37 protein-coding genes, 1 tRNA gene and 5 pseudogenes are annotated in these 41,648 nt (G+C 65.9%); 15 read left to right on the top strand and 28 right to left on the bottom strand.

All coding sequences use genetic code 11. The features are described from left to right. The 16 genes and pseudogenes from G205_RS14265 to G205_RS14190 form a co-directional block, all read right to left on the bottom strand. Window positions 1-923, bottom strand: a 923-nt coding sequence (locus G205_RS14265; RefSeq protein ID WP_009358594.1) for a DEAD/DEAH box helicase, incomplete at its 3' end; no start/stop codon positions are given. Between the two features lie 20 nt (window positions 924-943). After that, window positions 944-1,738, bottom strand: coding sequence for a twin-arginine translocase subunit TatC (gene tatC, locus G205_RS14260; RefSeq protein WP_009358593.1), 795 nt, complete (start codon window positions 1,736-1,738; stop codon window positions 944-946). A gap of 48 nt (window positions 1,739-1,786) precedes the next feature. Next, entirely contained in the window at window positions 1,787-2,059 is a 273-nt protein-coding gene (gene tatA / locus G205_RS14255; protein WP_009358592.1) for a Sec-independent protein translocase subunit TatA, read from the bottom strand. A 32-nt stretch (window positions 2,060-2,091) separates the two neighbouring features. Further along, window positions 2,092-2,439, bottom strand: coding sequence for a hypothetical protein (locus tag G205_RS14250; RefSeq protein ID WP_009358591.1), 348 nt, complete (start codon window positions 2,437-2,439; stop codon window positions 2,092-2,094). A 10-nt stretch (window positions 2,440-2,449) separates the two neighbouring features. Next, a pseudogene (locus tag G205_RS14245) lies at window positions 2,450-4,437 on the bottom strand (helix-turn-helix transcriptional regulator). A gap of 115 nt (window positions 4,438-4,552) precedes the next feature. Beyond that, complete coding sequence (locus G205_RS14240; protein WP_009358590.1) at window positions 4,553-4,948, bottom strand: FKBP-type peptidyl-prolyl cis-trans isomerase; 396 nt, start codon at window positions 4,946-4,948, stop codon at window positions 4,553-4,555. A 70-nt stretch (window positions 4,949-5,018) separates the two neighbouring features. Continuing rightward, window positions 5,019-5,948 carry an FKBP-type peptidyl-prolyl cis-trans isomerase gene (locus G205_RS14235; RefSeq protein ID WP_009358589.1) on the bottom strand — a complete coding sequence of 310 codons (930 nt, stop codon included), beginning with the start codon at window positions 5,946-5,948 and terminating at the stop codon, window positions 5,019-5,021. Window positions 5,949-6,061: 113 nt separating this feature from the next. After that, window positions 6,062-7,426, bottom strand: a complete 1,365-nt coding sequence (gene pafA, locus G205_RS14230; RefSeq protein ID WP_009358588.1) for a Pup--protein ligase — start codon at window positions 7,424-7,426, stop codon at window positions 6,062-6,064. A gap of 8 nt (window positions 7,427-7,434) precedes the next feature. After that, window positions 7,435-8,145 (bottom strand): proteasome subunit alpha, encoded by a 711-nt coding sequence (gene prcA / locus G205_RS14225; RefSeq protein ID WP_009358587.1) that lies wholly within the window; start codon window positions 8,143-8,145, stop codon window positions 7,435-7,437. A 1-nt stretch (window position 8,146) separates the two neighbouring features. After that, complete coding sequence (gene prcB, locus G205_RS14220) at window positions 8,147-8,968, bottom strand: proteasome subunit beta (RefSeq protein WP_009358586.1); 822 nt, start codon at window positions 8,966-8,968, stop codon at window positions 8,147-8,149. Between the two features lie 80 nt (window positions 8,969-9,048). Beyond that, on the bottom strand, window positions 9,049-9,252 hold the full coding sequence (locus G205_RS14215; protein ID WP_009358585.1) for a ubiquitin-like protein Pup: 204 nt from the start codon (window positions 9,250-9,252) through the stop codon (window positions 9,049-9,051). An 85-nt stretch (window positions 9,253-9,337) separates the two neighbouring features. After that, the gene (gene dop / locus G205_RS14210) at window positions 9,338-11,011 is read right to left on the bottom strand and encodes a depupylase/deamidase Dop (protein ID WP_009358584.1); all 1,674 of its coding nucleotides are present in this window, start codon (window positions 11,009-11,011) and stop codon (window positions 9,338-9,340) included. Next, on the bottom strand, window positions 11,008-12,759 hold the full coding sequence (arc, locus tag G205_RS14205) for a proteasome ATPase (protein ID WP_009358583.1): 1,752 nt from the start codon (window positions 12,757-12,759) through the stop codon (window positions 11,008-11,010). The genes dop and arc overlap by 4 nt, the downstream gene beginning before the upstream one ends. An 81-nt stretch (window positions 12,760-12,840) precedes the next feature. Then, window positions 12,841-13,905 (bottom strand): tRNA (adenine-N1)-methyltransferase, encoded by a 1,065-nt coding sequence (locus G205_RS14200; RefSeq protein WP_009358582.1) that lies wholly within the window; start codon window positions 13,903-13,905, stop codon window positions 12,841-12,843. Window positions 13,906-14,001: 96 nt separating this feature from the next. Beyond that, window positions 14,002-15,174, bottom strand: a complete 1,173-nt coding sequence (locus G205_RS14195; RefSeq protein ID WP_009358581.1) for a site-2 protease family protein — start codon at window positions 15,172-15,174, stop codon at window positions 14,002-14,004. After that, complete coding sequence (locus tag G205_RS14190; protein WP_052014132.1) at window positions 15,161-15,907, bottom strand: HAD family hydrolase; 747 nt, start codon at window positions 15,905-15,907, stop codon at window positions 15,161-15,163. Before G205_RS14190 ends, G205_RS14195 begins: the two co-directional genes overlap by 14 nt. 150 nt (window positions 15,908-16,057) lie before the next feature. Between G205_RS14190 and G205_RS14185 the strand changes: the two genes are divergently transcribed. Beyond that, a complete protein-coding gene (locus tag G205_RS14185) occupies window positions 16,058-16,963 on the top strand; it encodes a PAC2 family protein (protein WP_009358579.1) in 906 nt (301 codons plus the stop codon). Window positions 16,964-16,967: 4 nt separating this feature from the next. On the opposite strand, the pseudogene mshC reads toward G205_RS14185, so the two are convergent. After that, window positions 16,968-18,244 (bottom strand): annotated as a pseudogene (gene mshC, locus G205_RS14180) (cysteine--1-D-myo-inosityl 2-amino-2-deoxy-alpha-D-glucopyranoside ligase). 15 nt (window positions 18,245-18,259) lie between these two features. Then, window positions 18,260-19,093 carry an undecaprenyl-diphosphate phosphatase gene (locus G205_RS14175; RefSeq protein WP_035753162.1) on the bottom strand — a complete coding sequence of 278 codons (834 nt, stop codon included), beginning with the start codon at window positions 19,091-19,093 and terminating at the stop codon, window positions 18,260-18,262. A 52-nt stretch (window positions 19,094-19,145) separates the two neighbouring features. Between G205_RS14175 and G205_RS14170 the strand changes: the two genes are divergently transcribed. Then, window positions 19,146-20,081, top strand: coding sequence for an aldo/keto reductase (locus G205_RS14170; RefSeq protein ID WP_009358577.1), 936 nt, complete (start codon window positions 19,146-19,148; stop codon window positions 20,079-20,081). Window positions 20,082-20,108: 27 nt separating this feature from the next. Here G205_RS14170 and G205_RS14165 read toward each other — a convergent pair whose 3' ends face one another. Next, a complete protein-coding gene (locus G205_RS14165; protein ID WP_009358576.1) occupies window positions 20,109-20,372 on the bottom strand; it encodes a hypothetical protein in 264 nt (87 codons plus the stop codon). 39 nt (window positions 20,373-20,411) lie between these two features. Here G205_RS14165 and G205_RS14160 point away from each other — a divergent pair, with 39 nt between their 5' ends. After that, window positions 20,412-20,645 (top strand): DUF5703 family protein, encoded by a 234-nt coding sequence (locus G205_RS14160; RefSeq protein WP_009358575.1) that lies wholly within the window; start codon window positions 20,412-20,414, stop codon window positions 20,643-20,645. Here the strand turns inward: G205_RS14160 and G205_RS14155 are convergent. Both G205_RS14155 and G205_RS14150 read right to left on the bottom strand, forming a co-directional pair. Then, complete coding sequence (locus tag G205_RS14155; protein ID WP_009358574.1) at window positions 20,642-21,802, bottom strand: acyl-CoA dehydrogenase family protein; 1,161 nt, start codon at window positions 21,800-21,802, stop codon at window positions 20,642-20,644. The genes G205_RS14160 and G205_RS14155 overlap by 4 nt on opposite strands. Window positions 21,803-21,814: 12 nt before the next feature. Next, a pseudogene (locus G205_RS14150) lies at window positions 21,815-23,118 on the bottom strand (M20/M25/M40 family metallo-hydrolase). A gap of 170 nt (window positions 23,119-23,288) precedes the next feature. Between G205_RS14150 and G205_RS14145 the strand changes: the two are divergent. The 3 genes from G205_RS14145 to G205_RS14135 all read left to right on the top strand — a co-directional run bounded on the left by G205_RS14145 (window position 23,289) and on the right by G205_RS14135 (window position 24,303). Beyond that, window positions 23,289-23,371: transfer RNA gene (locus G205_RS14145), tRNA-Leu, on the top strand. Window positions 23,372-23,588: 217 nt separating this feature from the next. After that, entirely contained in the window at window positions 23,589-24,062 is a 474-nt protein-coding gene (locus tag G205_RS14140) for a hypothetical protein (protein WP_009358573.1), read from the top strand. A gap of 7 nt (window positions 24,063-24,069) precedes the next feature. Continuing rightward, entirely contained in the window at window positions 24,070-24,303 is a 234-nt protein-coding gene (locus tag G205_RS14135; RefSeq protein ID WP_009358572.1) for a hypothetical protein, read from the top strand. A 10-nt stretch (window positions 24,304-24,313) separates the two neighbouring features. On the opposite strand, the gene G205_RS14130 is transcribed toward G205_RS14135, so the two are convergent. Then, window positions 24,314-25,201, bottom strand: coding sequence for a phosphotransferase family protein (locus tag G205_RS14130; RefSeq protein ID WP_009358571.1), 888 nt, complete (start codon window positions 25,199-25,201; stop codon window positions 24,314-24,316). Window positions 25,202-25,347: 146 nt separating this feature from the next. Between G205_RS14130 and G205_RS22965 the strand changes: the two genes are divergently transcribed. Beyond that, window positions 25,348-25,731: a hypothetical protein gene (locus G205_RS22965; protein WP_235046926.1), complete on the top strand. Its 384-nt coding sequence runs from the start codon at window positions 25,348-25,350 to the stop codon at window positions 25,729-25,731. Window positions 25,732-27,132: 1,401 nt separating this feature from the next. Here G205_RS22965 and G205_RS14115 read toward each other — a convergent pair. Further along, complete coding sequence (locus G205_RS14115) at window positions 27,133-27,630, bottom strand: DUF805 domain-containing protein (RefSeq protein WP_009358568.1); 498 nt, start codon at window positions 27,628-27,630, stop codon at window positions 27,133-27,135. 95 nt (window positions 27,631-27,725) lie between these two features. On the opposite strand from G205_RS14115, the gene G205_RS23515 reads away from it, so the two are divergent. Beyond that, window positions 27,726-27,857 (top strand): hypothetical protein, encoded by a 132-nt coding sequence (locus G205_RS23515; protein WP_268743678.1) that lies wholly within the window; start codon window positions 27,726-27,728, stop codon window positions 27,855-27,857. Between the two features lie 304 nt (window positions 27,858-28,161). Here the strand turns inward: G205_RS23515 and G205_RS14105 are convergent, their stop codons facing one another. Then, a complete protein-coding gene (locus G205_RS14105; RefSeq protein WP_009358566.1) occupies window positions 28,162-29,127 on the bottom strand; it encodes a glycosyltransferase family 9 protein in 966 nt (321 codons plus the stop codon). Next, window positions 29,124-30,269 carry a glycosyltransferase family 9 protein gene (locus tag G205_RS14100; protein WP_035753154.1) on the bottom strand — a complete coding sequence of 382 codons (1,146 nt, stop codon included), beginning with the start codon at window positions 30,267-30,269 and terminating at the stop codon, window positions 29,124-29,126. The genes G205_RS14105 and G205_RS14100 overlap by 4 nt, the downstream gene beginning before the upstream one ends. Before the next feature lie 210 nt (window positions 30,270-30,479). Between G205_RS14100 and G205_RS14095 the strand changes: the two genes are divergently transcribed. The 5 genes and pseudogenes from G205_RS14095 (at window position 30,480) to G205_RS14075 (ending at window position 35,097) form a co-directional block, all read left to right on the top strand. Continuing rightward, window positions 30,480-30,782: a DUF4193 domain-containing protein gene (locus G205_RS14095; RefSeq protein ID WP_009358564.1), complete on the top strand. Its 303-nt coding sequence runs from the start codon at window positions 30,480-30,482 to the stop codon at window positions 30,780-30,782. 138 nt (window positions 30,783-30,920) lie between these two features. Continuing rightward, window positions 30,921-31,649 (top strand): M50 family metallopeptidase, encoded by a 729-nt coding sequence (locus G205_RS14090; RefSeq protein WP_009358563.1) that lies wholly within the window; start codon window positions 30,921-30,923, stop codon window positions 31,647-31,649. Between the two features lie 9 nt (window positions 31,650-31,658). Continuing rightward, window positions 31,659-32,749 (top strand): annotated as a pseudogene (locus tag G205_RS14085) (glutathione S-transferase family protein). A gap of 31 nt (window positions 32,750-32,780) precedes the next feature. Beyond that, window positions 32,781-33,892 (top strand): annotated as a pseudogene (locus tag G205_RS24080) (serine hydrolase domain-containing protein). 86 nt (window positions 33,893-33,978) lie between these two features. Then, complete coding sequence (locus tag G205_RS14075; protein WP_200859165.1) at window positions 33,979-35,097, top strand: FUSC family protein; 1,119 nt, start codon at window positions 33,979-33,981, stop codon at window positions 35,095-35,097. Here the strand turns inward: G205_RS14075 and G205_RS14070 are convergent. From G205_RS14070 to G205_RS14060, 3 genes are read right to left on the bottom strand one after another with little or no spacing between them, the layout of a single operon-like run. Further along, a complete protein-coding gene (locus G205_RS14070) occupies window positions 35,094-36,005 on the bottom strand; it encodes a MaoC family dehydratase (RefSeq protein WP_009358561.1) in 912 nt (303 codons plus the stop codon). The two genes, G205_RS14075 and G205_RS14070, sit on opposite strands and share 4 nt — an antisense overlap. Beyond that, the gene (locus tag G205_RS14065) at window positions 36,002-37,342 is read right to left on the bottom strand and encodes a 3-oxoacyl-ACP reductase (protein ID WP_009358560.1); all 1,341 of its coding nucleotides are present in this window, start codon (window positions 37,340-37,342) and stop codon (window positions 36,002-36,004) included. Before G205_RS14065 ends, G205_RS14070 begins: the two co-directional genes overlap by 4 nt. A 9-nt stretch (window positions 37,343-37,351) precedes the next feature. After that, the gene (locus G205_RS14060; protein WP_009358559.1) at window positions 37,352-38,713 is read right to left on the bottom strand and encodes an acetyl-CoA C-acetyltransferase; all 1,362 of its coding nucleotides are present in this window, start codon (window positions 38,711-38,713) and stop codon (window positions 37,352-37,354) included. 61 nt (window positions 38,714-38,774) lie between these two features. Here G205_RS14060 and G205_RS14055 point away from each other — a divergent pair, with 61 nt between their 5' ends. Both G205_RS14055 and G205_RS14050 read left to right on the top strand, forming a co-directional pair. Continuing rightward, entirely contained in the window at window positions 38,775-39,497 is a 723-nt protein-coding gene (locus tag G205_RS14055; protein WP_035753153.1) for a TetR/AcrR family transcriptional regulator, read from the top strand. A gap of 1 nt (window position 39,498) precedes the next feature. Next, window positions 39,499-41,607, top strand: a complete 2,109-nt coding sequence (locus G205_RS14050) for an acyl-CoA dehydrogenase family protein (RefSeq protein WP_009358557.1) — start codon at window positions 39,499-39,501, stop codon at window positions 41,605-41,607. The last annotated feature ends 41 nt before the right edge of the window (window positions 41,608-41,648 follow it).

The following is a 41,648-nucleotide window of genomic DNA, read 5'->3' as shown; positions in this document are numbered from 1 at the left end:
CCGCCGGGGCCTGGCCGGCTCCGGAAGCCTTGCTGGCCCTCGCTGCGGGCCACTGCCAGGAGGTCCGGATTAACATCGAACCCCCGCCCTGTGCCGGTGTTGCTCTGCACCAGTGCCTGCCCGGGATCGTCAGCATCCACCGGTGGGGCGATCTCGTCGAAGGTGGTTTCGCCGGCGAACAGGTCCATGATCTGGCGGCCCACCATGACGTGCTGCCAGAGGGGAACGGGCCGGTGCTCGGACACAATGATGTCCGTATCGCCGCGGACGGTGTCCAGCCAGGCGCCGAACTCTTCCGCGTTGGAGACCGTTGCGCTGAGGGAAACCACCTGGACCTCGCTGGGAAGGTGGATGATCACTTCCTCCCACACGGCACCCCGGAAGCGGTCGGCAAGGTAATGCACCTCATCCATCACCACGTAGCCCAGGTCGTCCAGGGTGGCGGAATCCGCATAGAGCATGTTCCGCAGGACCTCTGTGGTCATCACCACCACCGGGGCGTCGCCGTTGATGCTGGTGTCTCCGGTGAGCAGGCCCACCTTGTCGGCACCGTATTTCCCGGCCAGTTCAGTGAACTTCTGGTTGCTCAGCGCCTTGATGGGGGTGGTGTAGAAAGCCTTGAGGCCCCGCTGCAGGGCCAGGTAGATGGCGAACTCGCCCACGATGGTCTTGCCTGCCCCCGTGGGTGCGGCCACCAGCACGCCCCTGCCGTCCTGGAGGGACCGGCAGGCCTGCTTCTGGAAGTCGTCCAGCTCAAAGTCCAGCGTGCGGATGAACGCCCCGAGGTCCGAGGCGGCCTCGGCCCTGCGCTCGGCGCTGGCCCGGTACCGTTCCGCCGGCGAGAGCTCGTCATCGCCGGGAGCCGTGGAGGATGGTCCGCTGGAAGATGGGCCGGAAGGAAACGGCCCGGTGTTGGTGGACATACACCAAGCCTAATGGGAGCTCAGAGGTTCTTGAGCTCACTGCTCGGGGTGGCGACGTCCGCTGTGGCCTCTGTCTCCGCGGCCCTCTTGGCCTCGCGGCGGGCCCGCCGCTTGTCGTTCATGAGGCAGATGCCGATGGCGGCAAAGAAAAGAACCAGCAGCGGGCCCGCCAGCATGAACATGGAGATGGCGTCAGCACCGGGCGCCGCTATTGCGGCCAGCACAAAGACCAGGAAGACGGTTATCCGCCACGCCTTCAGGATGGTGCGGCCGGTGATGACACCGGCCATGTTGATGCCAACCAGCACCACCGGAACGAGGAACGCGACCCCCAGAACCAGGACCATCCGCGTGACGAACTCGATGTACGTCCTGGCGTCGATGACGCTCGACGAACCGTCCGGGGTGAACTGGGTCAGTGCCCGGACCACCTGCGGCACCACCAGCCAGCCGGCCCAGATGCCGGCAAGGAACAGCGGAACCGCGGCCGCCATGTACCCCAGTGTGTACCGGCGTTCCTTGGAGGTAAGCCCCGGGGTGATGAAGGCCCACAGCTGGTAGATCCAGATGGGGCTGGAGATAACCGCCCCGATGAGGAGCGACATCTGCAGCTTGAAGTCGAACGGGGAGGCAATGGTTCCGAAGTTGATTGCCGAGAGTCCCCCGGTCTGCTGTGAGATGCGGTTGACCGGGTCAGCCAGCGCCTTCAGCAGCGGATCGTAAAGTATCCAGCCCCCAATGCCGCCAAGGACCACGCCGATGGCAGACTTGATCAGCCGGTTCTTGAGTTCCTTGAGGTGGTCCCAGAGGGACATGCGCCCCTCAGGGTTGGCTTTACGGGCCCGCGACAGTGCCACTGGGGGTCAGGCGCGGTTCGACGGCGGGACGTCCGTGCCGTCTGTCGGCTCACCGGGCTTCGCCTTGGGGTGGTTCACGATGGTGCCTTCCACCGGGCCTGAGGCGTCGGTGGTGTCGGTCTTGCCGTCGTTCTTCATTTCCTTGACCTCGGACTTGATGATCCGCATGGACTGGCCGAGGCTGCGTGCCATGGCCGGAAGCTTGGGCGCGGCAAAGAGAAGCAGCGCAACGACGATGATAATGACGATTGGCCAGGGGCCATCAAAGAGTCTTCCCATGGGAAATCCTTTCCTCTAAATACATCCTACTTCTATGTGAAGTCGAGATCCCCGAGTGCCTGCGGCTGGCCCCGGTCCGCTTTGCGCTGGACCCTCCGGCGGCGGCGTTCTTCCCGCCGCGCTGACGTGGATGCCTCGTAATCATGTCGCATGACGGCAGGCGAGGCAAAAACTGCGGAGCCGGGCATGGTGGCCGGCGCTGCCGCCGGCTCCTCCTGCTCCTGGAAGGGGCCCAGTTGCCCCAGCTTCTCCCCCGCTGCCCCCAGGTCCCTGACCGTCGCCATGAACTGGCGGAAGAGGCGGATGCCCAAAAGGACATAGAACAGCAGGGAGAGGGCGACCAGCGCCACCCACAAAAGGATCCAGGACCACCAAGGCATGCTGAGAAGTCTATCCGCCGTACCGGGCCAGCGACGCCGCCAGCCACTCCCGCGCCGCCGCTGCCAGGTCCTCAGGGGCCAGGATCCGCACCGTGCCCCCGTGCTGTGCCACGAACATGGGGAGCCACGCCGTGCTGCCGAACCTGATCTCGGCAACCAGGCCGCCGTCGGGAAGCTCTGCCGTCCGCTCGGCGTAATAGTCGTCTGCCAGCCCCCTCCCCTGCCGGGTGAGCTGGACGGTGACGGTGGTGTCGTCGTCGTTCGGCGTGAAGAGTTTGGCGGGGACTCCCGCTGCGGGCGTGATGCCGTCCGCCACGGGCCGTCCGTTGGGACGCACCTCCTGGACGCGGTCAAGCCGGAAGTTCCGCAAACCGTCCACCAGGTGGCAGTAGGCCTCGAAATACCACGTGTTATCGAGGGAGTAGAGCCTTAGCGGATCCACGTCCCGTTCGCTGACCTTGTCGCGCTGCGGGGAAAGGTATGTCAGGTGCAGCTGGGCTCCTGATTCGATGGCGTCCCGGACGGTGGCGTGGGTGGCAGCGTCGGCAGGCTCCATCTGCGGTCCGGCGAGGGACGCCGCCCGCAGGCCTTCCTCGCCCGCAGCAGCGAGCAGCTTGAGGGTCACGGATTCAAGTGCGCCGCCCTCGGCGATGCCCGGGAGTCCGTTGAGGGTTTCGAGACCGGTAAGGAGGGCACAGGCCTCTTCCACGGTGAACCGTACGGGCCGCTTCAGGTCCAGGTCCTGGGTGATGAAGACATGGTCGTTTTCCCACTGGATGTCAAGCAGGTCATCCGGATACCCTTCCGGAAGCCCGGAGCAGATGAGAATCCGCAGATCGTCCTCGAGCTCTTTCCGGCTCACGCCGAAATGGCGTGCCACGTCCTGGATGTGCAGGCCCTGGTTGTGCACCAGGAACGGGACCAGTTGGAGCATCCGCTTGAGCTGGTCCTCCGAGGTCCGGGGACGCGCCTGCCGTGCACGGGCAGGCGGGAAAGCGTACGCCGCGCCGGCGAGTCGCTGAAGGCGGCGGCAGCGCGCAGCCTCCTGCGGACCGCTTCCACCAGGTCTTCCGGCGCGGCGGCGACGGCGTCCGGGCCGTAGGAGGCGAGTTCCTCGGCGAGGGTTTCCGGGTCTCGGTAGTGCAGGCTGATCCGGTCATAGCCGGCGTCGGCCGGGTCAGCGCCGTCACTGGGAGGGGAAGCCGGCAGTGCGCGGCGCCGCAGGGCGAGCAGCCGGCCTTCCCGGACTTTAACGCCGGCGGTGCGGAGCGGCAGTTCGGGGAGGCGGTCCAGTTCTTTCCGGATATTGAAGTCCGCCGGGGGCGAGTACTGCTCGTTGTCCAGCGTGGCCACGGCACTGGTGAAGCGGGACAGGCGGAAGTGCCGGGTGGCCTGGCGTGCCCGGTCATGGCCCACCAGGTACCACTGCCCGAACCGGCTGCCGAGGCCCCACGGCTCCACGGTCCGCTCTTCCTCCTTACCGGTGCTGCCGGCGAGGTACCGGAAAGTGACCGGGTGCCGTGCATGCATGGCTGCCACGAGGTCGTCGAAGGCCTGGCCGGCGGGCTTGATACGCGGCTGCAGGCCGGCGGGAAGTTCGACGTCGGCCATCCGGCCGGACGCCTGCAGCTTGCGGAGGGCGCTTTGCGCGGCCGTGCCCAGTGCGGCGCGCTCCCACAGCTGTGAAGCCAGGAGGAGCACGGTCCATTCTTCCGGGTCCAGCTGGACGTCGGGCAGGCGGTTGGATTCCTTGCCAATGCGGTAGCGGGTAGTGGCAGGGTCGTCCCCACTCCAGCCGAGGTCCGTCAGTGTTTCCACTTCGAAGCCGAACTGGCGCAGGTCGTTCTTGTCCCGCTCGAACATCCTGCCGAAGGCAACATCATTGCCCGAGGTGTCGTGGTAGACCTTTTCCCGCAATTCACTGCGGCGCAGGCCGTACCGGGTATTCAGGAGCGCGATCAGCAGATTGAGGAGTCGTTCAGTGCGGGATGCGGACACTCTGGCTACGTTACTAAACTCCGGGCGGAACGCAGAAAGCGCGGCAACTGCCGGGACCTGAACGTCCCGGCAGTTGCCGCGCTCCCAAGGGCGGATCCGCCCGTCAGCTGAAGTGTCAGCGGACGCCGACGAGGTCCACAACGAAGATGAGAGCCTCGTTCGGCTTGATGGCCCCGCCCGCTCCACGGGAGCCGTAGGCCAGCTCGGAGGGGATCTCCAGACGGCGGCGGCCGCCCACCTTCATGCCCAGCAGGCCCTGGTCCCAGCCCTGGATGACCTGGCCAACGCCCACACGGAAGTCCAGCGGCGCGCCGCGGCCCCAGGAGGCGTCGAATTCTTCGCCGGTGGACCAGGCCACACCAACATAGTGGGTGGAGACGGTGTCCCCTGCCTTGGCTTCGCGGCCGTCACCTTCGATAAGGTCCTTGATGACGAGTTCGGTGGGAACGTCGCCTTCCGGAAAATCGATCTCGGGCTTCTGGCGGTCGAATTCCCGCTGTCCGAATGACATGGTTGCTCCTTCGTGGGTGCTGATGGTTGGTACCGCGAGCCAAACGGCCGCGGCCTCCTTGTAAGTCTTGCTACTTGGCGCCGAGGATGTCCACTACGAAGACAAGATCGCCCTTTGCTTCGCCCTGGCCGGCGTCGCCGTAGGCCAGGTCCTTCGGGATGACCAGCAGCACGCGGGAGCCGACGGTCTTGCCGGCCAGGCCCTGGGTCCAGCCCTTGATGACGCCGGTCAACGGGAAGCTTGCTGGTTCGCCGCGGTCAAAGCTGGAATCAAACTTGGTGCCGCCCGCCAGGGTCACGCCGACGTAGTTAACGGTCAGGGTGTCGGTTTCCTTGACCACAGCGCCGTTGCCCTTGATGAGGTCCTGCGATACCAGTGCGGTGGGCGCGGCTACGCCTTCGACGTTGATCTCAGGTACGCCGTCCTTCTCGGTCACGGTGGGCAGGCCCGCGGGAGGGGTGACGGTTTCGCCTTCGGGCTTCTCAAGCGCCGGCGTCACGTCGCTGGCCGAGAGGACCTTGATCACGAGCAGTTGGGTGGGCTGGGCCTCCGCACCGGCGGTGGCAGCCTGTCCCGGAACTGCCAGCGCGAGGCTTGAGCCGACCTTGGCGCCCACAAAGGCGTTGTAGATGACGGGGCTGCCGGTTTTCAGTTCCTCATTGAGTTCCAGGGGTTCCGGATCATTGGGGAACGTATCTTCGAGGGTGGCGCCGTCGGTGCCGTTGAGGGCAAGGATGGAGATGTTGGCGACCTGGTCTGCCTTCACCGTTTCCCCGCTGCCTTCGCTGACCACTTTGATGGTGGGTTCGGCTACCTCGAGCGGCTTGGTGAACTCCACGCCGGGGGCCTTCTTGTCACCGTTGTCGGTCAGTTTGAGGGTGTCGAACTTTGCAGTCTCGCCAGCGGACTGGCTGGTGGGTTCCGGCTCTGCGGGGGTTGAGCCGCCGCAGGCGGTGAGCAGCAGCAGGCCGGGAAGAAGGATTGCTAGTAGTCGGCGCACGTAAGAGAACTTTCGTCGGGGCAGGATGGATGCGATGCTCCGCGTTGCAGCGGCTGTGATCGCGGCAGGCCCTGATAAAGGGCCTTATCCAGAATAGACCCTGAAGCTGGGTGTCAGCCCATAGAGTCGAGAAGTGCATCCACGCGCTCGTCGACGCTCCTGAACGGGTCCTTGCAGAGGATGGTCTGGTGGGCGCGGTCGTTGAGTTTCAGGTGTACCCAGTCCACGGTGTAGTCTCGGCCCAGTTCCTGGGCGCGCCGGACGAAGTCGCCGCGCAGCTTGGCCCGGGTGGTCTGGGGTGGCGCATCGACGGCGCCCTTGATGACCGTATCGTCCACGATCCGCCGGACCGCGCCGCGGGACTGCAGCAGGTAGTACAGGCCGCGGCCACGGGAAATGTCGTGGTAGGTCAGGTCGAGCTGCGCAATCCTGGGCGCATCGAGGCCAAGCCCGTGGCGTTCGCGGTAGTTGTCCATCAACTTTTTCTTGATTGCCCAGTCGATTTCGGTCTCGATACCGCGGGAATCCCCGCTTTCGATGGCCTTGAGCGTGCGCTCCCAAAGATCAAGGATCAGGGGAACATGCGGGTTGTGAGCGCCGTTTTCCTTCACGAAGGCGGTGACCTTGGTCAGGTATTCCTGCTGGATTTCGAGGGCGGTGAGCTGGCGGCCGTTGGCCAGCCGGACCAGGGCCCTGCCGCTGAGGTCGTGCGAGATCTCGCGGATGCTGCGGATCGGGTTCTCCATCCGCATGTCCCGCATGATCACACCGGCTTCGATCATCCGCAGGACAAGGTCCACCGTGCCCACTTTCATGAGGGCCGTGGCCTCGGACATGTTCGAATCGCCGACAATGACGTGCAGCCGGCGGTAGAACTCGGCGTCGGCGTGCGGTTCATCGCGGGTGTTGATGATGGGCCGCGAACGGGTGGTGGCTGAGGATACACCTTCCCAGATGTGGTCCGCGCGCTGGGAAAACGCATACGTTGCACCGTGCGGCGTCTTCAGGATCTTGCCCGCGCCGGCGATGAGCTGGCGGGTGACCAGGAACGGAATCAGGATTTCCGCGAGCCGGGAAAATTCGCCGCGGCGCGGGATGAGGTAGTTTTCGTGGCTGCCGTACGAGTTGCCGGCTGAGTCCGTGTTGTTCTTGAACAGGTAGACGGTGCCGTTGAAACCCTCCGCGGCCAGCCGCGCCTGTGCCTCATCCACGAGGTCGTCCAGGATCAGCTCACCTGCCCGGTCGTGGGCGATCAGTTGGGCAAGGTCGTCGCATTCGGCGGTGGCATATTCGGGGTGCGAACCCACGTCCAGGTACAGCCGGGAACCGTTGGTGAGGAACACATTGGACGAGCGGCCCCAGCTGACCACCTTGCGGAAGAGGTACCGGGCCACCTCCTCCGGGGCAAGAGGCCTTGAATCGGGGCTCGAATAGGAGATCCCGAACTCGGTTTCAATACCGAAGATTCTCTTGTCCATGTTTCCTCCTAGGCCAGCAATGCAGTGATGTCCGCGTCGTTCAGCCGGCGGAAAGCGCGCCGTGAGCCGCGTGTGCTCTCGGACAGCCTGTCCAGGACTGCTACTTCCAGCGCCCTGGCCGGCATCGGCTTGGCTGATTCACCCGAATCGGCTGCCGGCGCCAGGCCGGACAGCGCCAGCCGGACGGCCTCGGAGAAGCTGAGCGTGCTCCGCCAGCCACCTTCAATGGCTGAGGAAACCTTCTCCGCCTGGCCACCCATGACCACGAAGCTGTGTTCGTCGGCGATGGAACCGTCGAAAGTCAGCCGGTAGAGATGGTCCTCCTCCTGGGTGGGGCCCACCTCGGCCACAGCGAGTTCCACTTCGAAAGGTTTCTGCTCCGCGGTGAAGACGGCGCCCAGGCTCTGTGCGTAGACGCTGGCCAGGCCGCGCGCCGTGACGTCCTCGCGGTCGTAGGAGTATCCGCGGACGTCGGCGTACCGGACACCGGCCTGGCGGAGGCTTTCAAATTCGTTGTATTTCCCGACGGCGGCGAATGCGATTTTGTCGTAGATCTCGCCGATTTTGTGCAGGGACGGCGACGGGTTTTCCGCTACGAGAGCTATCCCGTCAGCGCAACTGATCACCACCACAGACCTGCCGCGGGCGATGCCTTTCCGTGCGAAATCCGCACGGTCCTTCATCAGCTGTTCAGGCGATACATAAAACTGCTGCGTCATCTCAGGCCTCCCGTCCGGCGATGGTGCGGGCTTCGATGACGTTGCGCGCCGCGGCCGCAAGTTCGGCCTCCGGAATCCGGCGGGCGCCGGAACTGTCCACCGTGTAGACCACGGGCCACAACTGGCGCACCGTGTCGGGGCCGCCGGTGGCCGAATCGTCGTCGGCGGCGTCGTACAGGGACTCCACCGCGACGGCAAGCGCTTCCGCCGCCGTAAGGTTGGGCCGCCACAGTTTCTTCAGGGCTCCCCGTGCGAAGACCGAACCGGACCCCACGCTGTGGTGTTCGTGCTCCTCATACCGGCCGCCGGTCACGTCGTAGGAGAAGAGCCTTCCCACGCCGGCACTGGTGTCGAAGCCGGCGAACAGGGGAACGACGGCCAGGCCCTGCAGGGCGAGCGGCAGGTTGCCGCGGATCATGGCGCCGAGGCGGTTGGCCTTGCCCTCAAGGCTGAGGAGCGTGCCTTCGATTTTTTCGTAATGCTCAAGTTCAACCTGGAACAACCGCGTCAGGTCAATGGCAATGCCGGCAGTCCCCGCGATGCCCAGGACCGAGAACCGGTCCGCGGGGAACACCTTTTCGATGTGCCTGCTGGCGATGATATTGCCCATGGTGGCACGCCGGTCCCCCGCCATCAGCACGCCGCCGTCGTAGCTCATGGCGACGATCGTGGTGGCGTGCGGAACCTGCAGCGGGGCAGCTGCGGACGCAGCACCCTGGGGGGACCGGCTAAAGGGCAAAAGCTCCGGCCGGTCCCGCTGCAGATGTTCCGTAAAGGACGAGGTGGCGTTGGCGGCTACCTGGTTGGCGGTTGATTCCTGCACTCATGAACTCCTTGAACGTAGTACTAAAAGTCGGTACAGATTCCGTCCGTCCGGGGCTTCCGCCACCTTTCCGGTCCGGGTTACTGGCCGCCTTTTTGGACGAAGGCCCGGACGAATTCTTCGGCGTTGGATTCCAGAACGCCGTCAATCTCGTCCAGAAGGTCGTCCACGCCTTCCGTGGATGCCGAAGCCTGGGCTTCCGGCGGTGCGGGTGGCGCCTCAGGAATGTCCTCGTCGACCTGGCTGTCGCGTGATTGCGGCTGCGTTTGCTCCTGGCCTGCCATCGTTATCCCTCCCTTAGTCGGTCATTGGATCCGGCGGATCCTCCGATATGCCAATCCTGCCACGCTGGCGGCCGTCCGGCGCGGTTTACGCCGCAGGCGGAGCGGTATTGTGTCCCAACAACTCTGCGAGGAACGGACCCGCTTCCCGATAGCGTTCGAACAACGCTCCGGTGAGGGTTTTGGTTCCCCTCAGCGGCTCCCTGGTGGGCACCCGCTGCAGCCGGCCGTATCCGGGTACGTCAAAGATCACCGAGTCCCAGCTCGCGCCCACCACATCCTTGCCGAAGCTGCTGATGCACTTGCCCCGGAAGAACGCACGGGTGTCCGCCGGGGGCTCCCCGACGGCGGAAACGATAGCGGCGTCGTCGACGATCCTTTGCATCCGGTCCCTGGCAAGGAAGCGGTAGTACAGCCCCTTTTCGGGCCGGATATCGGACCATTGCAGGTCCACGAGTCCCAGCCGGGCGTCATCCCAGTCCAGGTTGTCCCGCTGGCGGTAACCGTCCAGGAGCGAAAGCTTCGCGAGCCATTCAACGGAACTGGCTGCCGCCGCCCGGTTGCTGTCCAGCTGGGTGAGCACTGTGGCCCACCGCTCCAGGACATCATGCGTGTGTCCATCCCCGTCCACGGCATCGCCGACGCCCGTATCCTGTGCCAGCTTGGCTGCGGCCTCGTGGTACATCCACTGAAGGTCCAGCGCGGTGACCCGCCGTCCGTCCAGCAGCCGCAAAGTGGCGGTCAGAGACGTGTCATGGCTGACCGTCTGCAAGGCCTGGACGGGTTCGTACACCTCGACCTTGGGCGCCAGGCCTGCCTCGATGAGGCTGAGGACCATGGCAGTCGTCCCGAACTTGAGGTAGTTGGATACCTGGCTGAGATTGGCATCGCCAATGATCACGTGCAGGCGCCGGTACTTGTCCGCGGTGGCGTGCGGCTCGTCCCGCGTGTTGATGATGGGCCGGCGGATGGTTGTTTCCAGGCCCACCTCGGCCTCGAAGAAATCAGCCCGCTGGCTGATCTGGTAGCCGGACGCTGACGCGTCCTGGCCGATTCCCAGCCGGCCCGCCCCGCAGAAGATCTGGCGGGTCACGAAAAACGGTGTCAGTCCGCGCACGATGTCGCCGAAAGGCACCGAACGCGGCATGAGGTAGTTTTCGTGGGAGCCGTAGGACACGGACTTGTTGTCCGTGTTGTTCTTGTAGAGGTTCACCGGCGGAAGGTCAGGGTCCGCGGCCAAACGGCGCACCGCTGCCAGCGCCACCAGGTCTCCTGCCGCGTCCCAGGTGACCGCATCGCGCGGGTTGGTGACCTCGGGGCTCGAATACTCGGGGTGGGCGTGGTCCACGTACAGGCGCGCACCGTTGCCCAGGACCATGTTCATGAGGAGCGTGCCCGACTCGTCCTGCCCGTCGAGTTCGAGTTCCTCACGGCCGTACGCCAGGGCCACCGCTTCGGCGTCCAGGACGGGCGGCTGGTCGGTCAGCTGGCTGGGATGCGCGGCGCCGCGGTCCACGGTCCAGCCGCGGGCGTCGTGCAGCGGCTCCTCGTCCGTGTAGTCCCAGCGGGTTTCGGCGCCGCCCGCGGCGCGCTGCCGGGTGACCTGCGCGTAGGCCTGGACCACCCGGGCACTCATCATAGTGGCATTGGCGGAGGGCGCGGACGGGGCATGGATGCCGTATTCGGTTTCCGCGCCCATCACCCGCATGACCCCGCCGGCCGGGAGTGCTCCCCCGGCGGCGGGCTCCGGTGCAGCCGTCATAGATACTGTCCCGTAGTGGGCATGGTTTCGATCGACTTACCAGGCTCCTGGCCGGCCTTGCCCTGGACAATGGTGCGGATGTAGGTGATCCGCTCGCCCTTCTTGCCGGAGATCCGGGCCCAGTCATCGGGATTGGTGGTGTTGGGCATGTCCTCGTGCTCACGGAACTCGTCCACCACCGCCCGCAGCAGGTGCTCGATCCGGAGCCCCTTCTGTTGGGTGGTCAGGAGGTCCTTGATGGCGTACTTCTTGGCGCGGTCCACGACGTTCTGGACCACAGCGCCGGAGTTAAAGTCCTTGAAGTACAGCATCTCGGTGTCACCGTTGGCGTAGGTGACCTCCAGGAACTCGTTCGACTTGTCCGTGGAGTACATGGCCTCCACCGTCCGCTGGACCATGGCGTCCACGGTTGCCTGGACATCGCCGTTGTGCTCGGCGAGGTCGGATTCGTGGAAGGGCAGGTCGGTGGTGATGTACTTGTTGAAGATGTCCGCCGCCGCCTCGGCGTCGGGTCGGTGGATCTTGACTTTGACGTCCAGCCGGCCGGGCCGGAGGATGGCCGGATCAATCATGTCCTCGCGGTTGGAGGCGCCGATGACGATGACATTGTCCAGCCGCTCCACGCCGTCGATCTCGCTGAGCAGCTGCGGCACTATGGTTGTTTCGACGTCGGAGGAAATGCCGGTGCCGCGCGTGCGGAACAGCGAATCCATTTCGTCGAAGAACACCACTACCGGGCTGCCGTCCGAAGCCTTTTCCCGCGCCCTGGAGAAGATGAGGCGGATGTGCCGTTCGGTTTCGCCGACATACTTGTCCAGGAGCTCCGGACCTTTGATGTTCAGGAAGTAGCTCTTGAGGTCCACATTGCCGGAGCGCTCAGCGGCGCGGGCAGCGAGGGAGTTGGCAACGGCCTTGGCGATGAGGGTCTTGCCGCAGCCCGGAGGGCCATAGAGCAGGATGCCCTTGGGAGCCTTCAGCCCGTGTTCCCGGTACAGGTCCGGGTGCAGGAACGGCAGTTCGACAGCGTCGCGGATCTGTTCGATCTGCGGGCCGAGGCCGCCGATGTCCTCGTAGGTGATGTCCGGGACTTCTTCCAGGACGAGGTTTTCCACTTCGGACCGGGGCACCTTTTCCAGCGCATACCCGGTGCGGGAATCTATGGAGAGCGCGTCGCCCACACGCAGTTTTTCCGAAAGAAGGGCGCCGGAGAGGCGGACCACGCGTTCCTCGTCGGCGCGGCCGACCACCAGGGCGCGGTCGGCGCCGAGCATTTCCTTGAGCGTGGCCAGTTCGCCGGCCCGCTCGTAGCCGAGCCCGGCCACGATGAGGAGTGCTTCATTCAGCAGGACTTCCTGGCCCACGGCGAGCTGGTTGATGTTGACCAGCGGGCTGATGCCGACCCGCATTTTCCGGCCGGCGTTGAAGATGTCCACGGATTCTTCCGTGGCAGCCTGCCCGCTGCTGCCGGGCGCCGGCGGGCGCTTCGGGTTCAGCTGGAGGATGGTGCCGAAGCTGTAGGGCGGCTGTCCTTCCTGGTCCAACGCGTTCTTCAGCCGGAGGATCTCGGCTTTCGCGGTCTCAAGCATGCTGACCAGCTTGGTGTTGTTCTGCGTTGCCGCAGCCAACTGGCGGTCGATGTGCCTGAGCTTGTCCCGGAGGATGTTGACCTGGCGGTCGGCAACCGAGAGGTCATTGGCGGCAGACTGCTCTGCCGGTGTACGTCCGGAGTCCTGGTTTGGAGTCTCCATATGTATCAGCCCCTTCCTGCGCTTCTATTAAGACATTAGCCCCAAGATGGCAGGTAGGGATGGAGACTCCCGAAATGTGGACTAGTTCGTGACCTCGGGACCGTCCTTGACGTTGGTCCCGGCAATCGCGTCCCGGGCGGCGCGGCGCAGCTTCTTGTCGGAGACCAGGCGCTCCCCCACCGCACCGGGCGTCCAGGCGTTGACGTCCTCTTCGTTGAACTCGGTCTTTGACGGACGGCGCTTGACCGAGATGCCGGTGACGCCGTCGGCCAGCCTGCGGGTCACCAGCAGGAAGCCTGTGTGGGCCACCATCCGGTGGTCCGGGCGGACAGCAAGTCCCTCCAGGTGCCAGCCGCGGACCAGGGACTCCCAGGCGTCCGGTTCAGTAAAGCGGCCGTCTGCACGGATGGCCTCGGCCGTACGGGACAGCTGCGTGACCGTGGCGACGTAGTTGATCCATACGCCGCCGGGGGCCAGGACGGTGGCGACGGCGTCGAGGCACTCCCAGGGTGCCAGCATGTCCAGGACCACGCGGTCCACGGAGCCGGGCGCCTCGCTGCGCACCACTTCCTCCTGGAAATCACCCAGGGAGATCTGCCACGCGGGGTGCGGGCCGCCGAAAATGGTTTCGACGTTGCCGCGGGCGATGTCCGCGAATTCCTCGCGCCGCTCGAAGGAGTGCAGGTAGCCTTGGTCGCCTACGGCGCGGAGCAGGGAAATGGAGAGGGCGCCTGAGCCGACACCCGCCTCCACCACGCGGGCGCCGGGAAAGATGTCCGCCATGGTGACGATCTGCCCGGCGTCCTTGGGATAGACGACTGCCGCGCCGCGGGGCATGGAGAGCACGAAGTCGGAGAGCAGCGGGCGCAGGGTCTGGTACTGCTGGCCCACGTTGTTGACCACCACGGAGCCGTCCACCTTGCCGATGATGTCGTCATGGTTGAGGAAGCCACGGTGGGTGTGGAACGCGCCGCCGCGCTCGAGGGTGATGGTGTTCATGCGTCCGCGCTCGTCGGTGAGCTGGACGCGTTCACCTTCCCGGAACGGTCCCCGGCGCCTGGCGGCTCCCACCGGCTGCGAGCTGCCGGCGGCGGCGCCGGACCCGGCTGCTGCTGTGGCGTCGTTGACGGCGGTCTCGCTGCTCATGATGTTCCTCGCTCCTGTAAACCTTTGGGGCCGCGCAGAGATGTCCGTGGGAGACGTGGTGGCTTCTGCGGCGGCAATGCACACCGGCAGGTAACTCTACCGGTTCTGGCCCTGCGGGCGCCTATCGGGCCGCTGCCGCTTCCCGGTGATGGCCGCCAGCACCGCCTCCTGCGAGAGCAGGCCGGTGACCCTGCCGTCATGGTCGATCACGGCGTAGTGGCGTCCCGCCACCTGCGAAAGGAAGGTGATGAGCTCCTGTCCTTTCGCCCATTCAGGGACGTAGGCGCCCGGGGCCAGGGCAAAGGAGACGGCTGTGATGGCGGTGGACGGGGCGGCGGCGGGCGGCACGGCTGCCAGTGCCGTGGCGTCCACCACGGCCTGCGGCCGGCCGTCAGGCCCGTAAACCACCACGGAATTCTGTCCCGCGGCCCCGTAACGCACCGCGTCCTGGACCGTCGCGGTGGCGGGAAGCCCGACGGCGGGGCTCGCCAGCGCCTGCGCGCTGACAAGCGGGAGCCTGCTGCGGAGCGTGCCCTGCTGGATCGAAGCGGAGGCGCCCATCCACAGGAACCCTCCGACGAGGACGGTGATCATTACCAGGCTGAACTCGGGCTCTTCGCCGGCGAGCAGGGGGCGGAGAAGGAACCAGTAGGCAAGGGCGATCACGATGATGCGGCCGCCCCAGCCCGCGGCAATGGTTCCCTTGGCCTGGCTTCCGGTCGCCTTCCAGACGGCGGACTCCACCAGCCGGCCGCCGTCGAGCGGCAGTCCCGGCAGCACGTTGAAGACGGCGATCAGGAAGTTTGCCCACATAAAAATGTTGATGAGGATATCCGCCACACTGCCCAGCGGTACCGAGGTGAGCAGCAGCCACGCGCCGCCGGCCAGGACAAAGTTGGCTGCGGGCCCGGCCAGTGCCACCAGGACTGACCTCCCCGGCGAGGCGGTGAAGCTTTCGAACTGGGTGTGGCCGCCCCAGAGATTAAGGACGATCTTTTGTGTTGGCCAGCCGTAGATCCTGGCCGTCAGGGCGTGGGCCAGTTCGTGGACCAGCACGGAAATCAGGAGCAGGACGGCGTAGGCGAACGCGATGATGTAGGCGGTGGTGCCGAGCGCGGGATTGCTGCGGCCAAGGACCGGACCGTAAACGATCACCGTGAAGGCGGCGATGATGAACCACGAGTAGGCGAGCACCACGGGGACGCCGGCGATCCGGCCGAGCGGGATGCCTTCGCGGCGAACTGGCGTGGGGGTCTCAGCCACGGCCATGTCCGACGGCGGAGGCCGGCTCCCCTGCGCTGCCCGCGGCAAGGGCCGGGCTTGCTGCCAGGAGGTCCTCCAGGTCAGGCAGGGACCGGCCGGAGAGGGAGTTCCACAGCGTGTAGCGGCTGTCCTCCGGCAGCGGAACAATGTGGGGTATTGCCACCGTGGGCACCCCGGAGGCAACGGCCGCTGCCACGCCCGGCGCCGAGTCTTCGAGCGCCACGCAATGGTGGATGCCCAGGTCCGGGTCGCGTTCCTGCAGCAGCTCCACGGCGGTGAGGTAGGCCTCGGGGTGTGGCTTGCCCTGGGTGACGGTATCGCCGGTCACGAGGATTTCGAAGTACGGGCGGGGCAGGCTGTCCACCACCTGCCGCGCGAGCGGGCCTTCGGACATGGTGACCAGGGCGCACCGGACCCCGGCCTGATGCAGTTCTTCAAGGAGTTCCCGCGCCCCCGGCCGCCACGGGACCTGCCGCTGCACGCTGCTGATCACCGTTGCGGTAAGGCTGTCGATGATTTCGCGGATCTCCATCCGCACGCCGGCTTCCTGAAGGAGCCCCGCCGAAAACGTGAGGGACTGGCCCACCAGTTGCATGGCCTGTTGATGGGACCATGAGCCGCCATGGGCTTCCACGAGTGCGTGCTCCGCTGCGATCCAGTAGGGCTCGGTATCCACGATGGTCCCATCCATATCCCAGAGGACAGCTTTGAGCGGGGAACTGGAGGCAGGCGATCGCATGTGCCCAGTCTACGGGGACTTGCTGGGCGGACCCTGTGGGCTTACGCCCTTGGCCGAATCCGGGATGGTTCCCGGCCGCCGGATGCGTATCCGGTGATTTGCGGCGCTTCAGTCATGCGCGGGGAAGCACCTTGGACGTAGGGTGAAGAAATGAATAGCTTCGAGGGAGACACCGACGCACCGGGTGCCGGACCCGAGCGGGAACGGTTCCTGCAGCCCGTGGCTGACGGGAAACGCGTAACCGTGATGCTTGCCGCCTTTGAAGGCTGGAACGACGCCGGGGAAGCGGCAAGCGATTCGCTGCGCTACCTGAACAAGCTGTGGGGCGGCAAGAAGGTGGCGTCCATAGACGCCGATGAGTACTACGACTTCCAGTTCACCCGCCCCACGGTCCGCAGGAATGCCGCCGGCGAACGGAAGATCAAGTGGCCCTCTACCCGCATCTACAAGGCCAGCGCACCCAACTCCAATGTGGACGTGATCTTCGTCCAGGGTACGGAGCCGTCCTATAAGTGGCGCGCCTACACGGCCGAGTTGCTGGTGCACGCGGAAGCGCTGAATGTGGACTATGTGGTGCTGGTGGGGGCACTGCTGGCGGACGTCCCGCACAGCCGGCCCATCCCGGTCAGCACGTCCTCGGACGATGCGCCGCTGCGGGAACGCATGAACCTTGAAGCCTCGCAGTACGAAGGCCCGGTGGGCATTGTGGGCGTCCTGGCCGAGGTGGCTCTCCTGGCAGGCATTCCTACCGTTTCGCTGTGGGCCGCCGTACCGCACTACGTGGCCCAGGCGCCGTCACCCAAGGCACAGCTGGCCCTCCTGCACCGGATCGAGGAGCTGCTTCAGGTGCCGCTGGACACGCACGAGCTGGCAGAGGAAGCGGATGCCTGGGAGCGGGGCGTGGACGAACTTGCCACCGAAGACCCAGAGATCGCAGCATATGTCCGTCAGCTGGAGGAAGCGAAGGACACGGCGGACCTGCCGGAAGCAACCGGGGAATCCATTGCCCGCGAGTTCGAGCGCTACCTGAAAAGGCGGGGCCAGGACCGGCCCTGAAGGCTCAGAGGCGGATGCCCAGGAGGGCGTCCACCGCATCCTTCACCAGGTCCCGGTCGGCGGGGCTGGCGGCAGCACCGCCGTCGTTCGCCTCGCGGGCCCACCGGGAGGCCGCGGCAACGGCCGCCGGCGCGTCAAGGTCAGACGCCAGCGCAGCCCGCATGTCGGCGATGAGGGGTTCGGCGGAACCTGCAGGGGCGTGTTCAAGGGCGCGGCGCCAGGCGGCGAGGTCGGCTTTCGCAGCGGCGAAGCTTCGTCAGTCCAGGACCAGTCGGAGCGGTAGTGGTGGGCAAGGATGGCAAGCCGGATGGCGGCGGGGTCCTCCCCGGCGGCCCGCAGCCTGGAAACCAGCACCAGGTTGCCCTTGGACTTGCTCATTTTCTCGCCGTCGAGCCCCACCATGCCTGCGTGCGCGAAATGCCGGGCCAGCGGCACACCTGCGAGCGAGAAGGCGTGCCCGGCACCCATTTCATGGTGCGGGAAGATAAGGTCGGAACCGCCGCCCTGGACGGTGAACGGGGACGGCAGGTACTTCTGCGCGATGACGGTGCATTCAATGTGCCAGCCGGGCCGGCCGGCGCCGAGGCTTCCACCGGGCCAGCTCGGCTCACCGTCGCGCGCCACGCGCCACAGCAGCGGGTCAAGCGCCTGGCGCTTGCCTGCGCGGCCGGGATCACCGCCGCGCTCCGCGAAGAGCTCCAGCATTTCGCTTTCCGGCAGCCCGGAGATGCTGCCCAGGCTCCACGCTCCGGGCGCCACGGACTGCTTGCCGGCCGCTTCGACGTCGTAATAGACGTCGCCGTCCGGCTCCCCGTTGGTGCCCTTAACCGTGTAGGCCAGGCCGAGGCTCACAAGCCGCTCCACCTCAGGCACGATCAGCCCGATGGATTCGACCGCACCCACATAATGGTCCGGGGAGAGGACGTTGAGGGCCTCCATGTCCGTCTGGAACAGCTCGATCTGGCTGGCTGCCAGGTCCTGCCAGTCCACTCCGGTGGCCGTGGCCCGCTCCAGCAGCGGATCATCGACGTCGGTCACGTTCTGGACGTACGAGACGTTTTTGCCGGCGTCGCGCCATGCCCTGTTGAGCAGGTCGAAGGCCACGTAGCTGGCGGCATGGCCCATGTGCGTGGCGTCGTAAGGGGTGATGCCGCAGACGTACATGGACGGCCTGGCCTCAGGCTCAAGCTCCACCTCGCGGCCTGCCGCGGTATCGAACAACCGGATGGCAGGCATGCTTCCGGGCAGGGCAGGAACGGGGCGGGAGGACCAGGATTTCACACACCAAGCCTAGTGCTAGGCGCTGATGACTCCGAAACCGAGCAGCAGGTAGAGGCCCAGACCCAGCAATATGCGGTACCAGACGAACAGGCGGTAGCTGCGGGTGGAGACGAATTTCAGGAACCAGCCGATGATGATGTAGCCCACCACGAAGGAGATAACCGTTGCCAGGGCCGTTTCAGGCAGGCCGTAGGGTCCGGTGATGCCGTCCTTGGAGACCACCTTGTACAGCTGGTAGAGCCCGCTCCCGAAGACCGCGGGGATGGCGAGCAGGAAGGAGTAGCGTGCCGCGGCCTCACGCGTGTACCCCATGAGCAGGCCGGCCGTGATCGTTCCGCCGGAGCGGGAGACGCCGGGAATCAGTGCCATGGCCTGCGCGAACCCGTAAAGGATGCCGTGCTTGTACGTGAGGTGGTTGAGGTCGCGCTTCTGCTTGCCAACCGCGTCGGCGACGGCCAGGAAGAGGCCGAAGACGATAAGCATCGTGGCTACGATCCACATGCTGCGCAGCACCGACTCGATCTGGTCCTGGAACAGCAGGCCGAGCACGATGATCGGAAGGCTGCCCAGGATGACCAGCCAGCCCATCCGGGCGTCGGGGTCCTGCCGCGACACTTTTCCGCTGAGGGAACCGGCCCAGGCCTTGACGATCCGGACGATGTCCCGCCAGAAATACACCAGCACGGCCGTTTCGGTGCCCAGCTGGGTGATGGCGGTAAAAGCTGCCCCGGGGTCAGCGGCGTTGGGAAGGAATTGCCCCACGATCCGCAGATGCGCACTAGAAGAAATTGGTAGAAATTCGGTCAGTCCCTGCACTAGGCCCAGCAGGGCCACCTCAAACCAGTTCACGCTAAGACCCTACGGCATGGGTACGGGTGGTTCTGCCCGTAAGCTTGCTGCTATGCAGCAGCGTTACGTCGGCAACAGTGGATTGCGTGTTTCAGCCCTCTCGCTCGGCACCATGGACTGGGCCGGCGAAACCGACGAACAGGACGCCACCGAGCTGCTGCGCACGTTCCTTAACGCCGGCGGGCGGCACGTGGATACGGCAGCTTCCTACTCCGAGGGGCGCGCCGAAGCCATGCTGGGTTCGCTGCTAGGCGACGTGGTGGCCCGCACCGAGGTCACCATCTCCACCAAGGCGGGAATGACGACGCCGGATGGCCGGCGCGCCGTCGACACGTCCCGTAACGCGATGCTCACCGGCCTGGAGGCCAGCCTGGCCAGGCTCGGCACCGATTATGTGGACATCTGGTTCGCCCAGGCCTGGGACGGAAACGTCCCGCTCGAGGAAACCCTGTCCGCCCTGGAGTTTGCGGTCCGCACAGGCAGGGCCCGGTACGTCGGTGTGTCCAATTTCACCGGCTGGCAGGCGGCCAAGGCAGCGGCTGTTGCAGGGTTCCCGCTGGTGGCGGTGCAGGCAGAGTACTCGTTCGTCCAGCGGAAACCGGAAGCCGAGCTCATTCCCGCCGTCGAGGACGCCGGCCTGGGCCTGATGGCCTGGGCTCCGCTGGGCCGCGGCGTCCTGACCGGAAAGTACCGCGGCAGCATTCCGTCAGGGTCCCGGGGGGCTACCGCCTCCGGGGCGGCGTATGTGGAGCCCTACCTTGCGGAGAAGCCGTCCAGGACGGTTGAAGCGGTCTGCATGGCGGCAAAAGGCCTGGGCAGGTCACCCCAGGATGTGGCGCTCAGCTGGCTGCTGTCGCAGCACGGGGTGTCCACCGCGATCGTGGGTGCGCGGACACCCGTGCAGCTGAAGGAAATACTTGAGTCGCAGCTGGCGCCGCTGCCGCCCGAAATCGCCCTGGCCCTGGAGGACGTGTCCGCGGCGCGGTAGCTTCCGTTCTATGCGCTGCCCTGGGCCTTACTCCTCGACGATCTCCAGATCCTCGTCGTCCACGTCGCTGTCCTCGTCCTCTTCGTCCTCGTCATCAAAGACCTGCAGCGGGGTTACTTCGTTGTAGGCCTCGTACAGTGCGTCTTCATAAACTTCGAAGGCATCTGCCACTGCAAAAAATGCTGCCTCCACGGAGGGGTCACCATCTCCGCGGCGGTTGGATGCTGCTATAAGGTGTTCTTCCAAAGCGGTGGTCAGGGACGAAAGCGCGACACGCGGATCGATGCTCATGACTTCACGTTAGCCGGAAAAGGACGAAAATGGAGAGCAATGAAGGAACAATTTCTCACCAGCTCGGTCCAGCGGGAACGGGACTATTTGAGGCAGTACGAGTACCTCGTACTGACGGTGAGCCCCGACGATTCGCTTCATGAGGCACGGCGCCGGCTCGTGGAACACTCCGAGTACGGCAAGTGGGAACTGGAACGCAGCAAGCTGTATGTGGGCGGCGGCCGGCGGTTCTGGCTCCGCCGCAGGGTGTTGCAGGTCCAGCGGACCGTCTAGTTCTCGAGTGGTCCCAGCCAGGCGTTCGCCACCGTGTTGTGGGCCGATTCGTCGTCGGACGGGTGGAACATGCCGGCGAGGACATCCCGGTAGAGTCGCTCAAGTTCGGAACCGCGGAAATAGCTTGATCCGCCGCTGACCCGGATTGCCAGGTCCACTACCCGGCGGGCAGTCTCGGTCGCATTGACTTTGAGCCCCACCAGCTTGGGGAACCATTGGGCGCCATGGTCCGCCTGGGCGTCAACGTCGGCCGCCACCGTTGTTAGGTGCGGGTACAGGCTGTCCATGGCCATGGCTGCCTCGGCGACCTTCCAGCGGATGTCCGGATCCTGGGCGTAGCTCCTGCCGCCGTTCTTGAATGACGTGCGGCGTTTGGCGGTTTCGACGCCCACAGCCAGCGCCCGCTCCCCCAGTCCTGTGTAGACGGCGGCCAGCAGTGTTTCGAAGCAGGCGAAGATGGCGAAGATCAGCGGATCGGGGTTGGGCCCCACGGGGAGTTTGCGGAAGATCCGCTCCGCCGGGACCCGCACGCCCTCCAGGACAGTGGTGGCGGACTGGCTGGCACGCATGCCCAGGGTGTCCCAGTCGTCGAGGATGCGGTAGCCGGCCGTCTCGCGGGTGATGAACCCGTGGACGAGTTCGCCGTCGCCGTCCCCGGCCTCCGCGTCCTTCCCGAAAATCCCCAGCCGCGTCCAGGCCGGTGACAGGCTGGTGAAGATCTTCGTGCCCGTGAAGGCGTACCCGCCGTCCGGCAGCGGGACAGCTTCAGTACGGGAGTCAAAGAGGACGGCGTCATTGCCTGCCTCGGAATTGCCGAAGGCAAAGATCTCGCCCTCTGCCGCTTCCCTGAGGACGAACTCCAGCGAGCTGTCCCCGCGGCTCTTCAGGACATGGGCGACGCCGGTCCACACCAGGTGCATATTCACCGCAAGGGCGGTGGCCGGGGCAGCCGTTGCGAGCCTGCGCTGGCACTGCGCCGCCGTTTCGAGGCCAAAGCCCATGCCGCCGTCGGACGCGGGGACAAACAACTTCAGGTAGCCGGCGGCAGCAAGCTCTGCCAGGTCCTCGTGGAAGAAGGTGTTGTTCCGGTCGTAGCCGGCTGCCCTGCCGCGGATCCGCTCCAGGAGGGAGTCCGGGAGCACGTCTTCAGGCGTCATGGCATTCATTGGTCAGTAGTTGGTGAGCAGGGTGTTGAGGACCCTGGCGCCGAACTTGAGCGAGTCCGCGGGAACGCGCTCGTCAACCCCGTGGAACATGCCGGTGAAGTCCAGCTCGTCCGGCAGCATCAGGGGCGCGAAGCCGTAGCCCGTGATGCCGAGCCTGCTCAGCGATTTGTTGTCCGTGCCGCCGGAGAGGGTGTAGGGCAGGACCTTGGCGCCGGGGTCTTCGGAGTGCAGGGCGTCGATCATGGAGTCCACCAGGTTGCCTGCGAAGGGCACCTCCAGGGAGACATCCTTGTGGACGTAGCTGACATCGACGCCGGTTCCGGCCAGTTCGCGGACGATCTCCAGGACGTGCTCCTGCTGGCCGGGCAGGGTGCGGCAGTCGATCAGCGCCTCCGCGGACTCCGGGATGACGTTGTGCTTGTAGCCGCCTTTGAGCAGCGTGGGGTTGGTGGTGTTCTGGAGTGTTGCGCCCACGAACCGGGCCACGGTCCCCAGCTGGCTGAGCAGCACGTCCGGGTTGTCGGCGTCGAACTCCACACCCGTGAGTTCCGTCACGCCGTCCAGGAACTGGCGGGTGGTGGGGGTCAGCTCAATGGGCCACTTGTACTCGCCGATGCGCGTCACGGCTCCGGCCAGGCGCGTCACGGCGTTGTCCGTGCTGATCTGCGAGCCGTGTCCCGCCCTGCCGTGCGCCACGAGGCGGAGCCATGAGATGCCCTTCTCCGCAGTCTGCAGGAGGTAGGTGCGCTGGCCGCCGATAGTGGCAGAGAACCCGCCCACTTCGGAGATGGCTTCTGTGGCCCCCTCGAAGAGTTCGGGGCGCTTGTCCACGGCGTAGCGGGCCCCCATGGCCCCGCCGGCTTCCTCATCGGCGAAGAAGGCGAAGATGATGTCCCGCTTGGGCTTCTTTCCGGTCCGCGCGAAGCCGCGCAGCACGGAAAGGATCATGCGTCCATGTCCTTCATGTCCACGGCGCCGCGTCCCCAGATCAGCCCGTCCTTCAGTTCTGCGCCGAACGGGTCCACGGACCACTGGTCACGGAGGGCGGGGACAACGTCCAGGTGGCCGTGCACCACCAGCGCGCTGGCGGACGGATCCTCGCCGGCCATCCGGGTGACCACATTCGCCCGGCCCGGGGCGGACTCGAAGATCTCTGCCTCCAGCCCAACCTCCTCGATCAGCCCGGCGGCGTATTCAGCGGCCGCCCGCTCCCCCGGCCCGGACCCATCGCCATAGTTCGAGGTATCGATCCGGATGAGTTCCTGGCAGATCCGGACAACTTCATCCTCGGGCAGGACGTCAGGCATTGAGAGCTCCTCGTTAGGGAATGACTGGCTGGCACGGGCGGAAACCGCTGCCCTCAGCCTACCCATGTCGCCCGATTCGTTGTTCCTGAAAAGTCGTGTTAGAGTTTTTCTCGCTGCTTCGGAGAGGCGCGAAACACTGAAAGGTGTGAACGGCTCCCGAAATACCACCTGCGCGGGTGGCGGAATGGCAGACGCGCTAGCTTGAGGTGCTAGTCCTCGAAAGGGGGTGGGGGTTCAAGTCCCCCTCCGCGCACAAAGGGAAGCCCCGGAAAATCGTTGATTTTCCGGGGCTTTTTTCATGCCCGCATCCACTCGTGGCTCTTCGTTCTATCGGGTGTGTTGAATCTGACAATGCGAATCGCCGGTCCGCGGAGGGCACTGGCCGCCCGGGTCGGGAAGCGACGGGCGACTGACCGCGGCGCGGGCGCTGGAACACCGGGATCCGCCCATGCCACACCTAAGCTGGTCCAGTGGATCCGACGCCCTCCCCCAGCCCCGTCCAAGTCATTGTGGACACCGGCCCGGCCGAGTGGTGGCAGATTCTTGCCGCCCTGGGTCCGTTGGCCGTGCTCCTTGGTGCCCTGCTTGCCGCTTTCATCGGGTGGAACACCCTCCGGCAGCGGACCACCGCCGATGAGAAGTCCCTCGCGCAGAAACGGGAGGCTGACAACCGGGCCGAATGGTGGAAGCGCACCCAGTGGGCGATCGACAGTTCGATGTCCGACGAGCCCGACCGGGCAAAGCTGGGGCTTCGGGTGATGTCGGTTCTCGCCGAGAGCACCCTGGCCGGGCCGGAGGAACTGCAGATCATCACGTCCGCGTGGGTGGACCCGCTGGAAGTAGCCGAGCAAACCCGGACAGAATTGGGTCAGCAGGCACGTCCGGCAGAGTGGACGAGGGGCCGGAACCGGGCGACAATGAATCAACAACCAAGGATGAGGTGAGGAGGCGATGAGCATGATGACCGCCCCGGAATCAGACCGCGACCACGACTCAAGTGGCGCTGCGGCGAAGGAACCGAAGCATGCCGCTGGCTCTCCGAAACTCTCCCACCGGCCCGCCTCCTATGACCGCGGTGTGCAGATTGCAGCTGCCCAGTTGAGGCTGGTGACTGACCGCCGGCTCGGGCGGACCACCCCGGAGTGGATCAAGGAACTCGCGCGGGAAGAACCGCAGGCGTCCTGACACGAACTTTTCACACGGAAGAGCCAGCTCCACCGCGAACGGGGGCTGGCTCTTCTTGTAGTGCCTGATGCAACATCCGGTGTCCTTGGGACTCAAAGCGTTCGTCGCCGATGAGGTATGCCCAAACAGCTGTACCTACAGCTTCACGGAGCAGGTCGATCCGCCAGACATCCTTGTTCCGGGTGTCGTCACCGTATCCGGCCAGGAAAGCTGCTTCGAGGCCCGGCCGTTGTTGCCACTGCTGAACCGCCAACCTGCAAAAGTCCGTGGCTGCAGGACGGAAACCGAAGCGGCCGAAGTCTATTGCCCTGACCGCCGTTCCATCGCTGAGCCAGTTCCGGGGCTGCCAGTCCCCATGCGTCGGCACCACTTCCCTGGGGCGTGGCCGATATTCCGCCAGGCGCCGCCGGACTTCGCCCTCGACCTCCTGATCAATACGGTGTTCCCGGTCCAGCCAACTCAACGCCTTCGCCGTAGCCGCCGCCTCATATTCGTCGTCAACCCGCAGTTCCTGGCTATGGAGTGTCTTCAGGATTTTGCCGGCCTGTGCGTGCGTATCCTCGTCCAGTTCAAGGCGGGTGTCCTCAACCAGAGTCCCGTCCAGGTAATCGAAAACCAGAAGGTTCAACTCCCGCCTGGAGTACATCAGCCGCGCCGCCCGGCCCTGGCTCACCAGGGGTCGAGTCCAAGAGGAGTGGGCAGTGATTTCCCGGCCAATGTGATGATTCTCCGGTCCGGCAGCTTTGACGATGACATGCGTGCCGCCGTCACGAACGTGCAGGACTTTGGTGTCCATCTGGCCCCACGACAGATCAGCGATGAGCTCGGGCGCGCCGAACAGGGAGCTGACCAATTCTGCCTGCTGCTGCGACAACCGCCCAGCATCCCAACGCGCCATGTGCCGGAGCCTACCAGCAGCAAACGGCACGGGGCCTGTGGCAGAAGCAGGGCTAGACGGGTCCGGGTAAGGACGGATTGGGGGATCCATGGCAGCGGTGCCGTCGTTCCGCTGGTCGGTCGCAGCCAGCGCACCGAAGGATAGCCTTGACCCTCTTCAAAGATTTCCCCGTGCCTCCGTTGCCGCCCCAGCCAAAGGCGACAAGATACGTCCCGCCGCCCTGGGCAGCCGCACCGGCATACGAGCTGCCTTCCGTAGTCCACATCGGCCAGTTCCTGCATCGGAGTCCCACCATGGTGGTGGCTGTCAAAAGTGCGGACGTGTATTCCACCGGCTGCTCCTTCAACCTGTCCTGGCTCATCCGCCGGGGTGTACAGACCGACGAGGACTGGGCCGACCTGCCGCATCTGTTCTTTCAGCTAGGCATGGGCATCCGCCGGGGCAAGAGACTGGCGACGGGCCTGCTGTTCGGTGTGCAGTTTCCGGACGGGGCAAAGGCAAGTACCGGCAACCAGGTCCGCACGGCCTGATGGAAACCGGCGGCCAGCAGCCTGAGCCGCGACCCTCGTTCTCAACAACAGCGGAGGCAGCGGCGCCGATGATGAGTTCGCCGGATCAGGCCTGCTTTGGCTCTGGCCGCTTCCGCCAGCCGAAGGGCTTCGCCTGCTGGTCCAGTGGCTCGACTTTGGACTGGAGGAGACCTCACTGGTGCTCGACGGCGGCCGGCTGCGGGATGCCGCCGCAGGCGCCCGGCAGTTCTGGCCCGAGGCCGGGCTTGCCTGACTTGCATGGGAGGTTGGGAAGGGCATCCGTTGTTTTGAACAACGGACGTGCCCACCATTGGAAGCGTGGGAAGGAAGAACAGTCGGCATGGAACTGCGCTTGCGGTGTGCCTGCTGGGCTTGCTTTGCGGCGCCTCGGGCTGCGTTTATGACTACTCCGAACCCCTGCAGTCAACGACTGCTCCCGCGCCGCCCACGCCGACAGTCGGCCGCCCGTCTCACACAGGGACCCTCCAGCCCTACAGCGATCCGCAGATCCGGGAGCAGGAAGCAAAGAATTATGCTGAACTGTACCGGCTCTTAAGGGCGTCGCCCGGTCCGTCCATCCTCTTTGAAGTAGGCCCACTGGACGGACCCGTCAGGGGCTTCGGCGGGACGGCTGGTGTGCCTGCCTCCGGGCTGTACACCGTCACGGCAGCCTGCGTTGGAGCCATCGGGGCGAAGGTCTCGGTTGGCCAGGAGCATCCCGGGGCCCCTTTCCGGCCTATGGAACTCGCTCTGGATTGCACCGGGACCACCTCGGAAGTTGTGGCTCTTGAGCAGGGGTACGTGTTTGCTTATCTGGTACTGCCGGGCCCGGGAGATACGCCATGGACAGGGGCCGTGGGCGGCGTCCGTGTGATCGCGGCCGGTTGAGGCGCTTGGACTCGGACCGGTATCGGGGACCCGTGGGAGCGCGAAAATCATGATCGGATAACGCCCGCCAAGCTGTCATCACGTGTCCGTAGCCCTTGGATTCGGAACAGCTTTCAGCGGCACCCCTGCTCCTACACTGAGCCATGGATACGATCACCGGCGTGGCCTGATTATCGGAGCCGCCGTGGCTTGGATGGGCATGACGGTTTTCGTGATACTGAGGCTGCGGCGCCGCCGGAAAGGGTCGACGGTCGTGGCCACCGCTCCCCCGCCTGCTGACAGCGGGAGTTTGCACTACCGGCCCTGGCGGCGCGACCGTCCACCGGCGACGCGGATTCCCCCGCGTCGCCAGCACAGGCTGCGCCTGAAAAGAGTCCGGGGATAACTCCTCCGAACGCCTTAGGCGCACCCAGGCAATCGGCTCCGCCTACGTGTTGCGGTTCCAGCTGCTTGCCGGCAGCAAAAAGCCCGCCTCCAAGGAAGCGGGCTTCTTGCTGCTCAGGCGAGCGGCTGCTAGCCAAGTGGCCGGTCGAAGCGCTGCCCGGCAGGGTTGGATGGCAGGATTGCCATAACGATCAGGGCCAGTGCGCCGAGAAAAGGTACCAGGATCAGCAGGGCAAGCCAGCCGCTGAGGTTCGCGTCATGCAGGCGACGGACCAGCAGGGCGAAGGACGGAACAATGACGGCCAGCCCCCATATGATCAAAAGGATGCTGCCGACCAGCGCTCCGGGGCCGGGGACCGGTGTGCCGTCAGCGGTGACCGTTGACCCAGCAGTGCCGGCCACGGAAGTGATGATGTTGAGGACGACGCCTACCGCAAAGGCAACAAGCGCCCACCACCAGTATTCGCTCCGGCTGGCCCGGCCGGAGAAGGTGGCGTACTTCTTGAAGAAGCGTTGGACGGCGACTGGCAGGGTGGCCCCGTAGTAGGGCGCCCACAGCGGCGGTTCGCCGGCCGTGGCCGGCTGGTAGGACTGTTGCTGCTGGCTCGGATATTGCGGATAGCTCATGGATTCCCCCCGGAACTTTTCGAGTGACGAGACCAGCCCATCCTAGGACCACTCCGCAGCAAAAGTCCTTTCGATGGACAAACTTAACCGAAAATTTGCCGGGCTCCGCCGCTGGATGTACCCGTGCCTTCGGCCCCGACGTTGTTACCCGGGTGGGGCAGGAACTGCTCGCCCTGCGGTGCTCGCTGATGCTGGGGCAGCCGCACCACCGGTACCCGCTGCACTAATGCGGCCTCAACCTCCGCGGCTGCCTGCCCTGTTTCCCCGGCTCCGGACCGGATACTGCCGGACGGTACTGAACGCGGCGGTGCCCTGAGCGCTCCGCGCGCTTCTGCTGCCGGCGCGCCTTGCGTTCCGGACGGTCAATGGCCGAAAGGATGCTGAGCGTCACCGTGACCCACAGCAACGCTGCCAAAAACACCAAGGCAATTTCCATCTCAGTGCCCATGCTTAATTTTAGGCTGCCGGGCTCCCGCCGGCGGGGCAGTCCCGAGAATTTATGAGCCTTCCTGCCGCTCGAGCCGTCACGCCCTAGAACAAGCCCAATTGCCGCACGGCAGCCAGAACGTCCGGGACTTTAACCGCCAGCAAAGCAGGGTCCGGCTCTGCCGAGAACGTGTCACCCCGCCGAAGATCGGCCTTTGTCAGGACGATGTGCGGCCCCGGCGGAGGGCCCCAGAGTTCAGGAGGCGCAGGCCCGAACAACACCACCGACGGCGTCCCGTACGCCGAAGCCAGGTGCGCGGCCCCGGTATCCGCGGAGATCACCAGGCGTGCCGCGGCGATCGTGGCCGCGAATTCCCCCAGCGACAGCCCGCCAGCCAGGACGGCCCCGGGCGGAAGGCCGGCCCGGCGGCACACGTCCACCGCCCTGTCCTTCTCCCCGCTGCCCCCCGTAAAAACGACATTGTGTCCCGCTTCCACAAGGTTGGCGGCAACTGCAGCGAACCTGTCGGCCGGCCACAGCCGGCTGCCGTAGGCTGCCCCGACGTGCAGGACTGTGGCACCGGGAACCGGGCTGGGGACGTGCGGCAGGTGCAGTCCTACATCCAGCGGGTCCGCGTCAATGCCATGCCACTCCAGGAGCCGGACCCAGCGTTCCCGTTCGTGCAGTTCCGCGCGCCACGGCGGTCCATCCCGGTCCGGGCCTCGATGTCCTATGGTCCGCCGGGCCTTCAAAGCATCGATCCGCCCCTGGCTCTCCGGGCCGCTTCCGTGCAGGTTGACGGCTACATCCACCACTCCCGCTTCCATGGCCAGCGGCTCGTCAAGACCGTGGGTGGGCAGGAGTTCATAACCGCCCACCAATCCCAAGGCTTCCGAAAGCCACCCCTGGGCGGCATACCGGAGCCTGTGCTCCGGGAACGCCCGCCGGAGCGCCTTCAGCGCAGGGACTGCAACCAGGAGGTCGCCCAGCTTAAGGGCACGCAGGACCAGGAGCTCCGGTTTTCCATCGATGACGTCACTGCCGCGTTCAAGGTGCCGCACGCCGCTCATGCGCCCTGCCTCACTGCTGCGGTTGCCATCAGGCTCCGCACATCCTCGTACACATCGCGCACCGGGACGCCTGCAACGATGGAGTCGTTGTGCACGCAGCGCGGTGCGGTCCAGCCCACCTGCGTGACATCGATGCCACAGCTGGGGCACGTAGTCACCCAGGACGCGTGAATCCGGTGAAGGCTTCTGCCCAGCGCTCCTGCATTAATGATGTTCCCCGCCCAGAAGATCCCCACCGTGGGCACGCCGAGGGCCTGGGCAAGATGGCGCGGGCCGCTGTCATTTCCGACCACCACAGCGGCCTCCGCCAGCAGGGATACCAATTCGGCCATGTCCAGTGCCCCGGCCACCGAGGTGACGGCTGCCGATGCAGCCTGTTCCGCAATCCGCTCTGCCAGCTCCTGCTCGCTCTTGTCCCCGACGAGCACCACCCGGCAGCCGTCGGCCCCGCAGGCAGCGGCAAGTTCAGCAAATTGCCCAACCGGCCAACGACGGCGGGGATCTGTTGCGCCGGGATGGATCACCACGAGGGGCTGGCCGCCGTCGTCATCTGTTCCGTCACATGCACCGCGGAACTTTGTAAGCGGCTCGAGGCGGGCCTCAAGGTCAAGCGGGAACGCCCCGGCGAATCCCGCGACCTCCACCGCCCGCAGGGGTTCGTGCTGGTAATAAAGGTATGGAACGGTCCGTTCCAGGCTGGCGGCGTCAGGCGTCCGGGTGCCCACCGTGTGGCGCGCACCGAGCCGGAGCAGGAAAGGGTTCGAATATCTGCCGCCGCCGTGCACCTGGACGGCGAGGTCGAAGTTCCGGGACCGCATGTCCGCAAAAAAAGCTTCCAGTGCTTCCGGGTCTTCATCACCGGGACGGACCCCCTCTGCAAACGGAAGTATGCAGACCTCGTCCACCGGGCCCTTCACAGCCGCGAGCAGCGACTTGTGGATTGGCGACCCCAAAAGGGTCAAGGTGGCGTCCGGATAGGCCGCCTTCAGGGCGGCCATGGCAGGAATGGCGAAGATCAGGTCGCCCAGGCCGCCGCCCCGCAACACGGCGATCCTGGACACAGAATCGAACTTTTCCAGCACCGGGCCGACTCCTGTGCCAACCTGCCCGGCACCACCGAACTCTGCAGTGAGCTGCTCCACATACGCCCCTTCGATCCGGGCGGAGATCGCGCCGCTTGCCGCGGCCCCTCCGCTGCCTGCGCGGCCATGCCACCCGCCAGGTGTGATGGCCGCCTCCCCTGAACCCGTACCCAGGCGGGCGCAAATATACTCCGCCTATTGGGGAATAGCCGTCCGATGCTGTACGTTTCATACGCGACAGGCGAACCAAAGAAAAGAGAAGCACCCAAAGTGGCAACCGATTACGATGAACTGCGTTCCGACGTCAAGGAATCGCAGGACAACTCCCTCGAGCAGCTCCAGTCAGCAAATGCTCCCGACGCGCGCAGCGTTGTCCTTGAGCTGGATGAAGCTGACGGGCTCGACGGCGCCGGCGTCCCCGGTGGCGAATTCGTCGCCGAGGAGCTCGTGGTACAGGTCATTCCGCAGGCTGACGACGAGTTCACCTGCTACTCCTGCTTCCTTGTCCGCCACCGGTCGCAGATTGCCCGCCAGAAGGACGGGCACAGCTACTGCACCGAGTGCGAGGGCTAGGAAAACAGGCCTGACGCGGCGCTGCGGATAAGTCCGCGGCTCCGCCAGCTTGAATGGCACGCTGCCCGGCAGCGTGCCTTTCCGCGTTTAAGGCGGTTCCAAGGCAGCGTCCAGCAGCCGCTAGTACTGTGGGCGGCTATGGATCTGTGGCAAACCCTGGTCGAATCGCTCCGCCGTACGGAGGTTCCGGCCATTACCTTCCAGGAGCTCCTGCTGGTGCTCCTCGTGGCAACGGCGCTCTCCATTCCCCGCCGCTCCTGGCGGTACTTCGGACTGCTGGCAACCGCGGTCCATGAGCTGGGGCACGCCCTTGCCGCGGTCACCAGCGGGCAGCGGCTGTCCGGCATCAGGCTGCGGCTCGACCATTCGGGAACCACCACCACGTACAGCCGGAGCAGGGCCGCCGCGGCCTGGTCGTGTTTCTGGGGTTACCCCGTCCCCGCAGTCGTCGGCGCGGGATTCGTGACTGCCGGTTTCAGCGGCTGGGGACCTGCAGCGATCGCGGCCAGCATCCTTGTGCTGGTCGCATCCATGCTCTTCCTCCGGAACCTGGCAGGATTCCTTGTCACCGCCGTTGCCATTGCTTGTGCCCTCGCCCTCATCCTGCTCGTGCCCCATGCTTTCGTGGGCCATGTCGCCGTTGTCCTGGGCCTGGCGATGCTGGTGGCAGCCGTCAGGGACCTTTTCAAGCTGGCAAACGTCCACCTCCGCCGCAGGGACCGGCTGGCGACGTCCGACGCCTACCTCCTGTACCGCGCCACGGCCGTGCCGTCCGGTGTATGGATCTTCCTGTTTGCCGTTCTCGTTGCAGGTTCCTGGGTGGCTGCCTGGCAGCCGATCTCCCTGATCCTTGGCCGGGGCGCTTAGGCTAATGCCATGAGCCAGGAAACGGACAGCATCCAGCAGGCCGCCAGCGGCGCGACGGCGGACCACAGCACCCGCGGCGCTTACGTAACCGGCGGTGCCGAATTCACCAGGGACACCAACTACATCGAGGACCGCATCACCCGCGATGCCAGGCCGGGCGACAACGGCGAGCCGGGCTGGCCGGTGGAAGCAGGGCGGTACCGCCTCATCGCAGCCCGGGCCTGTCCCTGGGCCAACAGGACGGTCATCGTCCGGAGGCTCCTGGGCCTGGAGGACGCCATTTCCCTGGGGCAGCCCGGGCCCACCCACGACGCGCGCTCCTGGACGTTCGACCTCGACCCGGGCGGCGTGGATCCGGTCCTGGGGATCGAACGGCTGCAGGAGGCATATTTCAAGCGGTTCCCGGGATATCCCCGCGGCATTACCGTCCCCGCCATCGTCGACGTCGCGACCGGAGAAGTCGTCACCAACAATTTCCCGCAGATCACCCTTGACTTATCGACGGAATGGACCCAATTCCACCGGCCCGGCGCGCCAAAGCTGTACCCGGAACATTTGCGCGAAGAGATCGACCAGGTCAACAGGAGGGTGTTTACCGAGGTTAACAACGGGGTGTACCGGTGTGGCTTTGCCGGGTCCCAGGAGGCGTACGACTCAGCTACGAGCGTTTGTGGGCGGCCCTGGACTGGCTGGAGGACCGGTTATCCCGCCAGCGCTACCTGGTGGGAGACACCATCACGGAAGCAGACGTCCGGCTTTTCACCACGCTGGCGCGCTTCGACGCCGTCTATCACGGCCACTTCAAATGCAACCGCCAGAAGCTCACCGAAATGCCCGCCCTCTGGGCCTACGCAAGGGATCTTTTCCAGACGCCCGGTTTCGGGGACACCACCGACTTCGTGCAGATCAAGCAGCACTATTACATCGTCCATGAAGACATCAACCCCACCGGGATCGTCCCCGCCGGCCCCGACCTTGGCGGATGGCTCGAAGAGCACGGCCGCGAGGCACTGGGCGGCCGGCCTTTCGGGGACGGGACTCCCCCGGGCCCGGTCAGGAAGGGCGAGGAAGTAGCAGCAGGACACGGAGCCGGTCACTAGAAGGAAAGCGTTTTCTGGATAAACTGTCCGGGTGCAGACATCCCACGGTTTCGCAGCGCCCGGTTTTGACAATGTCCTGGAACTGTTTGAGTCCTTCCTCGTCGAGGATTCCGGCTACAGCGCCCAGGTAGCGGCCTATCATCACGGGACGCGCGTTGTGGACCTTACCGGTGGCCCGGACATGAGCCCGGACACCCTCACCGGCGCATACTCCTGTTCCAAAGGCGTGGCAGCGATGGTGGTGGCCCTGCTGGTCCAGGACGGGCTCCTTAATCTGGACGGCACCGTGGCCAGCTACTGGCCGGAGTTCGGCGCCCATGGAAAGGACCGGCTGCTGGTCCGCGAGGCCCTGTCCCACCAGGCGGGGCTGCTGGGCCTTGAGGGCGGCTTCGGCCTTGATGAATTCACCACCCCTGCTGCCGCCGAGCGGCTGGCCGCGGCCAAACCCACGTGGCAGCCGGGACGCCAGTTCGGCTACCACGCCCTGACCATCGGGATCCTCATGGAGGAGCTCTGCCGGCGCGCGGCGGGCGAATCGCTGCAAAGCCTCTATGAGCGCCGGATCCGCAAGCCGGAGAACGTCGACTTCTTCCTGGGCCTGCCGGCAGACCTGGAACCGCGCTACCGTGACGTCCTCTACCAGGACCGGCCGGGCAACCCTGGCTCGATCCACTCAGCCTGGACGGCCTGAACAGCAACGCTCCGGTCAGCACCATTATGGAGCTTCCCAACATCCGCAGTGTCCGCGCGGCAGGAATGTCAGCAGCCGGCGGCGTCGGATCGGCCGAAGGCCTCGCCAGGCTGTACGCTGCCGCCACCACCGGCGCCGAGGGCGAACCGCCGTTCCTCACACCCGGAACAATTGACCTGATGGCCGCGGAACAGGTGTGGGGGCTTGATCGGTCCTCAGGGCTGGACAACGCGTTCGCCGTCGTCTTTATGAAGCCGCATCCCTCGAGGAACTTCGGCAGCCACCGCGCGTTCGGCCATGAAGGGGCCAACGCGGCACTAGGTTTCGCCGACCCCGCCTACTCCCTGGCCTTCGGCTACATCCCCCGCCGTCAAGAGGACGGACGTACGCCAGGCAGAGCCCATCGGCTTGCCTCCGAGGTGCGCCGTTCGGCGGCGGCCCTCTCCCGGTAGCCGCTCCTGCAGCCGTTTCGGCCGCTGCTCCGGGGCCCTGACCAGCAGCTTTGGACGCCCACGCAAAGCGCCATACTGTGGACCGGATGGCTAACACTCAAGTACGGCAGCAAGCCCGGTGGGCCAGGGGAACCCGCCTCCTGAAGAATGCCCTGGCAGAACTGTCGGAGGCATTCGCCGCCCAGCGGCTCCAGCTGGCAGCGAAAGCGGCCGTAGCCGCAGGAGTGGCATTCCTCATCGCACCCCACATGCCCGGTGCCGCGGCCAACTATCCGTACTACGCACCCCTGGGTGCCTTGGTGGCGATGTACCACAACGTTGCCGGCTCCGTGAAGCAGGGGCTTCAGGCCCTCACCGGCCTCGCCCTGGGCATCGGGCTTGCCGTTGTCCTGGTCAGCGTCACCGATCCTTCCCCGCTGACCGTGGCGGTGTTCATGGGCATCGGCGTCCTGCTCGGCGGACTGCCGCGCATCGGCTCCGGAAGCGACTGGATTCCGACGGCGGCCCTGCTTGTCCTGCTGGTGGGCGGCAGCAATCCGGACGACTTTTCGTTCGGCTACCTCCTGCAAATGGGCGTGGGCGTTGCGGTAGGCATCGCCGTGAACTTCCTGCTGTGGCCACCGCTGCACCTGAAGGCAGCAGCGGCCAGCCTGGACGACCTCCGGCGCGCCCTCGGCCAGCAACTGACCGACATGGGGAAGGCGTTGAAGGAGGAATGGCCTCCGGAGCACGAAGCCTGGTCCAAACGGTCCGACGAACTCGCTGAGGCTGCGCGTTCCGTTCGGCACCTGGTGAAGGAAGCGGACGCAAGCCGCCGCGCGAACCCCCGCCGGAAGCTCCACCCGAGGGACGTTGACCTCGACTACCGGAACCTGCGCGAGCTCGAACGCGTGACGTTCCATATCCAGGACATGACCGATGTGCTGTCGGACGTGATCTGGGTCAGCGACGCGCCCTACGCCGTCCCGGTGCAGGACAGCGAACCGCTGGCTGATGCCATGACGGCGACCGGTGAGCTGCTGCGCTCCTTCAGCGACAGCGACGAACCGACGCAGCGAGAGCGGTTCCGGGCGGCCCGGGAAGCGGTGGAAGCCTGCATGGCTGCCACCGCCTCCCGGGAACCAACGGGCGATGCCGTACCCGCGTCGGAATCGATCCTGCTGAGCCTCCACCGCATCCTGCGGGCGGTCCGCCCGGCCGATTAAAGCGCGGTGACGGAACCGCTGAAGTGGCGCCGGCCGGACCGGGGGTTCCAGGCGACAAAGCCCGACCGCCGCCAGGCCCCCGATTCGTCCTGCTCGCTTCCGATCTCCAGCGCCACCCGGCTGGGAAGGAAAACCGGAGCGTCGAAATCGACGTCCCAGATGAAGGCATCACCGCGCACTGAACCGACGTCGGCGAGCGCCCGCGACGCGAGGTACATGCCATGGGCGATGGAACGCCGCATGCCCAGGGCTTTCGCTGACAGCACGCTGAGGTGGATCGGGTTGAAGTCGCCGGACACGGCGGCGTAGGCCCGTCCCGCGTCCACGCCCAGTTGCCACAGCGCCGTCGGATCCGGGGCCTTGAAGTCGCCCTTTGGCGGTGCCGCCGAGGGCTTATCGATGCCGGGCAGGAACACCCCTTTGGCCAGGTAAGTGGAGGTTCCATGCCAGGAGATGTCATCTTTCCCTGCGAGGCGCACCTCCGCGATGACGTCCACCTGCGTACCTGCGCGGTGGCCCCGGAGGTTCTCCACCCGGGCCGTGATGTCCAGGGCGTCGGTGAACAGGACGGGCGAGCGCTGTTCCACCCGGTTGCGCAGGTGGATCATGCCGAGCAGGGGCAGCGGGAAGTCATCCCGGTTCATCACGCTCATGGCCACGGGGAAGGACAGGGCGTGGATGAACCCGGCGGGCAGGACGTCGCTGGCTGTCTCGCCCAGCAGGTGCTGGTAGGCGGTCAGGTTGGCCACGTCCACGGTCACACCGCGAACCTCGTGGGTCTCGGACGGCAGGTCTGCCTGGTCGTGGGTCCCCAGCAGCCGGCGCCTGGCCGCCTGGGCGGCCGCGTTGACGTAGAGCTTGGACAGCGAGGGCATGTCGCCGAGGATGACCGGCTGGGCGGGCGTCATGCCCCCACCATGTTCTGCCCGCAGACCCGCAGTACCTCGCCGTTGATGCCCCCGGCGGCATCGCTGGCAAGGAACGCTATGGTTTCGGCGACGTCGGCCGGCTTGCCGCCCTGCTGCAGGGAGTTGGCCCGGCGGGCGACTTCCCGCAGGGCGAACGGAATCCGCTCGGTCATTTCGGTTTCGATGAACCCCGGCGCGACGGCGTTGATGGTGCCTCCGGCAGCCGCCACCAAGGATGACGTTGCGCGGACCATCCCCATCACTCCACCCTTTGACGCGGCGTAGTTGGTTTGCCCCCGGTTGCCGGCTATGCCGCTGGTGGAGGCAACAGAGACAATTCGTGGCGCCGGCCCGAAGTGTTCGGAAGCGAGCAGGGCCTCGTTGATCCGCAGCTGGGCGGAGATGTTGATGTTGATCACCGAGCTCCAGCGTCCGTGGTCCATGTTGGCCAGCAGCTTGTCCCGCGTGATGCCTGCGTTATGGACCATGATGTCCAGCCGCCCGTGCCGTTGCACGGCATGTTCCAGGATCCGTTGGCCGGCGTCTTCCCGGGTGATGTCGAGCTGAAGGGCAGTCCCCTTCACCGCGTTGGCCACAGCAGCCAAATGGTCTCCTGCCGCGGGCAGGTCCACAAGCACCAGCGTGGCGCCGTCGCGGTGCAGGGTACGCGCGATCTGGGCGCCGATTCCCCGGGCTGCCCCCGTCACCACGGCCACCTTGCCTGCCAGGGGCCGCTCGACGTCGTCGGGCAGGCTTCCGGCCGCGCTGGAAACGGTCAGGAACTGTCCATCCACGTAGGCCGAACGGCCAGAGAGGAAGAACCGCAGCGCAGCCAGGACCGAAGGACTTGCTGCCTCCACTCCCCCGTCCAGGAGGATACCGTTCCCGGTTGCACCTGCACGGAGTTCCTTCGCCAGGGAGCGGAGGAACCCGTCCACGCCCTGCCGGGCAGCGGCCGCCGCCGGTGTGTCTGTTTCCCCGGACGGCCGTGAAACGGTCACCACGCGGGCGCAGGGTCCGAGGTCCCGGAGGGAGCCCGCTGCGGCAAGAACCGGTTTCTCAAGATCCCGGGGGTGCGCCACCTCGTCCAGAACCAGAATGATGGCGCCGAGCTTTTCCCGCGGCACCGCATGCCGCCGGACATCGAGGTCCCATGACAAGAGCTCTGCGGCCAGTTTGTCTGCTGCTGCCGTTTCACCCAGGACCACAACAGGTCCGGTAACCAGCGGCTGCCCGGGTTCGTACCTGCGCAGGACTGCCGGCTGCGGCAGACCCAGCTTTTTGGCCACATTCTTACCGAGCCCCTGGTTCACCAGCTGGGCGTACTTGTCCGTCATCCGGTCCCCCTACAGCGATTCGAGGAGAGCGACGACGCCCTGACCGCCGGCCGCGCAAACAGAAACCAGGCCCCGGGCCGGACGTCCGTCAACGCTGCCCTTTTCGTGGAGCAGTTTGGCGAGCGAGGCTACGATCCTGCCGCCGGTAGCGGCGAACGGGTGTCCGGCCGCCAGCGACGATCCGTTGACATTGAGGCGTGCCCGGTCGATCTTGCCGTATGCCCCGTCCAGGCCGAGCCGGGTCCGGCCGAATTCCTCGTCCTCCCAGGCGGCAAGCGTGCTGAGAACCGTCGCTGCAAAGGCTTCATGGATCTCGAAGTAGTCGATGTCCGCCAGGGTGAGGTTGTGCCGGGCCAGCAGCCGGGGCACGGCGAAGACCGGCGCCATCAGCAGCCCGTCCTTGCCATGCACAAAGTCCACCGCAGCGGCCTCGGCGTCCACCACAGCTGCGAGCTTGGGAAGGTCGCGGGCGTCGGCCCACTCGTCCGAGGCCAGCAGGACTGTGGAGGCGCCGTCCGTCAACGGGGTGGAGTTGCCGGCGGTCATGGTCGCGTCGGCGCCCAGGCTCCTGCCGAAGACCGGCTTCAGGGACGCGAGCTTTTCCATGGAGGTGTCAGCCCGAAGGTTGCCATCCCGCGTCAGCCCGCGGTAGGGCGTGACGAGGTCGTCGAAGAATCCGGAATCGTAGGCCGCGGCAAGGTTCCGGTGGCTGTTCAGGGCCACCTCGTCCTGCGCCTCACGGGAGATCTTCCACTGCGCCGTGGTAAGCGCCTGGTGTTCCCCCATGGAAAGCCCCGTCCGCGGTTCAGCGGTTCCCGGTGCCAGCGGGGCCAGGTCCTTGGGCCGAAGGCGGCTGAGGATCTGGAGCCGCTGCGGAAGGGTCTTGGCTCGGTTGAGGTCCAGGATCACTTCCCGGAGTCCCTCGCTTACCACCACGGGCGCGTCAGAAGCGGAGTCGACGCCGCCGGCAATTGCCGAGTCGATCTGGCCCAGCTTGATCTTGTTCGAAAGCCCCACCACGGTTTCCAGTCCAGTGGCGCATGCCTGCTGCAGGTCATAGGCGGGAGTCTCCGGGGACAGGGCCGACCCCAGGACAGCCTCGCGGGTGAGGTTGAAGTCCCTGGAGTGCTTCAGGACCGCGCCGGCTGCCACTTCACCGAGCCGTTCATCCTGGAGCCCGAAGCGTGCGATCAGGCCGTCCAGGGCCGCCGTCAGCATGTCCTGGTTGGAGGACTTGGCGTAGGCGGCACCGGAGCGGGCAAACGGAATCCTGTTGCCTCCCACAACGACAGCCCTGCGGAGGGCAGGGGCGGAACTGGCTGCGGCGCCTGGTGTTGCGGGGCCGTTGATGGACTGTCCGTCAATGGACATGGCTGTCTCCTCTGGTCACAAGCGATTACCGATACCCAGCGTACCTGATACGCTGGGTATCGTGAATATTTCGGACTCCTCCCTTGACGCGTCACCTGCCGGGGCAAGTGCTGACGGCAGATCGGCACGCTGGCAGACACACCGGGAGGAGCGGCGGCGCCAGCTGATAAAGCAGGCGCGGCGTGCGGTGCACGCGCTGGGCAGCGACGCCTCCATGGAAGACATCGCTGCCGCTGCCGGAACATCCAAGTCGGTCTTCTACCGCTACTTCGGAGACAAGGCCGGACTGCAGCAGGCCGTGGGCGAAGTAGTGCTCGACCAGATGCAGCGCCGCATCCGGGAGGCCGCCCAGAGTGCCCTGACGCCCCGGGAAGGGCTGCTGGCCATGGTGTCGGCCTACCTGCAGATGGCCGACACGAGCCAGAACGTCTACACCTTCGTTACCCGTTCCGCGGCTGCGGAGTCTGCCGACAATGCCGCGGGAGGCCCTGTCTCCGGAGCCCTGGGACACTTCTTCGACGCCGTGGCGGAGATGATCGCCACGCCCATGCGCTCGCATCTGGGCGATGGCAAGGAATCCGTCATCGGTTACTGGCCCAAGGCGGCAATCGGCCTGGTCCGCAATGCGGGCGAACAATGGCTGAGCACGCCCGACTCCCCCGCAAAGCCGGGCCAGGAAGCCATGGCACGGCAGATCACCGCCTGGCTGTGCGTCGGCATAGCCCCCGAACTGACCCCTTCAAGCACCACCAAACCGCCTGTCAGCACCAGCAAAGGATATTGACATGACCGAAGTAGTGGACCGCCCCGCCGGCAAGGGCCACAAGCCTGCCACCACGGCCCACCCCGTAACCGACCACGCCCAGCCTGCGGTCAACGTAGACGCACTGGGCCGGCAGCTCCTCGGCAAGTGGGCGGCTGTCCGGCTGCAGTCAAGGGACCTGGCAGGACGCCCCGAACTGCACAAGATCGAGGGGATGACGCACAGCGACCACCGCGCCCGGGTGTCCGGGCAGCTGAAGTACCTGGTGGACAACAGCGCCGTCCACCGTGCCTTCCCGTCCGCCCTGGGCGGCTCGGACGACCACGGTGGAAACATCGCCGGCTTTGAGGAACTGGTGGTCGCCGACCCGTCCCTGCAGATCAAGGCAGGCGTGCAGTGGGGCCTCTTCGGTTCGGCCGTCATGCACCTGGGCACCGAGGAGCACCACACCAAATGGCTTCCCGGCATCATGAGCCTGGAAATCCCGGGCTGCTTCGCCATGACCGAGACAGGGCACGGCTCCGATGTGGCCAGCATTGCCACCACCGCCACCTACCACCCGGAAACCGAAGAGTTTGTGGTGCACACCCCCTTCCGCGCCGCGTGGAAGGACTACATCGGAAACGCCGCCATCGACGGGCTGGGAGCCGTGGTGTTCGCGCAGCTCATCACCCGGGGCGTCAACCATGGCGTCCATGCCTTCTACGTTGACCTTCGCGACCCCCGGACGAAGGAATTCCTTCCAGGCATCGGCGGTGAGGATGACGGCGTCAAGGGCGGGCTCAACGGCATCGACAACGGCCGGCTGCACTTCACGAACGTCAGGATCCCCCGCACCAACCTCCTGAACCGCTACGGTGACGTGGCCCCCGACGGCACCTACTCGTCCCCCATTGCGAGCCCGGGCCGGCGGTTCTTCACCATGCTCGGCACCCTGGTCCAGGGGCGGGTCTCCCTGGACGGGGCGGCTGTGGCGGCCTCCAAGGTCGCCCTCAAGGCAGCCGTCCACTACGCCGCCGAGCGCCGCCAGTTCAACGCGTCCAGCCACACGGATGAAGAAGTCCTGCTTGACTACCAGCGCCACCAGCGGCGGCTGTTCACCCGGCTCGCCACCACGTACGCCGCCGGTTTCGCCCACGAACAGCTCCTGCAGAAGTTCGACGACGTCTTCTCCGGCGCCACCGACACCGACGCGGACCGCCAGGACCTGGAAACCCTCGCCGCGGCACTCAAGCCGCTCAGTACCTGGCATGCCCTCGACACACTGCAGGAATGCCGCGAAGCCTGCGGCGGTGCCGGCTTCCTGATCGAGAACCGGTTCGCCTCGCTCCGGGCAGACCTGGACGTCTACGCCACCTTCGAGGGGGACAACACCGTCCTGCTGCAGTTGGTGGCGAAACGGCTCCTGGCCGACTACGCGAAGGAATTCCGCAGCGTGGACTTCGGCGTCCTGGCCCGGTACGTGGTGGGCCAGGCGACCGGCACTGCCATCCACCGCACGGGGCTGCGCCAGGTGGCCCAGTTCATGGCGGACACCGGGTCGGTGCAGAAAGCAGCGATCGCCCTGCGTGACGAGGAAGGCCAGCGTGCCCTCCTCACCGACCGGGTTCAGACCATGGTGGCCGAGGCCGCGTCCGCGCTGAAAGGCAGCAACAGGCTCTCCCAGGAAAAGGGGGCCGCCCTGTTCAACCGGCACCAGAACGAACTGATCGACGCAGCCCAGGCCCATGCCGAACTGCTCCAGTGGGAGGCCTTCACCGAGGCGCTGCGCGACGTCACGGATCCCGGCACCAAAACGGTGCTGACCTGGCTGCGGGACCTCTTCGGCCTCAGCCTGATCGAAAAGAACCTGTCCTGGTACCTCATGAACGGCCGCCTCTCCATGCAGCGCGGCCGCACGGTGGGCGAATACATCAACCGGCTGCTGGTGAAGATCCGCCCGCACGCGCTGGACCTGGTGGATGCCTTCGGCTACGGCGATGAGCATGTCCGGGCAGCAGTCGCAACCGGCGCCGAGAAGATCCGCCAGGACGAAGCCCGGGCGCATTTCAGGGCCCAGCGGGCGAGCGGCAAGGCAGCCGTGGACGAAAAAGTGCTGCTGGCAAGGACCGCTGCCGGGCGCCACAGCTGACCCCGGGCCGCGGCTGCTGACCGCATAAACGACGGCGGCGC

Origin of the sequence: Arthrobacter nitrophenolicus (assembly GCF_000332815.1) — a bacterium.
In the GTDB taxonomy this organism is placed as follows: Bacteria; Actinomycetota; Actinomycetes; order Actinomycetales; family Micrococcaceae; genus Arthrobacter; species Arthrobacter nitrophenolicus.
This window is presented reverse-complemented; position numbering and strand designations above follow the sequence as displayed.

What these genes read in the sequence shown, in the direction of transcription:
- G205_RS14240 (WP_009358590.1), bottom strand. Translation starts at nt 4,948, where the DNA reads ATGTCATTCGGACAGCGGGAATTCGACCGCCAGAAGCCCGAGATCGAT.
- G205_RS14115 (WP_009358568.1), bottom strand. Translation starts at nt 27,630, where the DNA reads ATGAGCTATCCGCAATATCCGAGCCAGCAGCAACAGTCCTACCAGCCG.
- G205_RS14050 (WP_009358557.1), top strand. Translation starts at nt 39,499, where the DNA reads ATGACCGAAGTAGTGGACCGCCCCGCCGGCAAGGGCCACAAGCCTGCC.
- prcA (WP_009358587.1), bottom strand. Translation starts at nt 8,145, where the DNA reads ATGACGCAGCAGTTTTATGTATCGCCTGAACAGCTGATGAAGGACCGT.
- G205_RS14105 (WP_009358566.1), bottom strand. Translation starts at nt 29,127, where the DNA reads ATGAGCGGCGTGCGGCACCTTGAACGCGGCAGTGACGTCATCGATGGA.
- G205_RS14155 (WP_009358574.1), bottom strand. Translation starts at nt 21,802, where the DNA reads ATGACGCCTGAAGACGTGCTCCCGGACTCCCTCCTGGAGCGGATCCGC.
- arc (WP_009358583.1), bottom strand. Translation starts at nt 12,759, where the DNA reads ATGGAGACTCCAAACCAGGACTCCGGACGTACACCGGCAGAGCAGTCT.
- G205_RS14060 (WP_009358559.1), bottom strand. Translation starts at nt 38,713, where the DNA reads ATGTCCATTGACGGACAGTCCATCAACGGCCCCGCAACACCAGGCGCC.
- G205_RS14160 (WP_009358575.1), top strand. Translation starts at nt 20,412, where the DNA reads ATGAAGGAACAATTTCTCACCAGCTCGGTCCAGCGGGAACGGGACTAT.
- G205_RS14195 (WP_009358581.1), bottom strand. Translation starts at nt 15,174, where the DNA reads ATGGCCGTGGCTGAGACCCCCACGCCAGTTCGCCGCGAAGGCATCCCG.
- G205_RS14170 (WP_009358577.1), top strand. Translation starts at nt 19,146, where the DNA reads ATGCAGCAGCGTTACGTCGGCAACAGTGGATTGCGTGTTTCAGCCCTC.
- G205_RS14190 (WP_052014132.1), bottom strand. Translation starts at nt 15,907, where the DNA reads ATGCGATCGCCTGCCTCCAGTTCCCCGCTCAAAGCTGTCCTCTGGGAT.
- tatA (WP_009358592.1), bottom strand. Translation starts at nt 2,059, where the DNA reads ATGGGAAGACTCTTTGATGGCCCCTGGCCAATCGTCATTATCATCGTC.
- pafA (WP_009358588.1), bottom strand. Translation starts at nt 7,426, where the DNA reads ATGGACAAGAGAATCTTCGGTATTGAAACCGAGTTCGGGATCTCCTAT.
- G205_RS14075 (WP_200859165.1), top strand. Translation starts at nt 33,979, where the DNA reads ATGGCTAACACTCAAGTACGGCAGCAAGCCCGGTGGGCCAGGGGAACC.
- G205_RS14070 (WP_009358561.1), bottom strand. Translation starts at nt 36,005, where the DNA reads ATGACGCCCGCCCAGCCGGTCATCCTCGGCGACATGCCCTCGCTGTCC.
- G205_RS14135 (WP_009358572.1), top strand. Translation starts at nt 24,070, where the DNA reads ATGAGCATGATGACCGCCCCGGAATCAGACCGCGACCACGACTCAAGT.
- G205_RS14215 (WP_009358585.1), bottom strand. Translation starts at nt 9,252, where the DNA reads ATGGCAGGCCAGGAGCAAACGCAGCCGCAATCACGCGACAGCCAGGTC.
- dop (WP_009358584.1), bottom strand. Translation starts at nt 11,011, where the DNA reads ATGACGGCTGCACCGGAGCCCGCCGCCGGGGGAGCACTCCCGGCCGGC.
- G205_RS14065 (WP_009358560.1), bottom strand. Translation starts at nt 37,342, where the DNA reads ATGACGGACAAGTACGCCCAGCTGGTGAACCAGGGGCTCGGTAAGAAT.
- G205_RS14250 (WP_009358591.1), bottom strand. Translation starts at nt 2,439, where the DNA reads ATGCCTTGGTGGTCCTGGATCCTTTTGTGGGTGGCGCTGGTCGCCCTC.
- G205_RS14185 (WP_009358579.1), top strand. Translation starts at nt 16,058, where the DNA reads ATGAATAGCTTCGAGGGAGACACCGACGCACCGGGTGCCGGACCCGAG.
- G205_RS14090 (WP_009358563.1), top strand. Translation starts at nt 30,921, where the DNA reads ATGGATCTGTGGCAAACCCTGGTCGAATCGCTCCGCCGTACGGAGGTT.
- G205_RS14200 (WP_009358582.1), bottom strand. Translation starts at nt 13,905, where the DNA reads ATGAGCAGCGAGACCGCCGTCAACGACGCCACAGCAGCAGCCGGGTCC.
- G205_RS14130 (WP_009358571.1), bottom strand. Translation starts at nt 25,201, where the DNA reads ATGGCGCGTTGGGATGCTGGGCGGTTGTCGCAGCAGCAGGCAGAATTG.
- G205_RS14165 (WP_009358576.1), bottom strand. Translation starts at nt 20,372, where the DNA reads ATGAGCATCGATCCGCGTGTCGCGCTTTCGTCCCTGACCACCGCTTTG.
- tatC (WP_009358593.1), bottom strand. Translation starts at nt 1,738, where the DNA reads ATGTCCCTCTGGGACCACCTCAAGGAACTCAAGAACCGGCTGATCAAG.